The organism is Grimontia marina (assembly GCF_900060185.1).
Lineage (GTDB): Bacteria > Pseudomonadota > Gammaproteobacteria > Enterobacterales > Vibrionaceae > Enterovibrio > Enterovibrio marinus.
In genome coordinates, this window is the sequence record NZ_FIZY01000008.1 from 57,672 (window position 1) to 115,342 (window position 57,671).

A 57,671-nucleotide genomic window follows, 5' to 3' on the forward strand; every position below is an offset into this window, starting at 1 on the left:
TTTGAAAACAATGTCTTTTGACGAGCGGGAAACTGTGTTGACAACACCGCCCCCCATGAAATGCGGCGTCATCGCACTCAATTTATCTCTCGAGGCAAACAAGACGCCAATACCTTCCGGCCCATACATTTTATGGGCAGAAAAACACAGAAAATCGCATTGGATTTCTCTCACATCTAAATCGAGGTAACTTGCAGATTGGGAGGCGTCCACCAGCGTTGCTATGCCCAATGTACGCGCTTTTTGACAGAGTTCTTTAATAGGAAATTCACCACCAATCACGTTAGATACATGTGGAATGGCAATAAGCACCGAGTCTGAAGACCATATATCTTCATGGGCAATATCCAGCTCTCCATTGATGCAGGCTGGAATATAACGAAGCTCACTGCCCGTCTTTTCACAGATATCACGCCACGGAAGGAAGTTGGAATTATGTTCAAACTCTGAGATCCAGACTTTTTTGCCCGGGCCTAAATGGGAAGGAAGCCACGCCTTGGCAACCAAGTTAATACTCTCTGTTGCAGAACGCGTGTAAATAATTTCATCGCTTGACGCCCCTAAGAACTCGGCCAGATTGGCCCGACAAGCATCGTATCGCTCAGAGCAAAAGTGCCCGCGCCGATAAGTCGTGCGATGCACCGGCCCAACGTTGTTTTTATAATACTCGGACAGCCCCGTGATAAGACTGATTGGTTTAAACGTTGTGGCCGCATTGTCGAGAAAGTTTGCTCCCTGAGTATCCAGGTATTGAAATTCACTCTCCACGTGTCCATCAAACGCGGCCATTTCAGGTTCCCTCTGCAAACCGCACATCCAACCTTTGACCCGTTTTTTGCGCCAGTTGGCTTATCCGGCCGCCTGTTCCGCCACGTCGAAACATGACAATTTCGGCCATGACACTTAATGCGATTTCTTCGGGGGTGTGTGCCGCAATATCCAATCCAGCAGGTGTGCTAACCAAGACGTTTGGGGTACGTAATGCCTGATCATCTAAATAGTTCATTACTAACCCCGCTCTCTTCTTGCTCGCAACCAGCGCGATGTAATGGGCACCAGACGAAATGGCTTTCATCATGGACAGGTGATCACCTTTGTGCTGCGTTGCAATCACTACATAATCTTCTGGAGCAGGTTCAAGCTGACTGTAGTCAGTGTCATCGTTGATAATAATGGTTGCTTCAGGATAGGATGCGTGAGTTGCAATCGTGTCATTTATCACCACTTCAAGCCCCATCAGGCTACCTAGCGTGCATAATGTCTGCACGACTTTACCGTGGCCAATAAGCCATAGTTTTGGTGCAGGCACATACGGTTCTACATAGACTTTCATCGCCCCTCCACACGGCATGCCGACACCGAGCATTTCATCGTCTAGATCTATATCAAACGTCCTTGGGGTCCCTTCCTTGATAGCCTCTTTCGCCTGATAGCAGGTCTCGGATTCGGCACATCCACCACCAATCCAGCCAGTTACAAGTTCCCCGTTAGCGTTGATTAACGCTTTCGACCCTGATTTTGCTGACACCGACCCCCAATGATCAACAACAGTGGCCACCGCGAAAACCGATCTTTCTTTTTGCATTAACGCAATTTTCATTTCTATTTTGTCAGTCACCTTATACTCCCACTGCGTAGCTGGCCGGTTGACCTTTATGGCTAAAATTCCATTAATTCAGCAGCGCCATGTCGTTTGGTGTATCGATATCCCGGCAAAACCCAACCGAATGGCATTCAAGGGTATTGACCCAGTCGGGGTGCTCTTCAATCAACCGCCGACAGGCCGGTCTCAGATCATCTTTTCCCGCCAGTGCAATGCAGTTTCTCGTCATGAGGACAGGGTTGCCTCTTTGGCCGAAAACGGTTGGGACAGTGATAACGGGCACTAGGTACGCTTCGAGTGATCCACACTTTTCCAAATGGCTCAAAATAAGTTGCCTGACATCGTTGCGTGTCAAAAAAGGCTGATCAGCCAACGCAACAACAATACTGTGTGAATCAGGATTGATGGCAGTAAGACCCGCTTTAATCGACGTATGCTGACCGCGCTCATAATCGGCGTTAAAAACAAAGTGAATGGGTAACCCACTGAGCGCGTCGGCGATCCTTTCAGACTCAAAGCCTACAACAACCACCAATCTCTTGATCCCGAGGCTGAGATAGAGCTTGGCACTTCTCCGGACCATTGGCTCCCCGTCAACAGGGATACAGAGCTTATTGATGTCCCCCATCCTCGTTGACATACCGGCAGCCAAAAGCAATACGTCCAGCTTGGGAATAAACGCTTCAAGATTATCCATGACAGCAACTTTTCCCCACGTCGTTTCCGTTTTTCTGCGGTGTCCCATCGGGTATTTTTTCCTCGGTATCAGGCAACGCTTTGCATTCTTTGCTCACTGACGTTTCATTATTCGACTCCTGTCCATTTTTGAGGGCAACGATCTGAGCAACAACGGATAACGCCACCTCTTTAGGCGATTGCGCGTGTATCTCTAACCCAGCAGGAGAAACGATTTTTTCAACATCCGAAGATGCGGTGTCTCCTTCCAAGAGTTTCTTGCGAATGGCCGTAAATTTTTTCTGACTGGCGACAAACAAAACGGTCGGGCTTTTCGATGAAATGGCCGTTTTCAGCATTGTCAGGTCTTTTTTGCCCTGAGTTGCAATAACAATCGTGGCCGATTCATTTAATTCAGAGGCGGTTTGGATAAACGCGTCGGTGTCTGCGCATTGACTCTCAGGCAGCAACTCTCTGTGATAACACTCGTCAGAGAATAACATTGCGTCATACCCAACCTGCTCCACAAAACCAGCAACTTGAACCGCCGTTTCACTCGAACCGACAACGATCACCTGTTTTTTCACGTTGATTGGCTGAAGAAATACATCAATAACACCTTCGCTGGCACAACTGGAAGGGTAGAAAACCTGCTGCTCCGTGAGTAAGTTACTCGACGTTGGCCCAACCCTAAGCAATATAGCCTGGCCTGTATTTAATACGTGCTGAGACCACTTTTTCACCGCCGGTTGAATACATCCCCCGCCTATCCATCCCCTCAGGGTGTTGTTGCTGAAGATTGCCTGATTGCCAGCTTTACTTGCACTCGACCCTGAAACCACAATCACTGTCGCGATCACTGCCGGGCACTGCGCTTCAACGACATCAAGCAACATCGTGTATGCGTCTGTATGTTTGAGGCGTTCAGTATTCATTTATCTTGCTCCCCATCCATCATCTATAACCTTGATTGAACCCGTCAGTGCATTGAAGTGGTCAGTTTCCGGAAGTCTTCAACGGTATTGATTGAGAACATGTCATCAATGTATTCCATCGCACCCGCTAACTTTTGCGATGAGAGATCAAACCGCTCCAAGGCCATCAAAGGATTGACCCAAATCAGCCGGTGACAAAGACGCTTAAGATGTTTTGTTACCTGAGAAAGCTGTGTTCCAGAGTCGGTATCCAGACCGTCGCTCAAAATCACCACATAGTGATTTCGCCTTTGCGGCTTGCTGGCAGAATGCAACCATTTATCAAGGCTCGCAGCAATTTTGGTGCCGCCGCCCCAGCACAAATGCTGAAGAAGAATTTGCTCTCTTAATTGACCGAACTGCTGATGGTGTAATTGCCGCGATATTTCTGTGAGCTGGGTGTTAAACAGCCAAACACGCGTGGTTTTTAGTCTTTTCACCATTGCCATTGCGAACAGTAAAAAAAGGGATGTGTGCTTATCCATTGAACGACTGACATCAATGAAGAGCGTGACGGTTGGTTTCTCATCCCGCGAACTAAACCACTGTAATTCGAATAACTCACCACCATGTTGCATGTTGACGCGCACTGACTGCCGGATATCGAGGTGTTTTCTGACGTGCGCAGAGCTCGAGGTAGCCTGACGAGAACGCAGCCATTGATTAATGATGGCGTCACAAATACCCGACAACTGCACCAGCAACTCGGGATTGATTGGGGCGTCAAATCTATCGACATGACCATCCCGCGACGAGGCCCGATATTTATTGATCATGTCACCGTTTTCGAGGTCAACCGCCCCAGACTCTTTCTGCGACTGTTTGGATTTCTCTTTTCGCTGCTGCGTTGACTGCCCGTCAGGAACGCCATTTGACTTATTCTGCTTCCCCATCAGGTTTTGGGTGATCACTTTGCCGCCCTGAATAGGCTTTACCGACCAGTACCTAGCGTATAGCTCATCAAACTGATGCCACTTTGCCCGAGTGTCACACACCAAGGTTTTCAGCAAGTGCCGCATGGCCTCTCTGTCAAAGAAATCGTTCTTAGCCAGTAACATTAAAGCCGTTTGTTGCGTACTGAAATCAACCAAAAAGCCTCTTGCCCTCAAAGAGCGAAGAAAATGGATCATTCGCAACTCCGTCTTTTCGATGTCAAAAATCTCGGCCATTAGGTTTCTCCAATACGGCGCAAAAACCACTTCGATATGACAAGAAAGCATTGCCCTTCACTTTGCGATCACCACCAGTTTTTCGAGTTCATCTGTTGTTAGCTGAAAGCGGTCCTCTTTGTGCTTTAACAAGCAGGTCAGGCTAAGATGCAAACACTCAAGGTTGTCATCCAACGATTTGTACTCCAGCCCTAACAGGGCCTCAGCCCAATCCAGTGTTTCAGCTATTCCCGGCACTTTTTTTAACTCTCTGCGTCTTAACGCTTGGACAAACCGACTAATCTGCTCTGCGAGTCTTATGTCAATGTCCGGTATTCGCGCGACAACAATGGCTAACTCTTCTTGTGCTGTTGGGTAGTCGATATAGTGATACAGACAGCGACGACGTAGTGCATCACTCAAGGTTCTGGTGCCATTAGAGGTTAAAATCACCAAGGGCGAGGACTTTGCTTTTAATGTGCCAATTTCCGGTATCGTGACTTGAAACTCGCCCAAGAGTTCCAGCAGAAAGGCTTCGAACTCTTGATCTGCGCGATCAATTTCATCGATCAACAACACGGAGGGCTCCACCGTCCTCATCGCTTTGAGTAACGGCCTCTCCAACAAATATTTCTCTGCGTAAATTTCGCCTTCAATATCAATATCTTGTTGTTTTTCCAAAAGCCTGATACTGAGGAGCTGACGCTGATAATTCCATTCGTACAATGTCTGACTGACTGAAAGCCCCTCGTAACACTGTAATCGGATCAAAGGGCGACCCAGGCTGGCGGCTATCTGTGTGGCGACCGATGTTTTCCCTACACCCGCCTCCCCCTCCAACAGCAAGGGCCTTTCCAGTTGTTTCATCAATGACAAGCTAAACGCCAGGCTCTTATCGCAAATGTACCCGCCAGCCTTCAATGCATGCCGAATGTCCATCACCGTTTGGGGGAAATCTGTCTCCCGCTGTCCCTGTCTTTCAGTCAATGGCTCTCTCCTCGACATGCTGCATCCAACCGACGATTGCTCGCTGCGCATAGCCTGCTATTTCCCACCAAAGAGACGCTTGATACTGCGCCACAGAAGCCGTATTCCGAAGCTAAACGCATTGACGGATTTGGGGCCTTCTGCGAGACGTTCTTTTGCTTTTTCTGCAGCTTCACCACCGGATAATGCCGTTACCTGATCGGCATAATTTTTCCCAAACTGATCCAGTATTTGATCAGTGACCTGTCCGATCATTCGGCCACCAAACGTCGCAAGCTTTCCTCGGACCTTGACGCGGGCATGGCCATTCAACACCATGCCAGAAGCTGTTTTACGCACGACCGCCACCAGTTTCATCTCTGCTGAAGACGTACCCTTGGTATCTGTGCCCTGTCCTAGCATCACCATTGTCATTGCTGATGGGGACATTTCGAGCACTTCGATATTGCCTTTAAAAGACATGGCCACTGGCCCCAGCTTGACACTGACTTCTCCGTCATAATGCGTTTCGTCAATCTGTGCAGTGATCGATGCACCGGGAATACATGACGCAACTTTGCGTATGTCAGTCAATACTTCCCACCCCATCTCCGGTGGTTGACTCACAGGAAAGTCTTTTACAATCGCCATCCCCCCATCATCCTGCAGATGTTTCATGACAGTATCTTCAAGTGCATTCGTGGTGCTGGCATTGTGGCAGCAGGTTTTTTCGAACGTTTGCTTGTTGGCTTCCTCAACCAGTTTGTTCACATCCGGCGAATCCTCAATCTGGGTCAGTCCCAGTTTTTTCATTTCGCGCCAAGTGCGATAGGCGGTGTGAGGCATATCCATATGTGTCACCCCAAGGTGAGAAAACGCATCGACAACCGCCGAGGTAAAGCAAGGTATACTGCCAACATGGGGTGATTCGGCCACGCCTTTAGCACCAAGAGGATGATGAGGAGAAGGCGTCACGGTATGATCAGTTTCCCATTTCGGCGTTTCTACTGCGGTCGGAATAAAATAGTCCATCAAGGTGTTGCCGAGGATATTACCGTCGGCATCAAACGGTAGCTCTTGCCCGAATGCAACGGCGTAACCCTCTGTCAGACCGCCATGAATTTGTCCTTCAATGATCATGGGGTTGATTCTGGTTCCGCAATCATCAAGCGCATAGAAACGTCTGACTTTGGTCTCTCCCGTCCCTTTATCAATGTCTACCACACAGATGTAAGCACCAAATGGATAGGTGAAATTTGGCGGATCATAGTAATTCACCGCCTCAAGGCCAGGCTCAATACCATTAGGCAATTGACCATACGAGACCGCGGCAATTTCCTTGATGGTTTTTTCCATACCCGGCACGCCTTTGACGGCAAACCTGTCTTCCTGCCACTCAAGGCTGTCTTCAGATACTTCCATCATTGCAGCAGCAAGTTTTCGAGCCTTGGCACGTATTTCTCTCGCCGCTTTTGCAACAGCCGCCGCCGCAACAGGCGTTGAGCGTGAACCGTAGGTACCAAGACCATAAGGTGCAGTATCGGTGTCGCCTTCTTCAATCGTTATCAAATCAGAATCAACACCCAACTCTGTAGCTATGATTTGTGCATAGGTCGTCGCGTGTCCCTGCCCTTGGGAAATCGTCCCCATGCGGGCAATAATACTGCCATCCGGATGCATCCTTATCTCGGCACTGTCAAACATGCCAATACCGAGAATGTCACAATTTCGGGTTGGCCCAGCACCCACGATTTCAGTAAAGGTACATACGCCGATCCCCATCAACTCCCCGTTTTCGCGCTTTACTTTTTGTTCTTCGAGCAGCGCGGGATAGTCGACGGCATCCATCACCTTTTGCAGGGCAAAGTGGTAATTGCCGCTATCGAGTTGCCACCCTAATGCAGTGTCATAAGGAAACTGCTCAGGTTTAACAAAATTTCGCATACGGATTTCGGCGAGGGACACGCCAAGTTTGTGAGCCAGCACATCCATCATTCTTTCAATCACGTAGACGGCTTCTGTCACCCTGAATGAGCATCGATACGCCACTCCGCCTGGGGCTTTATTGGTATACACACCAACCACGTTCAAATAGGCGACGGGAATATCATAAGAGCCGGTGCAGATATTCATGAAACCGGCGGGCCACTTAGTAGGCTGAGCTTGTGAATTAAACGCACCGTGATCACCCAATACGTTGACGCGCAGTGCCTGAATACGCCCCTGCTCGTCGGCCGCAATTTCGCCTGTCATGAAATAATCGCGCGCCCACGCTGTCGTCGACAAATGCTCGGTACGGTTCTCAACGAATTTAACGGGACGTCCAAGTACAATGGAGGCCACAATGGCAACAACATACCCTGGATAAATCCCCACTTTATTGCCAAACCCTCCGCCGATATCTGGTGAAATCACGCGAACCTTACTCTCTGAAATACCTGAGAGCGATGACACAACGGTGCGGACAACATGAGGAGCCTGAGAGGTGACATAGACAGTCAGGTTACCTTTGACCGGGTCAAACGAGGCAACACAACCACAGGTTTCAAGTGGACTTGGATGAACACGCGGGTAATACATGGTTTCTTTGACAGTCACCGGTGCTTTCTCAAAAACCGATTCCGTTCCTTCTTTGTCACCCACATCCCATTCAAAAATTTTATTCGGATGACTTTGCTCAACCTCTCCATGCTCATCCAGCAGATCATCACGGACGATAGGGGCGCCGTCTACCATAGACTGGTAAGGATCAACCAAGGGAGGCAGTATTTCGTATTCCACTTCAACAAGTTCAATGGCATCTGCTGCTATGTATCTGTCATCTGCGATAACTGCAGCGACTTCCTGATATTGAAAGTGGACTTTTTCATCAGCAAGGACGGCCTGCTTGTCAGCAGCAAGCGTCGGCATCCAGTGCAAATTAAGGGGTTTAAGATCCTCGGCAGTAAGAACAGCATGAACGCCAGGTAATGCGAGGGCTTTTTCTTTGTTGATCGAGACAATTCGGGCGTGGGCATACGGGCTACGCACCATATCTACGAAAACCATACCTGGTAGTTTTACGTCATCGACGTACTGCCCCCTACCCTGTACAAATTTTGGATCTTCCTTGCGCTTGCGCGAGCAACCGATGCCCTGAACTCTTTTCGTCACCTCTGAGAGATCGCCTTCTTCGTTGGTGTTTAGATCTTGCATACTCGATACCATCACACTTCCCCTTGTTTGCATCGACCAGAACTCAGTTTGCTTCGCGAAGGTTTTTCCCTGCGGTGATCACTGCTTTCACGATGTTCTGATAGCCAGTACATCTGCATAAGTTGCCTGATAAGCCCCACCTTACTTCTTCTTCAGTTGGGTCTGGGTTTTCTTGTAAAAACCGATAGGCACGCATCAACATGCCCGGTGTACAAAACCCACATTGCAGACCATGCTCTTCAATAAATGCCGCCTGAACCGCATGAAGGCCTTGCTCATCGGCCAACCCCTCAACCGTCACAACATCCTTACCCGCCACCTGAACAGCCAGCACGGTACAAGATTTCATCGATTCTCCGTCGACATCTACCGTGCAAACTCCACAATGACTGGTTTCACAACCAATATGAGTGCCCGTGATACCCACGACTTCCCTCAGTGCGTGAACTAACAATGTGCGCGGATCGATCTCAATTTCTGTCGGTTTTCCATTAAGTCGAAATGAAACAGTGTGCTTTGTCATTCCTGTAATCCTTCAGTAATGTGCCATGCAATGTTTTTAGGGAGATATCGGTTACGTGTATGCGGTATTGGTATGTTTGTTTGGCATCCATATTCACCGACGATTAACCTGCATACTGATGCAACTGTGGCTTATTTTCTCGCGATTGCATCTTGCAACGCACGATGCAGCATCTCGCCAGCCATTGCCGTTTTGTACTCTTCATTTCCACGTTGATCTGCAGCGGGTTCAGTACTTTGCATGGCAAGTTGTACAGCGGCATTTAAGCGTTCAGGGGTAGGCTTGTGTCCCTCCAATACCCACTCTGCCTTACGTGCCCGAAAGGCAGTAGGACCGAGATTGGTCAGAGCAATTCTTACGTCGGAACAAACGTCACCATTGACGTTCAAAGACACAGCACATGCGGCAGTGGCAAAATCACCGGTTTTGCGTTTCAACTTTCTAAATCCCCACTGACGTGCGCCAGCCTGCTTGGAGATCTCAATCCGAGCGAGAATTTCACCTGCGCTAAGGTCGGTAAGATACGTACCGAGGAAAAAATCATTGGCAGCGACAATCCGTTTTCCCTTTTCGCCGACAATGTGAAATGTCGCATCCAGAGCTAGCATTACTGCAGGTTGGTCATTGGCAGGATCCCCATGCGCGATATCACCCCCTATGGTGCCTTTATTTCTCACCTGAGGATCGGCTATCCATTTTGTCGCTTCCATTAAAAGAGGACACAATTCCGCCAAGGGCTCATGGCGCAATATATTGTTTTCAGAAGTCATGGCACCGATGGAAATTACATCGTCGCGGACAGATATTCCTTTCAGTTCTGCGATATTCTGCATATCAATAAGGTGAACCGGCTCGGCAAATCGCATTTTCATCATGGGTAAAAGGCTGTGACCACCTGCTAATAATTTTGCGTCATTACCAAACTTGCGCAACAAATCAAGAGCTTCAGGAATAGACCCTGGGGCGAAGTAGTTAAAGTGCTTAGCTATCATTTACAACTCTCCGTAAGAACGACCCTTATGCAATTAGTGTAGTTAGCTCGTTGATTTCTGTCTAAATCCAAAAATCCAAACGGGCACCAAGTAAAATTGCCTGTTAATACTTACAACACGTCAGCTATCGCTATCGCTCTTCCTCTGCCACTGAAGTGCATTAGATTGACAAATCAATATGTATCTGCAAGCAGACTTGATAAGTAAACTCAGTCTTGTTCCTTAGTTTTAACATTCACAAACATTTAGGCGTGGACAGTACCGTTTTATGCACCAATGGTACATTTTTTGGCTTTTGGCGGTTTGGCATCTCGGTTTATTTATTGAATTATGAAATAAGTTTTTTATTAATATGAATGGACGAAGCACTGATTGAATGGTCTTGATAAAAAATGTTGGCTATCCTTCAACCAACGACATTGCTACACAGGTTCAGGCATTTATTTTACAAAGCCCAGGCAAGTTCCCCAGTGCCGAACAAGTCTCGGCACACTTTCATTGCTCACTAAGAGTCTTAAACCGAAAGCTGTCAGAATCTGGCCAAACTTATCAAAAGGTGTTGGGCAAAACACGTCAAAATCTCGCAGTGAAGTACTTACAGCAGACAAGTATGAAATTTGAAGATATTTCGACACTGGTGGGCTTCTCCGAACCCGCAAACTTTTATAAAGCCTTTAAAAAGTGGACAGGAAGAACTCCGGTTGAATACTGAAATAGCCCAAAGTAAATTGATTGTCCAAGCCTAGCTAGAACGTCATCCTCTCCAGTATTTATAACCGAATGTTAAATATTTCTTCGCAAAAAATGAAAAAAGCCGCTGGCTCTCACCAGCAGCTTTTCTTATTCATTTCTACATTCGTTTGTTACTTTACGAATCCTGCAGCTTGTGAGGCAATCACGAACTCTTCATTGGTTGGATTTCTATTCGTATGGTGTAAACAATCTTAGTTTATTTCCTAGTGAAACTCTTCATCGGGTCACGCTATCAACCCGCCTCGCGATATAAACCCACCATAAAACACCAACGTCAAATTTGCTGATTCGAGCATGTCAATAAAAATGACCGTTCAATGAAAAAATTGTAGTCACTCAGAGATATACATAAAGAACAACATGCTAAATTTATGACATTCTATTCATTTAACGACATGTTCCTCAATTTGCCTCAAAAGCTCCTCGAATCATTAACCTCAGGTCATGAGAAGCATGCATGACTCACACTATCATGCAGCACATTGTATCGTATAATATTGATAATGAAGAACATCCACCCCGCAATTAACATCAATTCGTATTCTGTAACACCTGTAACAAGATATTAAATATAGAGAACCGAATCCAGCCCAAGGAAAGAATGCTTGGAAAATTAGGCAGCGTAACGTTTATATCCCTTTCGACTATTAAGGTGGTAGTCAACAGTGTTTGTGGTTCAGGGAAAGAAGTGATGTACTCAAAGATAGATACGCTTGGAGATGTACTTGCAAGGGCTAGCAAGATTGAAGGAAAGGGTATCTACTTTTCGCATCACAGAGATAGCGCAACTTTTCTGAGTTACACTCAGTTGTGGCACGATGCGAATCAACTCGCCTGCACGTGGCGCAATCTGGGCGTAAAGCCGAAACAGAAAATTGTTTTTCAGCTAGAAGACAACAAAAATTTCGTCACTGCTTTTTGGGCTTCAATCATTGGAGGCTTCATCCCTGTCCCTGTTGCGTATGGCAACACTGATGCCCATTTCAAAAAACTTGATGCCATATTTTCCGTTTTAGAAGAAAGTTGGACAGTCACTGACTCCAGTTCAGAAACGACATTATTTGGCAAAAATCAGCAATCAAAACTCCTTTCTGTCGATATTGACAGTGACAAGGCTCTGCCAAAAATCCATACACCAAACACAACCTCAGACAATTTGGCGTTTATTCAGTTCTCTTCAGGCTCTACAGGTCTGCCAAAAGGCGTCATGTTGAGCCACAAAAACATCATTACAAACAACATCGCCACGATTGAAGCGACAGAGACAACGCAAGCTGATACGACGTTCAGCTGGATGCCATTAACACACGACATGGGTCTAATTGGTTTTCACATCAATCCTATGATGGTGGGTTGTGATCAATACATCATGCCAACAGCCAGCTTTATTCGTGATCCTTTGAGTTGGATTCGAAATGTAAGCGACGCTAGAGCGACCGTTCTATCCTCCCCTAATTTCGGTTACCACTACCTACTAAAGCGGCTTGAAAACAGTAAGAAAAACCCTAACTGGGAACTGAACAATGTCAGGCTCATTTTTAATGGTGCTGAACCCATCAATGTCGATTTGTGCAATGCATTTTTAGACAAACTGAGTGCCTTTAACCTCAAAAGTAACGTGATGTTTCCCGTATACGGACTGGCCGAAGCCACACTGGGAGTGACATTTCCCAAAGCGGGAAAAACCTTGCAAAGCATCACACTCGACAGAGCAACACTTCATATGGGTACAAAAGCCCAAGAAGACAATAACGGGGCTTCCTTTGTTGCTCTGGGCTCACCGATCCCTGGCATGGAAATCAGAATCGTAAAAGGGAGCGAGCACTGCGAAGAGCTAACTGTTGGTGATATTCACATTAAAGGTGACAGCGTCACTCGTGGGTATTTTAACGCGCCAGAAAAAACGGCCGAGACCATTTCTGAAGATGGCTGGCTAGCAACCGGTGATCTTGGATTTATAAAAGATGGCGATCTTTATGTAACGGGTCGAAGCAAAGATCTTATTATCATAAACGGTCAGAATATCTACCCTCATGACCTCGAGCAGTCGCTAGCCACTAGCGAGTTGACACCTTTGGGCTCGGTCGCGGTGGTATCAATCACCCCTTCAAAAGAAACAGCTATGCCAAAGTTGGCTGTCTTCGTTCAGTATCGCGGATCTTTGGAAGCGTTTATAACGGTGAAAACGCACGTTGAATCAACGCTTTCAGCTGAACATGGCATTTTCCCCGATGTGGTCATTCCCATTAAGTTAATTCCGAAAACCACCAGCGGCAAGGTGCAACGTTTTCAACTGAAGCAACGAGCCGAAAAGGGCGAATTCGAACAGATAACCTCAGACATTCAGAATTTAGTCAGTGAGAAACGCAATGATTCTCCGCTAACAGAAACGGAAAATCGACTTTCAGGGTTATGGCAAGAAGTACTTCGTTGCTCCTCGGTACGCAAATCCGACAATTTCTTCGCCAAGGGTGGCAACTCTTTGGATGCAGTGTTTCTGCTTCAGCGAATTTCTCATACATTCGGAATAGAAGTGCCTCAATCAGACCTTCATTCCTATTTAACGCTTGAAACCATGGCGAAAGCCATTGATGACACCGCTTTACAAAAAGACGCCGCGGCTCCCCTCTTCGTACAGGAAACACAAGGCGCGTACGCTTTAACAAAAGCCCAGTTGGCGATGTTTGCCCTATGCCAACGAGACACTCATACGGCTTACAACATCACTGCAGCAGTGTCCATTGAGTCTATTGTCAACCGCTCTCTCATAACCGCGAGTGCCAAATCCGTTTTCAGCAATCATCACCAAGTGTTGGGAGCCAAAATTGAGGTTTTAGATGGCCAGCCTCAATGGGTGTGCGGCGTTAAAAACTCCCTACACGCGATTGGTCAAGAGATTGAGTTTAGAGAAGATACTCCTCTAGAGACACAATTAGAAAACGTTGCAGAACCGTTTTCGATATTAGATGAACGCCTTGTACGCCTCTATTTTGGCTACCATCTCGGAAAGACAGTTTTAATCATTGATTGCCACCACTTGCTTTGCGATGGGCTCTCTCTTCCAAACCTGTTTGATGAATGGGTATCAACGATATGTGGCCAAACCAAACCAAATTCTCAAACCACGAATGCGTTTGCTCACTACGCACGCTATCAATCAGTAACCAACCAACACAAACTGAACTATTGGCAAGCATCCACAAAAACACGACCAGAAGACCTTGTGTGGCCGCTTCAATCCAAAAGGCCTGCAAAACAGGACTTTCAAGGGTTCGCAGCACTCTCGTCGTTCAGTAAAGCCGATACAAAAAAATTGGAAAAGCTGGGAGCAGAAAGTGGTACCAGCCTGCAAAACCTGCTGCAAAATATGTTTCAAATTTGGGTGTCAAAACACTGCGGACAAACACAGTTTTCTATCAGCATCCCCGTTACTCAACGCACGCCTTCATCCATTTTATTGCCGGGGATGTTTGTTGACACTCTGCTCGTTGACGCTCACGTGGATTACTCGCTGTCTGCTAGAGAAAACCTGCGAACTCTTGAGCTTCATATTAAGGAACGACATGACAACCTCATCCCGTTCTCAGACGTAGTCAGTCTGTCTGAAAGCCCAACATCACAGAGCAGGAACGCGCTGTTTGACGTGATGTTCGTATATCAGCCCATTCCAAAACAGTTCATCGACAAAGGATATGAACATATTTCGCTTCATAATGGAGGGGCAAAAGTCGATGTAACACTTTTTGTTCAGCACCAAGCTGGCAAAGGGCTCCAACTCATGTTGGAGGGCTCTCAGTCACTCTTCACTCACGACGCATTGACGGTGATGCTTAATGACTTTGTCGCCACTTTAAATCTTCTGGCGGATCAATCTGGTCGCGAATTAAACGCAGTGCTCTTTGAGGGCCGAAATATCGCCCCCGTGAGCGAAAACACACGGGATTATGACAAGTATCAAACCATCAGTTCATTACTCGATGATTGTGCCAATGCCTATCCTGGCAACATCGCCTTGGTGAATGGCGGGAGTTTCTGGACATATGAGGATGTGTCTGAGACAAGCCACCAAATCTCAAATTCACTCTCTGCAAAGGGCGTAAAAAAGGGGCAAATCGTTGCTGTCATTGGTTCACGCTCTGCCCAGCTACTGCCGCTACTAACAGGAATAAACAGATTGGGGGCCTGTTATGTGCCCATTGACGACAATCTACCTTTACGAAGAAAAGAAAAGATCCTCAAGGCAGCCAGTCCTTCGCTCGTTGTTACTGATACGCCCCCAAACGAGAATCTCAATGCCAACTTGCTTGAGCAGTTCCAACACTGCATGACTTCCGAGCTTGTTGCCGACGTTAGCGCATCAACATCAGCACACGTTGAGTCTCAGGCGATGCCAGATGATTTGGCCTATATCATTTTCACATCTGGCTCTACGGGAGAACCTAAAGGCGTCACGGTGACGAACCAAGGGCTGGCAAACTACCTTCAGTTTGCAAAGAGATATAACAGCGCAATGCCGATGAATATGGCACTGTTCACAAGCATTTCTTTCGACCTTACGGTAACGACTCTTTTTGCGCCACTTTGTACCGCCGGACAATTAGTGCTATCCGCTTCAGACTCGTTATACGACCAACTCGCTGCCGTTCTTTCAGATAGCACGATCAATACGTTAAAGCTTACTCCCGCCCACCTTGATGTGCTCACCACACTCGCGGAGCAAGCAGCGACGCCGACCGAACATCTGACGTGTTTCATTGTTGGGGGTGAGCAACTCAGTACGCCACTTGCACAGCGTGCTCAAACCGTATTTAAAAACGCAAAAATCATAAATGAATATGGACCAACCGAAACAGTCGTTGGCTGTATAACACACACTTACCACACAATAGACAACAGCTATCATGCTGTGCCAATTGGTGAAGCGGCTGACAACGTTTCTATTTACCTGTTAGACAAGGCTGGAAATCAAGTCGAAAACGGGAAGTCCGGTGAGATCTGGATTGGCGGTGATGGTGTTTCGCCAGGTTACTTTAATGACACACAGAAAACTGCTTCAGCATTTATACAGCCCCAATTTACATGCCAAGGAAAACTCTACAGAACTGGCGATATCGCTTACCAAAATTCGCGGAATGAGCTCGTGTATGTCGGTAGAGAAGGAAACCAAGTCCAACTACGCGGGTATCGAATTGAAACGGACGAAGTAGAATCGTTACTTTTGCAAACTAAAGACGTTATCACCGCCTGTGTGCGCGTTTGCAACTTGGCTGAAACACCGCAATTGGTCGCTTTCTACACAGCCGACCAAGATTTAAATAGTCTTCTCGCGCCCTTGTATGACGAGTTACCTGATTACATGGTGCCTCAGTGTGCTATCCGTGTTGAGCACATGCCGCTGACTACCAATGGCAAAATCGACAACAGAGCACTAGAGCTTATCGCACAGCAATACAATGAGAGTCACCTGACTTCCATCGACGAAACAGCCTTTGACGAAAAGGAAACTGCGCTTAAGCACGCTTGGGAGCAGGTACTTAGCCACAATGCTATTTCATTAAGCAGTGACTTTTTCCGTGCCGGTGGTGACTCCATCAAAGCACTGCAAATTGTAGCGCACCTGCGCAGTAACGGGTGGGAGCTGGATACCAGAGAAATTCTCGTTAACCCCACTTTTCAGTCCATGGCGGCAAAATTGAAAGTACTGGAGTCAGAACGACACTACTCGCAAGAAACTCTCGACGGTGATGTAGCACTTACTCCAGCGATGCAGTGGTTCTTTAACCAACAATTTGTTAAACCAGAACACTATCACCAATCCGTGTTGTTAGATGTGCCTATCTCTCTTACTCCCGACCTTTTAGAGAATGCACTCAAGCATATACTCCTCCACCATGATGCGCTCAGATTACGATTTGAAGGGTGCTCGGCGCAGTATCAGCCCCCAGAGACAATTGATAAGTTTCACCTCTCTGTTGGTAGTGAATCAGCCCAAAATACTCTGGTTGCCATTGGCGAAACCGCGAAGCGTGACTTTTCGTTTGATGATGATTGGCTATTCAAAGCGGTTTACGTTAAAAGTTCACAACCCAAGCTTTTGCTGATCGCACATCACCTCATTATTGACGGTGTTTCTTGGCGAATCGTGCTTGAAGACTTGTCGCTTGCGGTAAATAGTTTGCTGAACCAAACAGACATATCCTTGCCATTGAAGTCCGCGAGCCTGCATGACTACCAAGCCCTGCTAGCGACTTCGCTAAATGCCACTTCTGAAACTGACAAACAATATTGGGAAGCCGCGACGGCTTTCCCATTGAACATTGAAAATCCGCCCATTAGCGATAAACCTGCTACACAGACCCAAAAACTGACTATTCCGTCCGACACATTAAAAGAGTTAGATGGAGATATTCACGGCGTTTTCAACACACAAAAGCAGGACCTTCTCCTTGCTTCTCTTGCGATGGCGCTGAAGCCACTTACCTCACAGAGACGTTTTAGCATCGAGGTTGAATCACACGGTAGAGAGTTGGAAGGGATTGATTTGTCGCGCTCTGTCGGTTGGTTCACTGCAATCTACCCCGTTCTGTTCAGCACCATTGATGATGCAAATGCCGTTATCCGCGATGCCAAAGAAGGCACAAGAAACGCGCCTCACTCCGGCTTAACTTACTTAGCCCGCGAGGTCCAACAACAATCCTCAGAAATTCCTGCTTGCAGGTTTAACTACCTGGGCACGTTAAACATGAATGCAGAATCAGAAAACGTTTCGTTGAACTTCGCCCCTACGGGTGTAGATAGCGATGAACAAAACGGAACAACGGCACTCTTCGAATGTGATTGCTGGATTGAGGACGGCGGCTTGGTATTACAGGTCAAAACTGCCTTTTCTAATCCTTCGCCTCACGGCGAAGCACTTCTAAAACGATGGGCAAACGAACTTGATCTGCTAATCACGCACTTAAAACAAGCAAGTGACATCCATTTCACGCCTTCTGATTTTGGCGATGCCGAGTTAAGTCAGGAAGACTTGGACGCATTGTTTTAACGACAAAGGCCAGATCAGTTATACGCGATATCGAACTTCGAGAAAGACAAGGAACAGCAACATGTCAGGAATTGACAAAAGTAACGTCTCAGCCATCCTCCCTCTTTTGCCCTTGCAGGAAGGCTTACTTTTTCATCATATTTCCGATCCTGACAGCCCTGTTTACTTTGAGCAGCTTAGATTAAATGTGAGTGGCGACATTGACATAGACCGCCTTCAATTTGCGTGGAACCGCGTTGTAGAAAACAACGATGCACTCCGCACCGTTTTTCGTTGGCAAGGGATAGATAAGCCCGTTCAAATTGTGCTTAAAAAACGCTCGCTCGATATCGGGCAGATATCGCGCCAACAAGCGAATGACAACACCCTTTCAACACTGAGAAGTCCTTCACGTTTGGATTTGCAATCTCATCCTATTCGTTTGAGTGTTATCGAAAAAGACCCCAATGTTTTTACCCTTGTCCTGAGCTTTCACCACATTCTTCTAGATGGCTGGAGCAGTGCGCTGATTCTGAAATCCTTGCTGGGCCTCTACAAGAACACAGCGTTAACACTGGAGAAGACCGCGTCGACCAAAGATATACACGAGGCGTGGAAGAAAGCCGATACCAATAAAGCCCTCAATTGGTGGAAAACGTCAACATCAAATGCCGAAGTGAATCGACCATTACCAAAACGTACGCTGGAGGTATTGGATGTCAAAAGCCGTTCAGTTTCAGACAATAAAATTGTGCTCCCCATTTCGAGCCCAATACAGGCACGAATAGAGGCCCTCACTGAAAAAGAAGGCGTTACTCCGGCAGCAATATTTCACGCAGTGTTCTCGTTATGCCTGCGCTTCTACCAGAATCAAAAAAACCTAACATTTGCAACGACAGTGTCGGGGAGAAATCTCCCGGTACTCAATATTGCTGATACGGCAGGGTTATTTATCAATACCCTGCCCTTTTGTGCCGAATTGGAAATGACCATGCCATTTTCTGATTGGGTTAAAAAAGTTCAGCTGCAATTGGCGGGCATTAATGAACACAGTTCTGTCGCGTTAAAGGACGTTCATACCCTTACCGCAATCCCTCAAAATGCCAGACTGTTTGACAGTTTGTTGGTCGTTGAAAATTACCCTCTCGACACCACAATAGCGGACGGAACAGGGTTCAGTATTCAGTCCGTGGAAACAACAGAAGAAACTGATTTCGACCTTACGCTCGCCATCACCCAGATGAACGGATACGAATGTAATCTGATTACTCAATCTGGCAAATTCGACCCAAGTTTTGGCCACGTCTTTTTAGCACACTTTTCTACCCTGCTTGAAAATGCAGTGTCCGAGCCTACGCGCCAGCTCAAAAGCTTATCTCCCGTTGAAAGACGCACGACTGATTCGACAATAGCGCGCCCTGAATACAGCAGCGACTTGGTCACGCAACTCAAACTCGCCGTTGATAATTTTGGAGAGCGCACAGCCCTGTCAAACCCTGAACAGTCCATCACTTATCAGGAACTCGATAAATTAAGCAATAAGGTCGCCGCCGGTCTCGCCAGTATGGGGATTCGAAAAGGCGATGTTGTCGGAATCAGCTTACCCAGAGGCACCGACATGGTGTTGGCGATTTGGGGTGTACTAAAAGCCGGTGCCGCCTACCTGCCTATTCTTCCTGACTTACCGAAGAAACGTTCTGCTTTCATGATGGAGGACACGGGAGCCAAGCTTTGTATCGTATCAGGGAAATCACCACTCGCTAGCACTCATTCGCTAGCAGACGTCAACGACCTTCTGGGGACGGAAGGTGACGCGCCGTCAGTTAGCATTGACAGCAGTGACACCGCTTACATCATCTACAGCTCAGGTTCAACAGGACAGCCCAAAGGTATTCTCACGCCGCATGGTGCCGTTGCAGGTTTCGCCGCGTCTCCCACCTACGTAGAGATATCGGAAAATGATCGCGTATTGCAGCTCTCTTCCTACGGTTTTGACGGTTCGGTGTTCGATATTTTCACAACCTTATGCAACGGTGCAGAGCTCGTTCTTTTAGATGAAGCCTTACTGTCAGATCTCAATGCGTTGACCGATTACATTTCGGACCAGAATATTTCCATCTTCTTTGTCACTACGGCGTTGTTTAACGCACTGGTTGACACCAATCTCTCTGCCTTGGAGCAAGTAAATCGGATTCTGTTCGGTGGGGAAAAAGTCTCAGTTCCGCATGTAAAAAAGGCGTTTAGAAAGCTGGGGCCAAATAAACTTGTTCATGTGTATGGCCCGACAGAGACCACTGTTTTTGCTGCCGCGTATCCTATCCAGGCTACGCAATTGGTCAATGGAACGATCCCAATTGGCTCGGCCATCAATGATTCTACTTTCCATGTCCTTGACGTTGACCAGCTACCCTGTCTTCCGGGTGTACCGGGAGAGCTTTATATCGGTGGTCCCGCACTGGCCAAGGGGTATTTAAACCGTCCCGACTTGACGCAAGAACGTTTCACAAACGTACCCCATACCCAAGACTGGGCATATCGTACCGGCGATGAAGTTGTAGAAACAGAAAATGGCGTGCTCATTTTCAACTCGCGTTTAGACTCCCAAGTGAAGATTCGGGGGCTTCGTATTGAACTCGGCGAAATAGCATCACAACTTATTGATGTAACAGGCGCATCTGATGTCTATGTGGCGGTTCAAGGCAACGATTCAGGCAACGGCTATATCATCGCCTACCTGTGCCAAAACGAGATGCCAAACAAGGAAGAGATCACTGCTGAGCTGGCTGAATTTTTACCCCGATACATGCTGCCTCAACACTATATCCGTCTCGATAGGCTTCCTCTAACCGCGAACAACAAAGTCGATCTTAACGCGCTCCCGATGCCGGAAACAGAAAGGTCTGGTGAGCAAGTGCTGCCAAAAACGGAAACCGAAGCTAACCTGCTTGCGATTTGGCAGAAAGTGTTGGTTCAACCCACGCTTTCGGTGACCGATGACGTATTTAATTTTGGTGCAAATTCTATCGCTTTCAGCCGTGTATCGGCTCAAATGCAGAAGCACTTCGGTAAACAACTCGACATAAAAACCTTGTTTTCGAGCACTACCGTTAGAGAGCAGAGCCATTTGCTTGACACGCAACGCGAGGAAAACACGCTGGGGAATATAGAACGCAATGCATCGCTCAACGCGATTCCCGCCACCTCTATCCAAGCGGGTCTGTATACCCAAGCTCAAATGCAACCCGGCAGCACAGCGTATAACATGCCAATCGCTTTTTCATTGCAGGGCGAAACAACGACAGACCAAATCTCTGTTGCTTTCGAACGCGTTTGTCAACGTCATCCTGTGCTCTTCTCTCGCTTCCATTACGATGCTGACCAGTTATGCCAAACCGCCAAGGTTACCCCTCTTTCTGCTCGCCAATATGACGCCGAAATGCCTTTTGAAGATTGTTGGAAAGACTTTGTTCAGCCGTTTGATCTCGCTGATGGCAAGCTGGTTAGATTAGGCTTACAAGCATTGGAGAATAAGCATCGAATATATATCGACATCCACCATATCGTCGCAGATGGTGTATCCATCCTTGTACTGATCAACCAATTCCTTGATCAACTGGAAGGCAATACTAGTGCAGTTGTAGAACCAGAAGTACGCTTTGGCGATTATGCTGTTTGGCAAGCAAGCGACACAAATCAAAGCCGCATCAAACACCAAAAAGACTTCTGGCAAAACACGCTTGTTGATATCCCACCGCGTCTTGACTTGATTACTGACTTCCCGCGCCCAGACAAAAGAACATTTATGGGAGAGCAGTTCACGTTCGATTTTGACGCTGAAGTGTCAGAGGAAATTCGCGCCACCTCTAACGCAAAGGTAAGCGTCAACACCCTGTTTTTCACTGCATTTCATCTTGTCTTGGCCAAATACAGCCAGCAAGCGGATTTCTGCTCATCCATTCTGAGCACAGGGCGAACGCATCACCAAACGCAGGAAATGGTTGGAATGTTCAACAACTTCCTCCCTGTTTCTTTTAGCTGTGAAGCCAATCAAAGCGTACAAGAACTCCTCGAGGGTCAACAAGAACGACTTCTTGAAGCGTTACAAAACCAAGATTTCCCTTATCACGATATGGTGTCCAATTGGTCTCAACCAGAGCCTGGCAGAAATCCCTATTTTGATACCATGTTCGTTTTTCACAACCAACTTTCAACGGCCGAAGCACTGAAGACAAACGCCTTCTTACTCGAGAAGCTCGACACGCCATCACATTTTGCCAAACTTGATCTAAAACTCGATATTTATCCGTCTAGTACACAAGGCTATACCGCCACGATTGAGTTCAGCACAGAGCTATTTAAGGGTGAAACGATCACATCTCTCGCTCAGCAATTTCAGTTTGTTATCCGACAGATTATCTCTGATGCTAACACCCTTGTAAGAGACATCACGCTTGTCGAAGAAAACGAGAAGCAGAAACTCTTAGAAACCTTTAATGACACCTATGTAGATCGACATGTCGCTTTACCACTGATCGAAAGGTTTGAGCAACGGGTTCTTGAGCAGCCTGGGGCAATTGCAATATCCTCGAAAGAGGGCGTCTTTACTTGGTCGGCGTTCAACAGAAAGGTAAATAGACTCGCGCACTATTTGCGAGAGGACGGCGTTGGACCAGAGTCAATAGTTGCCGTTCAAGTACCCCGCAGTTTGGACATGATGGTCGCACTTTTTGCCATCACAAAAGCAGGTGGTGCTTGGCTACCCATTCACCTTGATAACCCAGAACAACGCACGCAATACATTCTTGATGACAGTGATGCCATTTTGCATTTGCATTGGGCATCCCCTCTTTCGGCATCCCCATGTCGCTCCATAGACTTGCATACCCTAGACACGTCTGGTTTTAGCGAAACCAACCCAGATAGGCTTCATTCGCCTGCAAACCTTGCTTACGTTATCTATACATCTGGCTCAACCGGTGAACCCAAGGGTGTACTCATTGAACATGATGCATTGGTAAATCGCCTCGATTGGATGCAAGCTCACTACCCAATTTCAAAGTCCGACACCGTTTTGCAAAAAACACCTTACACGTTTGACGTTTCAGTCTGGGAGCTTGTGTGGTGGTCGTTTACCGGTGCTCGTCTATTCCTCCTCGGGCAAGGCGAAGAAAAAGATCCCCAGTTGATAAGTAAAGCGATCGACGAAGAAGACATTACGTGTATCCACTTCGTGCCGTCGATGTTAAGTGAGTTTCTCTCTACGCTATCAGAGCCTAGCGCGAAGACGCCACATTCACTCAAGCAGGTATTTACCAGTGGTGAAGCACTCACTTATACCCAGGCTTCCGATTTCCAAAAACGCGTCCATGAACCGACTGGTGCGACGTTGCACAATCTTTATGGTCCAACAGAAGCAACGATTGATGTTTCCTATTTCGATTGCGTCTCCACCGAACTCCCGAATGCTATTCCAATCGGGAAGCCTATCGACAACACCACGCTCCTCGTTCTCGATCAGCATCTGCAACTTTGCCCGATAGGTATCGCTGGTGAGCTATATATTGGCGGTGACAACCTTGCACGCGGTTACCTCAACAAACCACGCCTTACTGCAGAACGGTTTATTAGTAACCCGTTCGGAGACGGACGTTTATACAAAACCGGAGACAAGGCACGCTGGAAAGCATGTGGCAACATCGAATATTTGGGTCGACTGGACCATCAGGTAAAAATTCGCGGCCAGCGTATTGAAACAGGAGAAATTGAGTCCGCTCTCTCACAAATAACGAATGCGTGTCATGTTGGCACCTATTCAGACGCGAACAACGAACTTCAGCTAGCCGCTTGGTATGTACCGGCGCCCTCTCACAGCCTTTCAAACCAAGAGTTAAGACACTATCTGTTGACTCAATTGCCTTCATACATGGTGCCATCGGCTTTTGTACCGTTAGACAACATGCCTTTGACCGGAAACGGAAAGCTCGACCGAAAAGCTCTCCCCGTTCCTCAGCTCAGCAGTACCTTCGTGGCCCCCGTCAATCGCACGGAGGCGAGGCTGGCAAACATCATTGAGCACATTCTAAAACGGGAAAAAGTGGGTCGGGAGGATGATTTCTTTTTAATTGGCGGGCACTCGCTATCTGCCACCCGACTCATGGCGAAAATTCGAGAAGAGTGGAATATCGCCATACCATTGAGCGACATCTTTGCGTACCCAGTTGTCCAGGCACTGGCAACACAGATAGAGCAAGCCTCCCCGACTGATGTCGCGGTAATAGCAAAACAGCCAATTGAAGAACAAAAGGTGCTTTCTTTTGGCCAACAACGTATGTGGTTAGTCGACAAGATCGACCACACAAAAGGACGCTACAACATCCATACAAGACTCCAGCTCAATGGCGTTCTTGATGTTATGGCGTTAGAAAAAGCGATTCAACGCACCTTAGCGCGCCATGATGTACTGCGAACTGTTTATACCGCAAATGATGGCACTGTCGCGCCAGTTATTCACAATAACCTTGGTTTTGAACTCACCATCACGCACCACAGCACGTTAAATAACGAAGCACATCAGGCTGCGCTAAATGCACTATCGGAAGTTGAGAGCACTTACGCTTTTGACTTGGCGACAGAAACACCTCTGAGAGCCCAGCTAGTCATCGTCGCTGATGACAATCACACACTGCTACTCACCATGCATCACATCGCGTCTGATGGATGGTCTCTGGGTGTGTTGACTCAAGAAATTGGTGCGCACTATCGAGACATCACGAGTGGCCACTCTACCCCCCTAGAACCGCTTGAGATCCAATATTCAGACTATGCAAACTGGCAGCGTGAATTTGAAAACAGTGATGCATTTGCCCGTCAAAAAGACCATTGGTTGACGTCTCTCGACGGCTTACCCGAATGTCACGCACTAACACTGGATTCGGCAAGACCTGCAGTGCAGACATATCGTGGAGATCGATACACAAGGTCACTACCTTCGTCCTTAACTGATGCGGTGTATTCCTACGCAAAGGAATCAGGTTCCACCGCCTTCATGGTGCTTCAAACCGCATTCAGTTTACTTATTAGCAAGTACTCAAATGAATCAGACATTGTGATGGGTACCCCCATCGCAAACCGCGAACAAACCGGTGTCGAAGAGCTTATCGGTTTTTTCGTCAACACCCTTGTTCTTCGTTCTGATATCGACGCTTCCCGCACTTTTTCTGAGCAGTTGAAAAAGAACAAACAGGTACTTTTAAACGCATACGCCAATCAGCAATACCCATTTGAACAGCTTGTTGATGAACTGTCGCCTTCACGAAGTCTCAGCCATCATCCTTTGTTCCAAATTATGATGGTGATGCAGAATCAGGATATTTCGTTTCCGACTATCGATAATCTTACGATCACCGCTGATGATGTTCCGTCATCCGTGGCGAAGTTCGATCTGCTATTAGACGTAGCAGAAACGGATAACTCATTAAGATTCCATTGGGATTACGCTGCCGATTTATTTACCCAAGATACAATCAAACAAATGGCAACGCACTTTGAACAATTGTTGTTCAGTGTTTTGGAGCAGCCAAACGCTCGTCAATCAACATTCAGCCTTTTAACTCAAGAAGAGCAAACACGCGCATCTGATGCTCTGCGAAAAGCCTGTTCGTTAGAGGTAGGAAGCCAAGACGCCATCGTTCAGCGCTTTGAAGACACGGTTCGACGCTTCCCTAAACATATTGCTGTTTCATTCGACAATCAGACAATCAGCTACGAAGCATTGGATGCATCTGCCAGTCAGCTTGCACACCTTCTGGTCGAACTCGGTGTCTCGATAGACAAGAAAGTTGCGTTGATTGCTGAGCCGGGCTTCGACATGATCATTTCCATTCTGGCCGTATTGAAATCTGGTGCTGCATACGTCCCGGTAGACCCTCATTCCCCAGAGCAGCGCATTCAGCATATTTTGTCAGACTGCGATGCCTCACTCGTACTAAAAGCAACAGAACTCGAAACACCGAAACTATCTGTTCCGACAGTGGAGCTCAACGCGGAAGACACTCACGCGAGATTGCAAAATTTCCCTAAGCACTTCCAGTCTTGCGTCGCGAAGGACCAGCTTGCCTACGTCATTTATACCTCTGGCTCAACCGGCTTACCAAAAGGTGTTCAGGTAACGCACGAGAACGTGATTCGTCTATTTGACAGTACATCAACGGAATTTGACTTCAACGAGCATGACGTTTGGACCCTATTCCACAGCTTTGCGTTTGACTTCTCCGTTTGGGAGATATGGGGCGCACTCTTAAAAGGTGGGAAGCTAGTTATCGTCCCTTCAATGGTGGCGCGCTCTCCAAGCGATTTCCGCCAACTACTCAGCTCAGAAAATGTCACGGTCCTCAATCAAACGCCAAGTGCTTTTAATCAGCTCATCGAGGCAGACAAAAAGGTCGAACAACCTCTTTCACTTCGTTTTGTCATTTTTGGTGGTGAAGCCCTGACCTTAAGCGCGCTAAAACCTTGGATTGAAAAACACCCTCTCAAAGATACTGCGCTGATTAACATGTACGGAATTACAGAAACAACCGTGCATGTTACCTATAAATCGCTGACTGAAAACGATATTAACCATGCCAAGCAGAGCTTGATTGGCAGTCCAATCAGTGATTTGTATATTTATATTCTTGATGAAAGTCAGGCGTTGCAACCCACTGGCGTACCCGGAGAAATGTACGTAGGCGGTGCTGGAATTTCCAGGGGTTACTTAAACAGACCTGAGTTAAATCAGTCTCGATTCATACAAGACCCTTACAGCCCTGATAAAACCTTGTACCGAACAGGAGATCGCGCTCGCCAACTTGCAAGTGGTGAATTGGAATATCTAGGTCGATGCGACCAGCAAGTGAAAATTCGTGGATTTCGCATTGAGCTTGGTGAGATTGAACATCAATTGCTTGCCATTGACGGGGTTTCTGAAGCGGTGGTTGTCGCAGAAGAGAACTCCATCAGTGCCTTCGTTGTTTCGTCAGAACCACGAACGCGTTCTGAGTATAAAAATGCGCTTGCACAGCATTTACCTACCTATATCCTGCCAGCGTCTTTTACTGAGCTAGAGAGCATTCCACTCACCATTAATGGGAAGGCCGACAAGAACAAGCTACTTGCGATGAAATCCTCGGTCACCTCAGGCATAAACGTTACCCATGCCGAAACTGAGACCGAGCGAAAACTTGTCGAGATATGGCAAAGCTTGTTAGACGCTAAAGACGTCAGTGTGACTGAGAACTTCTTCGACCTTGGCGCCAACTCTTTACTTATCGTTCAGGCGCATAGTCGCATTGATTCTGACTTCCCAGATATTGTTCGCGTCACCGATCTATTTAGCCATACGTCAATTCGCGCGTTAGGCCACTTCATTGATGGCCAAAACAACAAGGTCACTTTACCCGCGACTACTTTGCCACACACAATGTTCCAACGCAGTGCAGGCAGAACGATCACCACACTCAAAGCCAATTATCCAAAAAACGCAGTGGAAGTATTGTCCGCTGCCATATCCAATAGCCCAGCGTCTTTATTGGCGGGTCAAGCGAGCATTTTTGCTTACCTTCTGGCGCAATTAAATAAGCAACATAATGTCAATTTCACTTACGCACTCAACAGTACGCAGTTGGTGCCTTTTGCCATCGATTTAGCAAATTCAAATTCCATTGGTGACATGGTTGAGGAAACAAACAAGAAACTGGTTGAATTGGCTGCGACCCAAGTGGGTTTTGACACGGCACTGCCCGAACCCTCTCAAGCACACATCTTGCTTAAAGGTGAACACGCTGACGTGTCTTCAGACGTCTTACAAGAGTTTGATTTAGTACTGACACTTCCAGAGCATTCAGAGAGCACCTCTCTGTCATTGAGCTTCGATGCAGGGCGACTACAAAAAGAGCAGTTGAATAACGTCTTAAGTACGTACTTAAAGCTGTTTGTGTACAGCACAGAGCAGTTAGCAGGAGCAGGCAGTGTTAAGTAATCGATTTATCGTTGCCGGTGGCCTTTTTAGCTCCCAGTTTGCTACAGGTAGCCTGTCCTTTGCGATAAGCCTGTATCTGTTGGATGCAACGCAATCTGCTTTATTGTTCTCTATGGCTGTCGGGGCGTCCTTTGTCCCCTCGGTGGTCATTAGCTTGCTAAGTGGTGTTTGGGTAGACAAGTGGAACAAAAAGCGGGTCGTTTGCCTTTGCGATTTTTGTACTGGCCTAATCGCTCTCGCTTTCGTGTTAACCGTCAGCTACGCCGATAACTTAAATACATTGCTGTTCTACATCGTATGCGTTGCGAGTGTGCAGGCGTTACTCACGCTCGCATTCAACAGTGCATTGCCCGAGTTGTTCCCCGCCGACGTGTTACCATCAGCTAACGGCCTTGTTCAATCCGTTTCAGCTGTCACGCGGATCGTAGCACCCATATCAGGTGCGCTCTTGTATGCAAACATTTCGCTGAATCTCATATTCATAATTTCCGGCGCGATATATTTTGTTTCCGCTGTCGCTCAATTAAACCTCCGCTTTACCGAGAAAAAGAGCGAAGAATCGACGATTAACAAAGATTACATCAGTGCCCAACGCGAAGCGTTCGACTACGTTAAGCAGCACCCCTCTATTCGTTTTTTCCTCGTCTTCGAAATTTTACTCAATGGTCTCTACCTGCCATTGGTTCTGGTCGCCATGCCTTTCATCATTTATCAGGTCTTGGGTGTCAGCCCTCTCCAGCTATCACTTGTTGAAGCATCCATGGCTATTGGAACCATTATTGGTGCATTGATCGCGAGCAAAAAAGCCGTTCAAAAAACAGCGATACGGTATTTCTGTTTACTGCTCATTCCTCAAGCCCTTCTCATCCTTGTATGGCTATTTCCATTTCCCCAGCAAGCGAATGCCATGCTGATTACGAGCTTTTTTGCCGCAACGTTTGTCGTGTTGGCTTGCTTAAACACCGTACAGAACATTCCCGTGCTTTCACAATTTCAACGCACTGTCCCTCAGCACATGCTTGGCCGATTGTTTGGTCTTTTCTTCGCGCTACTTAACCTCGCGGTACCCGCTGGTATTTGGTTGGTGGGCAGCTTGTTAACCGCAGAGAACTGGCATCAGGTCATCGTTTTTAGTGCAGCTCTTATGGTGCTATTGGGCATTTTCGGGAATAGAAACAAAGGCTTTCATGCGTTTGTTAACGACGAAAGCCCCGCGACAAAAGAGTATGCGACAACACCTGAACACTAAAATAAAACTAAGGGAATACTATGAGTAGCCACATTGAAGATGCACCCAAACGTGCACCCTCTGCAATAAAGAATATAGGCCGTTCTATTAGCTGGACGGTTGCCCATTCTGCAATCTATTTCGGAATTCTGGTACCGCTAATTATTCTATGGTACCAAGTGATGGGTAAGCACGAAGTATATGGTGAGTGGTTCAACCATAACGGCGTAGTTATGATTGTCGTCAATGACATTATTCAGATCTCTGTCTTTTACTTGTTTATCAAATTCATTAAGAAAGAGAACTTATTTAAACGATGCAACTTCGTTTCATTTAGCAAGACAACAGCTCTTTATATCATCGCATTAAGCATTTCTGCGGCGATATTTACACATACGCTGTTCGCGCTACCTTATTTAAAAAACAACTTCGGTGGTTATGAATCTGTCATGGCCTTCTTGGTGGATACACCAAGCACATGGTCATTTGTACTGTTCCTTATTATTGGATCGTTTTACAAAGAAATATTCTTCCGTGGTTTGCTATTTAATGAAATGCGAAGAGGCTTACACATTGGCATTTGCTACGCGCTACTGTGTGTAATTTATACCTACTACTTTGAGTTGATGCGTGACATCCCACTCATGATCTATGCAGCAATAGGTACCTGCCTGTTCACCACCCTTTATCTTTGGACACGTTCAATGTATGCAGCCGTGATCATGCAGTTCCTCTCGACCGGTGGAATTTATGTGCTTCGCCACAATGCCATGATCGAGCAGTACAACCACACATACCACAATGCGCTGTTACTTATCACATTTGGTGTCATTGCCTTCTCTCTTTACAAGGTTTACTCCCTATCCAAAAGATCTACCGTGCATCAGCACAGTGATTTCAAGAAATACGCAGGAAATTAAAGGAATTTTATTATGAGTATGGATACAACGCTAAATTCACGGCAGTTAGAAAAAGGCGGTAAGACCTCATGGGGAAAAGTTATTGCTTTAACCTTGGGTTACCTTTCTGTATATGTTGGGCTTGGTTATGCACTTATCTATTTGCTATTCACCGTATTGCTAGATGTAAAGCCCTTACAGGATGCTTTCTACAACCTTCCGTTATTAACGGCACTGCTCTATTTCACTATATGCGTCATTCTTTCTGATATTTTCTTCAGAGTACGTGGAAAAAGTTTATATAAGGCCTGTCAATTTAGAAAGTTGGATATGACGACAACGTTTCTAACAATATTCGTGGCCGTTTGTATGTCAATTTTCACCGTCACAGTTGTTAACCTGAGTAGTGTAAAAGCATCACTGCCAGAGCTTGATAACTACATGGCGTGGATAATGGATAAAGAAGCCGCGCCTTTATTTTTGCTGTTCGCACTCGCAATAATTGTTCCTTTCGTAGAAGAAATTGTATTCCGTGGTGCTGTTTACAACGATGTGAAGGATTACAGCAACATTACTGTAGCCATTGTTATCCAAGCCTTGGTTTATGCAGTCATGCAATTCGAATTGGTGGTTGGTATCTACTCGTTCGTTTCCTCGGTGTTTTACATCATGGTCTATATCTGGTTCCGCTCCCTATGGGCTTCCATTCTTATACAAGCTGCCAGCCTTGTATGTGTGATCAGTTGGCGTCGATTTGGGTTGAAAGACCAACTGATCGCCTGGGGTGATCAGACGATGTATCTGGTCGCTGCAGCCGCATTTACCTTGATGCTTGGTAGCTACTTTCTGCTCTGGAGGCACTACAAGCGCCATTACGCCTAATTATAAGCATTGAAGATTGAAATATTCCCCAAGGACAAGTTGTAACTGAAGGTTAAAGAAATGGATTTAAATATCATCGACCAATTAGGCTTTTCAGATGAAGCTACCAATCATATCGAAGAAGTAAACAATAAGGATATCGCAGTTATCGGCCTTGAGGTCGTTCTTCCACATTGTGAAAATAAGTATGATTACTGGTCTTTGCTGGCATCGGGGCAACATGGAGTATCAGATTTCCCGTCATCTCGGCGTATCGATACTGACGCCTATTTTAAATTCAAATTTCCTCAACTGACTCCAACTTATCGGACTGGAGGATATCTAAAGAACGTTGACAGGTTCGACCCCGCGTTCTTTGGTATGTCACCCAAAGAAGCTGCGCTGATGGATCCGCATCAGCGACTCTTTCTCCAAACGGCCTATCACGCCATTGAAGATGCTGGCTATGCAGGGAAGATCCGTAACTCAGAGACTGGCATCTATCTTGGCTACGCGCATGATGCGATGTACAGGCAATACATTGATGACGTTGCGCCACAAGAAAAAGCATCATCTACTTTGGGTAACCTCGCCTCATTAACGGCAAGCCGATTAGCTTACACCTTGAACCTTCAAGGGCCATCAATGGTCGTGGATACTGCCTGTTCCTCTTCCCTTACTGCGTTGCACCTTGCTTGTCAGGGGTTAAGGAATGGCGATTGTGATACCGCCGTCGTTGGCGCGGTAAATCTTATGCTTATGCCCATTGAGACAGGCGATAAAATTGGTATTGAGTCTGACGACGGATTTACCCGCGCATTCTCTGAAGGCAGCACAGGCACTGGGCTTGGGGAAGGTGTTGTCGCAATAATGCTGAAACCCCTCGCCAAGGCAGTTGAAGACCAAGACCCTATTTGGGGTGTAATTAAAGGCAGTGCGATCAATCAAGATGGTCGCTCAGCAGGTATCTCAGCACCTAACGGCGATGCTCAGCAAAAAGTTCTCGTCAAAGCCTGGCGAGACGCCGGAATCGATCCTCGTGAACTCAGCTACATCGAAGCTCACGGCACAGGCACTAAACTGGGTGATCCCATTGAAGTGGCAGCAATCAACGGTGCTTTCAAGCAATTCACCGCGGAAACAGATTTTTGCCAAATAGGTTCGGTGAAAACCAACCTTGGTCATCTGGACTCTGCTGCGGGTCTGGCAGGCTTAGTCAAAGTCTTGCTGTGCCTCAAACACGAACAAATCGTCCCCTCTCTCTTTTACAGCGCACCCAATCCTTCAATCCAGTTTGATGGCGCAGTTTCAGTTGCAACGAAAAACCAAAACTGGGCAGGCGAACAACGTTTTGCAGGCGTGAGTGCATTTGGCTTAAGTGGTACGAACTGCCATATCGTGCTTCAAGCACCACCCGCTCAGGACATTTCTGAGCACCTTGATTTAACGACATACCCGTTTTTCTTATCTGCAAAAACTGAAGCGTCTCTATCACTTCTTATTGGCAAAACGGCGGCTTGGCTAAAAACACATCCAGAAACTCGACCTCAAGACCTAAGCTACACAAGCATGTTTGCGCGGGCGCATCATGAACACCGATTTGCTGTCACTTTTTCGACAGTGCAATCGCTTGTTCAGGCTCTGGAGGAACAGCAGAATACACAAGAATATGACCGACCAATCAACGCCGATAATGACGACACAATAACGAGAGCGTTAGCGCACTTCTATACCGGAAACACGCCATTCAGCACCGCAGATTACTCTCTATCAGGTCGCTGCATTTCCATGCCGGGGTATGCATTTGAGCCACAACGCTGCTGGACCACAGTACCTGAAACCGCGGTAAACGCTGAGCCAACAGTGACAATGACTGAGAGCGAAAAGCCAGCTATTGTCCTGCTAGACGTTAACGTTGAAGGCGGCGATGTTTCCAGCACATCTCAAGTGGTGGCTAATATTTGGGGGCACACGTTAGACATCGATTCACTCTCACTTGACGATGACTATTATGCACTAGGCGGAGACTCAATCTTCGCACTAGACGTTCAGCAGTTGGTAAAGAGCGAACTGGGTGTCAGTATTGAGCTCCACGAGTTACTGGACCATGCCGTGTTTGAAGCATTTTCTGCACTCGTTGAGTCCAGAATTGACGAAGATGCCGACACGTTAGAACACAGTGTCGACCCAACGGACTCACACCAGAATGTTCCGCTGTCATTTGCACAAAAACGTTTGTGGTTTTTGGAGCAATTGGAAGACCTAGGCGCCTCTTTAAACCTTCCAACTGCCCTTGAACTAAAAGGGTTATTGGACGTCGATGCACTTAAAAAATCCATTGAAATCATTGTTGATAACCACCCTGTTTTGCGTGCTCGCTTCGTATCGGAAGACAATTCGGTTTATCAAGCGTTTGATGCATCTGCCGCTCCATTCGAGCGTCTAGACGTTAATCCCAATGAGCTCGACATTACGTTGGAACGTTTGGCAAACAAGCGTTTCGAACTGGAGGAAGGCAGTCTCTTTTCAACGTCGCTATTGCGTATTGAAGAAACACACCATGTCTTGTTTATCAACTGTCACCATATCATTGTTGACGGGTGGTCTATCGGGCTGATCATTCAAGAGCTTGGTAAGCACTATGCCAGCCTTACGCAAGGGCTCTCTCCGCAGCAAACCCACACCTCTGCTTTTTCCGATTATGCTCTCCAGCAACAAACGCTGACATCCACAAAAAATGAAGACGATTTTTGGTCTCAAAACCTAAAAGACTTACCACGTAAACCTTGGCTTCCAACGGATTATCCACGACCGAAAAAACAAAGCCATGCTGGTGCCTCACTTGAAATGATGTTGGATGAAGCACTTTCAGAAAAGGTGAAAAACTGGAGTAAGAGCCAGGGATTGACCCTATATATGGCATTGAAAGCGGCATTTGATATTACGCTGTCCGCATACAGTGACCATACGGATATCATCGTCGGAACCCCTGTTTCAGGTCGAGAAAGCAAAAGCGGTCAAGATTGGCGTCATACGGTGGGGCTTTTCATCAACAATATTGTCCTTCGAAGCCAAGTATCACCTGAAAAAAACCTTACGACTTTCCTCTCGGAAGTTAAGCGGCAATGCGTGAGCAGTTTTGCTAATCAGACAATGCCATTTGAGCGCCTCGTGGAGTTGTTGCAACCCGAGCGAGATCTTTCCTCAAGTCCGTTATTTCAAGTCATGTTCGCGCTTCAAAACTCACCAGTAGATGCCGTTCACATTGACAACTTGACGATGCGTGCTTTACCGCCTTTAAAGCAAACGAGTCAGTATGATCTTACGCTGAATTTGTTTGAATCAGGCGATACCATTTCTGGTGCATTTGAATACTGCAGTGATCTGTTCGATGAAGTCTCTATCGCTGCATTCTCAACCTTATATGTCGACATTGTCAGCCAAATGGTTGAACAGACTGACTCGACCATCGAAAGCCTGCTCGGGTGGAAAGACGTTGAACGGAAGTCTGAAAACTCGAAACTAACAGGTGCTAAACCAGAAAGCTGGAGCACAGCTGTACTGAAAGCCTTTGCCGACAATCCTGATGCAATTGCCTTTGAATACGCTGACCGCAAAGTGACATATCAAGAGTTTGTTGAGCAAGCTTCTCGTGTCGCGCATGACCTGCAAAGAGAAAACACCGATGTATCTCTGACGGCCGTCATCGGCAAAACGCCTGAGGATGTGGCGACTGGTGCGCTGGCAATTAGCATCGCCGGTGGAAGCATGCTGGCTTTAGATGGCAAAGAGTCAACAACCTATTTGCGCAATCTTCTCAAGACATCTGGCGCAACGGCTGTCCTGTCAAATACCTCGTTAAGCCTGTTCGAGCAATTACCATCACACGCGCTGTATTCAGGGGAAGGTGCCGACGTTGAGATTCTGACCAATAGCAAAGCACTCACCTTTGAAATCAGCCTCTGGGACAGCCGTACTGGTGAGATCCAAACGGTCAACCAGCAAGCATTCAGTCACTGGCTTGGACAACTAAAATCCTCGGCCACGGTTTTGACCGGACAGCCATGGATCGCCGCAAAACACGACAACCTTGATCAGCTTATTCTGGATGGGCTTTATCCCGTTTCGCAGGGGGCAACTGTCGTTTTTTCAGACACACCAGCCTCTTTGCCTCCTTTGGCATTAACGGATGCAATTAAAGGAGCGTTGGCCTCAAAGCTTCCTGCGTACATGGTACCGACGGATCTTGTCGTACTTGATTCGCTGCCTACCACGCCAAACGGAAAGATAGATAGAAAAGCACTACCCGACATGCGCGAGGCGATGAAAAAAACCAACATGTCTTTGTCACTTTCGCCCTCTATAGCACGTTGGCATGAATTGCTGCAACACGCACCTATGCTGCACAGCTTGCCGCTAAGTGCTACACGAAGCAGTAACAGTTACGTCCCATCGCGACTGCCCTCAAAGCTGTCAAAAGACAGCATCGAACAACTGCACAAACTGGCCAATAGCCATGACGTAGATATGAACTGGCTTTTGCTGGCAATACAGGCAGCAACCATTGCATATCGCGGCTATGAAACCTCCTTGGTGATTGAAGCGACCAAGGATGGCGAAAGCAAGCCGCTGGCTTTCAGCGTTGAGCCTAAGTGCTCGCTTATTGAGTTGGCCACTGAACTGGCAACGACATGGCATGCACTTCCAGAATGGGACAGCGAACAATACTGTGAAGAATTATCTCTTGGTAATAAAGCACACCATCCTGTCTATCAAATCGGATTTGGCGATCAGAAAAGCCGTCAAACACTCGATCTGACGCTAGTAGCATCAGACGATGAGGTCACGTGGATCTTTAACCACGCGATTTTAGACGTGCCGTCTGTTAACGATTTGGATTCAACGTTTGTCCAACTTGCATCCCAATTGCTGTTAAAGCCCACGCAGCCAACCTCCGCATACACGCTTATTGACCCTCTTGGCTTGGAAGCGGTTCAGGCGTGGAATGCACAAACACCTGCAGCATTTATCGGCGGAGATTTACTTTCTCTGTTTAACCGTTCTTTGCATCAATTTGGTGGAAATACAGCATCTCGCTTTATCTCTGAACACGGTCAGGCGAGTGAGCTTAGTTATTCAGACCTCGACTTGCGTTCGACGACTGTTGCTAAATGTTTGATTGAATCGGGCGTTAAAAAAGGAGATCTCGTTGGTCTGTATTTGTCCCATTCAGAACAGTTGATCATTGCCCTTCTCGGCGTTTTGAAAGCGGGAGCTGCGTATGTTCCTCTAGACCCGTCGCATCCCGTTAGTCGAAATGCCTTAATTCTGGAAGATGCCTCATGCAAATGGACACTCACAAATACCGCTTTGCAAGAAGCATTATCCGCTTCTGAAACGCTCACTATTTGTATTGATTCGCTTCCAGCCGTTGATGAATCAACGACCTTGCCAACCGTATCTCACGAAGATCTCGCCTATGTTATTTACACATCAGGTTCTACGGGTAAACCTAAAGGGGTAATGATCAGCCATGGTGCTGCCTTTAACTTCATTAAAGGGATGCATCAACAGTTGCCAGTTTCACAGCGCAACAACTGGCTATGGGTGACCACCGTCAGCTTTGATATTGCCTTGTATGAATGGCTGGGATGCTTAAGCCTTGGTCATTGCTGTGTGATTCCGAGCAGCGAGGTGATCGCAGATACCCAGCGCTTAAACGCGCTGATCAAGGACGAAGACATTGGCCTTATTCAAACAACACCTTCAAGGTGGAAGCTTCTTCTTGATAATGGCTTTGAAGGACAAACTAGCCTGCTCGCGCTCTGTGGTGGCGAAGCTCTGCCTAATGACACCAAGTCTCGCCTCATCCCGCAAGTGCAGGCACTATGGAATTGTTATGGCCCTACCGAAGCCACGGTGTGGTCACTCCTTTCAAAATGCGAACTTGAAGAAGACGTCACCCTGGGAAGAAACTTACCAGGTTATCAGCATTTTGTGCTTTCCTCGGCAGGACAAATGCTACCTAAGGGCGCGGTGGGTGAACTATGTATTGGCGGTGCGAGTCTGGCTGAAGGTTACTTTCAGCGAGAGGAACTCACCGCCAAGCAGTTCGTCAATACGGAAGCTGGCTTTGTCTACCGCACAGGCGATCTCGCCCTATTGAATCAAGATGACACCATCTCATACAAAGGCCGCATTGATGACCAAGTGAAATTGCGAGGGCATCGCATAGAGTTAGGTGAAATCGCCAGTCACATTAAAGGACACGATAACGTCGAAGATGCGGTTGTTATCGCACGTAATAACGTTTTGGTTGCTTACATCGTATCAGCAGGTGAACGCGATGATGCCCTTCCTCTTCAAAAGGCGGTTTCTGATTCAGAAAACGGCTGGATTCATCTTAGTGATAACCAAGCTCAAAACATTGACGTAAACCAAAACCATGATGCGTCTTTCTTGGTCACAGGTGGACTCATACAGTCCGACTCCGTCTGCAATCTTCCCTTGCGTGACACTGCCGTCCTGCTTAATAGTACTTTAGCGGGAACGTTTAGTGGTGGCATCTACAGATTGAATGAAGCTGATTTAGCGTGGCCTCACATGCCTCTTGGGCAATCTCTGATGACCCATCAGGTTAACAGGTCACCCCAAGGTGTGAATCGCATTCGTGTGGGATCGCAATCAGAAAACGTTGTCTTAGTGAAAGGATGCGATAATCGCCCTGTATACTCTCAGCCTTACGCACCCTCATTACAAAAGCAACTCGACCAAACCAAAGCGTTCCTCGAGCAAAGAGAAGACATCACGTCAGCACTGGTTTGCGTCAATGGACAGAATCAAATCATCGCTTTTGTTGCAGGCTCCGACGGACACCTGTCTATCGATGAACTCAAAACATATCTCTTTAACTCGGTCAGTCGACAAGCCTTCCCTCACCATATTTATTGTGTCGAACCAACGGAGCTCGAACTTCATCGAAATCATCCTCTCGACTTAATCGAAAAGGTGATGACCAACCGACCACTGAGTGACGTTGAAACCAAATTAAAAGCAATTTGGTTAAGTGTTCTGGATGTTCAAGACATAAGCCTTTCAGACAACTTCTTTGCGATAGGTGGTCATTCTCTTCTCGCCGCCAAAGTCATATCGCGTATTACCGACGAATTAGGCGTTTCTACCCCTCTGAAAACGCTTTTTACTCACCCTACACTCGCGCAACTTGCTGACGCTATCGAGAGCTCTTCTAGGCTGCAAGGTGATACAGAAACACGCATTACAGCAGTAGCACGAGACAAAAAATTACCACTCTCTCTCACCCAGCAAAGACTGTGGCTCATCGAGCAAATTGGCGACCGCTCGGCAGGTTACAACGTATATGATGGGTACCGATTGGCGGGCTCACTAAGTGAAACCTTACTGAAAAAGGTCATCTCTGGCGTCATTGCCAAACATGAAGTGTTCAGAAGCCGATTCCCAACGCAAGATGGTCAGCCATATCTTGTCATTGACGAGGTCCGTGGCTTTGACCTCCCTTCAGAAGAATGTAACGACGAGACGCTCAACGCGCTGCTCGAAAAGGATGCTCTAGCACCGTTTGATCTGGAGAATGGACCACTCTTCCGGATACGTTTATTTAAACTGGCCGATGACCACCATGTTCTTTGGATCAACATGCACCACATCATTACTGATTTGTGGTCTGTTGGCTTATTGATGGAAGAAATCATCAATGCATATAAAACCGAACTTGCGGGAGAAACTGCCGACCTCTCCCCTCCGGCTCTCCAATACGCTGACTATGCCGTGTGGCAGCATGAACATATTTCTTCAGATACGTTTAGCCGTGAAGTTCGCTACTGGCAGCATCAGTTGGAAGCACTGCCACCGTTGCTCGAGTTGCCTACGGATCACCCAAGACCTGTCGTGCAACAATTTAACGGTGAAAAGATAACCGTCCGTCTCTCCCCGACGTTAACTGAAAAAGTAAAAGCACTCTGTGAAAGCCAAGAAACCACGCTGTTTAATCTGCTGCTTGCCACCTATCAGATCCTGCTTTCACGATATGCTGGTAGTGATGACATTGCCGTCGCTTCACCGAGTGCGGGACGCGTGCATCACGATGTCGAGTCAATGCTTGGCTTTTTCATCAATACTCTCATCCTTCGCTCCAACGTGGATGCATCACTGTCATTCAATGACTTTCTAAAACACGTCAGTCACACAGCGGCTGATGCCCAAACCCATCAAAGCGTTCCCTTTGAGCATTTGGTCGAAGTTCTGCAACCAGAAAGAAATACCAGCCACCAGCCTTTGGCACAGGTGTCGATGGCACTGCAAAACGCGGTTTCCAACAGTCTTTCGCTCAATCACCTTGCGCTTCCGAATCTTTCGCTTTCCCCGATTGAAATTGACGCCAGCGTGACGAAATTTGACCTGACCTTATGGTTATCGGACCAAGATCAAGCCTTAACGGCGGTTTGGGAATACAACACCAGCTTGTTCACTCGTGAAAGTATCGAAGAAATGGCAAGCCACTTCGAAATGTTGCTTGAGTCGGTAGTATCAAATCCAGCTAGCGTGATCAGTGAGTTGTCGTGGCTGACAAAACAAGAATGGCAGCACTTAGTGCATGACTGGAACCAAACCTCTGAAGACTACGATCGCAACATGACGTTGCATGGCTACTTCGAGACCCAAGTTGCGCTTCGTCCTGAAGCAACCGCGTTGGTTGAACAAGGAGGGCGTGAAGTCAGTTACAAGGCACTCAATGAGGCTGCAAACCAGTTAGCACATCAATTGCGCGAAAACGGTATCACCCGAGGCTCACTGGTGCCAGTTTGCTTAGAACGAAGTGCAGACATGGTTGCGGCTGTCATGGGGATAGTTAAAGCAGGTGCAACCTATGTGCCGATTGAGATTGGCTCCCCAGCGTCACGAGTCAGAAACATTCTTGCGCAGGTCGACAAAGCCAATCGCCAAACGTCGATGGTGACTTGCCAATCCCAGCTTAATAGCTTTAGGCATGCGAAGTGGTTAGACGGAAACATAGACCGTTTTATCGTAATGGATGCCCTCAGTCGCCGTTTACCTGCAGAGTCAGATAACTTTACTGAAACGCAAGCAATGTTCGATCATATTGCGGAAAGTGCGACTGATGAAATCACTGCAGGCGGCTTCACAAGTATCTACACAGGCCGTTGTTTCAAGCAACACCAAGTCGACCGATATCGTGATCATGTAGTTGGCCTGTGCGCCCCCTCTTTGAATAAAGAAGCACATGTGCTCGAATTGGGTTGCGGCTCAGGTTTAATCGCCTTTGAAATTGCCCCTCTTGTTGAACGTTACTACGCTATCGACCCGTCTGAAGTGACGCTTGAAGCAAATCGAGCTAAACAATCAGATATGCTGCCTGGTCTTTCGTTCCAGCAAGGGTTTGCTCATGAAGAGCTCGATATCCCACCGGAAAGTCTCGATCTCATTTTGTTGGCGAGTACCGCGCAATTCTTCCCAGGGTATTGCTACACAGAGTCTGTGATAGCTAGTCTCGTCACGCTCCTCAAACCTTCAGGAAAGATTGTCTTCTGTGATCTGCCTGATTTGGGACAAAAAAACGCACTGGAAGCATCGCTTGTCACTCACCATGACACAGATCCGGAAAACACAAACGCCGCCTGGCAACAAGATTTAGAAAAACCGCTCTACTTTCACCGAGCATTTTTTGAAGAACTTACAGCGACAATTGGGTCCCTCTCTCAGCCTGTTTTCACCTCCAGAGAAAACGACTTCGACGACGAACTGCAATACCGCTTCGACGTGGTGATACAAAAAGGCACAGAATCAACGACAGACACCCCGTTGGTAACAACGAAGTGGCATCAACAGCAACAACCTTCAGACAATCTTGATGTGACAGTGCTGCCGAGCGACTCGTCTTATATCATTTTCACATCAGGAACGACGGGTACGCCAAAAGGCGTAGAGATGCAGCACCAAGCTGTTTTCAACACCCTGAATTGGGTTAACAAAACACAGAATGTAGGCCCAAGTGACCGACTTCTGTTTGTGACATCACTGTCTTTTGATCTCTCCGTTTACGATATCTTCGGCATGTTGGGTGCCGGGGGGAGCGTCCGGATCGCCTCCAATGATGAGTGCAAAGACCCGGAACAACTGGCGAACATTCTGCTGCACGAACCCATCACATTCTGGGATTCCTCTCCAGCATATATGAAACAACTCATGCCGTTGATGGAAGGGCTGCTTAGCCAGCCAAACACTGATAATACAAAGCTACGCAAAGTTTTCTTCAGTGGAGACTGGATTGGCTTGGCCCTGCCTCAACACGTGAAGCAGTATTTCCCGAATGCCAAAGTGCTCGGTCTGGGCGGGGCGACCGAAGCTGCCATATGGTCGAACTTCTATCCAATCGATCAAATACAGGCATCTTGGACAAGTATTCCGTACGGAAGACCTATTTCAAACGCTCAGTATTATGTCCTTGATAGCACACTGTCACCCTGCCCAGTCGGGGTGCCTGGTGACCTATATATCGCGGGTGATTGTCTGGCGAAGGGCTACTACGGTGATCAAGAAATGACCGGGAAGAAGTTCATTCGAAACCCTCTTCCAGGAACGCCTAGCCCCCGACTATATCATACGGGGGATCGCGCACGCTGGATGCGTTCAGAATCCGGCGTCCTTGAATTTCTTGGCCGTCAGGATTTTCAGGTCAAACTGAGAGGTTTCCGTATCGAATTGGGTGAAGTTGAAGCAAAACTGCTCGCCAACGATGCCATTGAAGAAGTGTTTGTCCACCTTCATCGAGACCCTGAAGGCAATGAAGCGTCTGATTGCCTCGTCGCTTACTATATTTGCGCCGATCATGCGTCCGCCTCCTCGGACACACTACGCTACTTCTTAGCTGAGCATTTACCCGAATACATGATTCCTACCCACTATGTGGAAATGGAAGCATTCCCTGTCACGTCTAACGGTAAACTTGACAGATCAGCGTTACCAGAACCACAGTCAAGTCGTGACGAAACCGCAGATATCGTGTTGCCTGAGACAGCACACGAATCAGCATTGTTGGCTCTGTGGCAGGCAGAGTTTAGTCGCTCTAACATCGGTACCACCGACGATTTCTTCCATATTGGTGGCAACAGTATCAGTGCGGTGAGACTCATTGGAGCTATTCAAAAGAATTTAGGCGTGACAGTGCCACTTCGCGCTATCTTCGAACATCGCTCAATCAAAGCAATGGGTTCCATGCTGAGCGAACTGTCAGAAGCACCAGAACAAGCTGATACGCTCGCGTTAATTGGCGATCCTGCACGCACTCACGCTCCTCTGACGCCTGCACAAGCTGGTCTGTTTTTCATTGACCAATTTGAGAAAGGTTCATCGGCTTACCATATTCCTACACTGGTAAAACTTACACCTTCTGCCAATATCAACATGCTCCAACGCGCGTTGGAACGCGTAGTCGAGAGACATGCAATCCTTCGAACACGCTTCACGTTGAGCGAAACCCAAGAGCCCGTGCAGAGAATTACTGACTCGGTCCCTGCACTCACTGTTCACCATACTGATGAGGCTCACACCCTCTCTCAGGTGATTCATCAACTGACAGAAGCTGACTTTGACCTCACAGAAGAAAACCCTGTGAGATTAGCCTTAGTCAAAGACAACGATGACACTTACCTGCTGATGGTATTTCACCACATTGCCTTTGACGGTTGGTCAGCAGATATCTTCCTTAAAGATTTGGCGACAGCTTACACCAAGCTAAAAGATGGTCATGACTCGGCACTACCGCAACTGCAAGCAAGCTTTGCGGACTATGCCGCGTGGAATAAAGCTGTACTCGAAAATGGCAGAATGCAGGCATTGGAAGATTATTGGATTCCACAGCTTACGGGATACCAGAATCTTGAACTCAGCACTGACTATGCTCGCCCTACCGTCTTTGACTATCACGGCAACGAATCAGCTTTCGCACTGAGCGAAAAAGACTCAGTTGCGCTTCGCCAACTTGCAGAAGCGCACAGCGTAACCCTCAACACAATCATGATCTCGGCCTTTTATGTCGCACTTGCGAAGCTATCCGGACAACATGACATAGTGATTGGTACGCCATCTGACAATAGGAATAATGGCGACACTCAAGAGATTATTGGTCTGTTTATCAATGCATTACCGATAAGGTTCAATGCAAACGAAGCCATGACTTTGGCCTCACTATTCAATCAAACAAACGCCACAATGCTTGATGCGAAAACCCATCAAGACATGCCATTTGAAGCACTTACCCAATGTTTGGATGTCACCAGAGACACATCAAGACACCCGATATTCCAGGTAATGTTCAGCGTCCAGTCATTTGCCGGGAATGAGCAGGCACGAGAAGATCTTCCGTTTGAAGCCCCGCCAAATGAGATAGGCTCTCTTTTCCCGCAACGCGCGAAGTTTGATTTGAACGTGTTCATTGATGACAGTGCTCGTGCGCTGAGTGGCGAGTTGGTGGGCGCATCCGCACTCTTTTCGAAAGCAACCTTGGCGCGAATCGTGCACATGTATCGCCATGTACTGACTCATTGCATAGCCGCACCACAGCAAACGATCGCAGAAATTGGCTCTCTGACGAAAGAAGATCATCAATGGCTATCATCCAGCGCAGCGGGGGCGGCCACTTCTCGAGACAACACGGAGTCAGTGATTAGCTTGTTTGAGAAACAATGCCTTCTCACACCAGATGCCGTGGCCTTGTATGAAGATAACCAGCACGTGACATATCGTGATCTCAATGTTCGTGTGAATCAGCTGAGTCACTTATTGGTTCAGAATGGCATCACACCGGGCGACCGGGTCGGCATCTACCTCTCTCGTAGCGTGGTGAGCACCGCCGCAATACTTGCAACACTAAAATCCGGCGCAACCTATGTTCCACTGGATCCTAGTTACCCTGAAAGCCGACTCGCTTTCATGGTCGAAGATGCGCAAGTTTCAGCGATGTTCGTAGCGTCTTCTCTGCCTCGTTTAACGGCAAACGAAAACGTCACACACATCAGTATTGATCGCATTGATTTTCGCACTCTGCCAACCCACTCGGTCGACTTAAGCGACTATTCGACACCCCTCTATGTGCTTTACACATCTGGCTCAACAGGCAAGCCCAAAGGGGTAATCGGAACACAACAGGGATTGATAAATCGACTTTACTGGATGTGGGAGCAATACCCATTTGCAGAGAATGAAGTCAATTGCCATAAAACATCACTCAACTTTGTTGACCACGCGTGGGAGCTTTTTGGTGCCCTGTTGAAAGGTGTACCAACACTCATCATACACGGCCGGGACAGCAAGGATTTATTGACGATGGCAACAAAAATTGCCCAACACAAGGTAACAAGACTTGTCGTGGTGCCCTCGTTACTCGATGCAATACTCAGCTTACCGGAACACAGAAGCGCTGACTTTAACAGCATTCAGTGCTGGACTAGCAGCGGCGAAGTATTGCAGGCAAAGACAGTGAATGCGTTCTATCAACGTTACCCCCTGTCTACGCTACTCAATATCTATGGGTCTTCTGAAGTGGCTGCGGATGTAACCTGTTTCGATACCCGCGAATTAATAGGGTTTGATGGACAAGTAACCGCGGTGCCAATTGGTAAGCCGATTACCAATGTTTCACTCATTGTCGCAGACTCCCAAGGAACCCCTTCTCCTGTCGGTACCGTTGGAGAACTCTACATCGCTGGCTCTTGCCTTGCGCAAGGCTATACCCAGTCAGCGGCTACGGATGAGCGCTTCGTGACTCTGGATTGTCACCAAGATCGTTTGTTTAAAACGGGCGATCTCGTTAAGTGGAATATCCATGGTTCTTTGGAGTTTGTAGGCCGGACCGACTTCCAGATAAAAATTCGCGGTCACCGAATTGATATCGCCGATGTTGAATCCAATCTTCTTGCTATCGACGGAGTTGCTCGAAGCATTGTGACCAGCTCAGAAATTGGAGGAGACACGTCCTTAGTCGCTTACATCGTGCCAACGTCAGGCGGCGATGTCACACCCACAGACATCGACACACTGTTACGTGCACGACTACCTGACTACATGGTCCCGAACTTCATCGAAATCTTGGATGCAATGCCACTGACGCCAAACGGAAAAATTGATCGAACCGCTCTCCCTCTCCCGAGCACTCGCTCTTCTGTGATAAGTCAACAAGCAGAGGCACCGCGCACGGATGTTGAACATAAAATAGCGTCCATCTGGAAAAACATGTTTGCCACTGAAGAGGTCTGTATTAATCAGAGCTTTTTTGCAGCCGGCGGGAACTCGATTTCAGCGGTCAAGCTCGTCGCGATGATTGAGCAAAACCTTGAGATGACGGTGAGCTTGCAAACGCTGTTTACTAACCCGACCATCAAAGGCATAGCAGCGTCAGTTTCAGAGAACAGAACACAAGCGATTCCGGTTGTTGATACCGAGCGCGCGCCACTTTCATTTGCTCAAGAAAGGCTGCTATTTATTGAGCGTCTTGAACAAGGCACGGATGCATATCACCTGCCCACCTTACTGGCCTTGGCACCATCCGTTGATGTTTCTGTTCTAAGCGACGCAATCACTCATGTGGTTGAAAGGCATCAGATTCTTCGAACTGTCATTTCCTCGGATGCCGCAGGAAAGGACTATCAGCGCAGTATCTCTAAACCTTCTTTAATGACAGAGATAAACGCGAGAGATGACGAAGATATTCAAGAATTGGTGGCAACGTTTATTGAAAAGCCGTTTGATTTCGAGCACGAGTGTCCACTTCGAATCGCATTTGTCCGTCAGGCAAACCAAAATTATGTGCTGTTTGTTTTCCACCACATCGCTGTAGATGGTTGGTCGACCGATATCTTTATGTCGGAGATTTCGTCAGCCTATGACGCGTTGTTAATTGGTGAGTTTCCGACGTTACCTTCACTTGATATTCAGTATGCTGACTATGCAGCATGGCAAAGGAGCACGATGGATGCGTCTGCCATTGACGAACAAGTCTCGTACTGGAAAGGTCAGGTGGAAGGTATTGATACGTTAGCATTGCTGACTGATCACCATCGTCCTAGCCATGTCGATTACCGTGGCGATAACATTCTTTTTGATTTGGACGAAGCCCTCTCTGCGTCATTGAGAAAACTGGCGGTAGAAAATGAAACGACACTTTACACCGTATTGCTTGCGGGCTTTGCTAACATGCTCAAAACATTGTCTGGCCAGTCCGACTTTGTTGTAGGCACACCTTCAGACAATCGCGATCACCCGCAGTTGCACAACCTGATCGGTTTCTTCGTAAATACGTTGCCACTTCGCATCTCTGTTGCGGAAGAAACTTCAGCACGTGCACTCATCGGTGCACTCCACCATACGTTGGGTGAAGCCAAATCACATCAAGCACTGCCGTTTGAAAAATTGGTAAGCGCGTTAAATGTGCCTCGGGACACATCCAGACATCCGTTGTTCCAAACAATGTTCAGTTTGCAGTCGTTTGGCCGTCATTCAGGAAATCACGGCGACAGTCAGTTTGGACAAATCATTCCAACAGGTTCATCGACTGAATCGGTCGCCAGATACGATCTAAGCCTGTTCATGGATGACAGCGAATCAGCCATTCAAGGACGGTTTAACTTTGCCGAATCGCTTTTCCGCCGCTCGACGGTTGAACACTTCGCACAGCTGTTCGTTGAATCGCTAAAAACCCTCGTTCACAGCCCTGACTCAAGTTTGTCTCAGCAGGCTGTTTTAACGGGCTCTGACAAAGAGATCGTTTTCCAATATCAGAACGCTTCCGCTAAAACTGAGTACTCTTCTTCGTTGAAAGCAAGATTCGAAGAAATGGTCGCGGAAAATCCTGACGCCCCTGCAGTGGTTACCCCCGAAGGAACCTTGTCATACGGACAATTGAACGAGAAAGCCAATCAGTTGGCACATACGTTGATTGAGGCAATGGCATCTGAGAAGCAAGCGTCGAGATTGGTTCCTCTTATGCTTTCACCAGGCGCAGATGTCCTCATCAGCATCATTGGCGTGTTGAAAGCAGGTTGTGCCTATGTGCCCGTCTCTCCCGATTATCCGAAAGAGCGAATCGCATTCATTTTGGCGGATACGGGCGCAAGAACCATCGTCACTGAGTCATCATTTGAAACGCTGTTGGCGTCAGTGTCAGATTCCACGACGCTCACAACAATCTTGATGGACGACCATCGTCGAGACACTACCTCTAAGGTAAACCCTGATTGCAGCCTGCAAAGCGATGATCTCGCTTATGTCATTTACACCTCAGGTACCACTGGGAAACCTAAAGGCGTTATGGTCGAACACCGCAATGTTGAGAACTACCGTCAGGCTGTCTCTCCATGGATGAGCACCGTGAACAATGTAGATTTCTCTACCAACTACTGCTTCGACTTAACGGTGACGACAACACTCATCCCTCTTCTGAGCGGCAAATCAGTTTGTGTCTACACAGGCGATATATTGGACACCAAGGCTTACCAACACCATTTGATGGCCAACCGGATTGAGATGGTAAAGACCACGCCAAGTCTGGCAAAAGCCTTGCTAAATGAGTATGACGGACAGCCTCTTTCCGTTCTCATGCTCGGTGGTGAAGCACTTGAAGCCTCGACGCTGGGGAGCTTATCAGCGACAGCTAAGCTAATTCTCGATGAGTATGGACCAACAGAAACAACCGTTGGCGCGATGATTTCTCAGGTCCATCCGAAAAAAGATAAAGGCATCGGGTTTGCGTATCCGAATGTCAGTCTGCATAACCTTTCTCCATCAGGCATGCCTTTGCCAGTCGGTGCAAGGGGCGAACTCTATATCGGCGGAGCATCTGTCACCCGAGGCTACTTGAACCAGAAGACGCTGACAGAGAAAAGCTTCTCAATGCATCCTGTTGGTAAGGATGGCGGCATGGTCAAGCTCTACAAAACAGGTGATGAGGTTTCTTGGAACAAGGATGGATCGCTGCGTTATCTCGGTCGTGTTGATGAGCAGGTAAAACTGCGTGGTTATCGGGTAGAACCTGCTGAGATTTCTGCTCACATACTTGCTCTGAAAGAGGTCGAAGATGCCGTTGTAATGCCTATTGGCAACCCAGCCAGCCATCTCGCGGCATATATCGTCAAATCGCCAGAAATAGGTTTATCGGAAGATCGCCTAAAACAAGTGCTTCGCGATGCGCTCCCAGAATATATGGTTCCAACATCCTTCGTGTTTATGGATAACCTGCCAAAAACGGCTAACGGGAAGTTAAACAAGGCGGCTTTACCTCAGCCTTCAAGAATCCAATCCCGAGGCCTGGTGCACCCAGTTACAGAAACCGAGAAAAACATCGCGCCTATTTGGCAGACGTTATTGAAATTGGAGGAAGTCTGCATTGAAAGCAACTTCTTTGAACTTGGCGGACATTCACTCCTTGCTGTTCAATTGGTCAATGAAATCAACAATGAACTGTCGCTTAGCCTATCGGTTAGAGAGTTCATTGAACGTCAAACCTTGCAGGACGTTGCTAAACGGGTCGATGAGCTACAACTGGCAAATGCGTTAGAGCGCGATCTAGACGATCAAGACGTCTTCACGGAAGAAGATTTCTTCTAACCGCAGGTTTAAAGGATAGTTATGAATATTGCGCAACACATTGAACAATGGCGAAAAGCAGGGATAGTGCTATTCGTCAAGGATGGGAAATTGGGTGCTCGGTCTAAACCGGGTGCCATGACGCCAGACATTTCGCAACACATAAAGGCGAATAAAGACGCCATCATTCTGTTTTTAGAACAACTTGATACGGAGAAGTTGCTGTCTTTTGACGCTTCAGATGAGCTGCATGCCGTCGCATCTTTTGCACAGCAACGTTTCTGGTTGCTCCATCAAATTACAGGGGGCAGCCCTCACCACAATATAGCGTTTACACTCCCACTGGCCAGCGATACACAACTGCCCTTGGTTAAAGAGGCGATAAGCATTTTGGTCTCGCGACACGCCAGCCTTCGGACATATTTCTACGCCGAGGAGGATACGCTGTTCCAAAAGATTGATGATCATTGTGTCCCAGGGCTAACCATCAGAACCGTGAGTAATGACACTGCGCTTTTTTCAGCCGTGAATGCTCACCATCAAACCACGTTTGACTTATGTCAGGCTCCGCTCATCAACTTGGCATTGTTTAAATCTGACGAAGGTCGAATCCTACTCTCGGTAGTCATGCATCATGCCATCGGGGATGACTGGTCAACGGCAATCCTCGGCAAAGAGTTTTTGGCAGCCTACCAAGCATTGGAGAACAACCGTCCTCCTGCCCTGCCTGAGATTAAGCATACATATGCCGACTACGCGCGCTGGCAACACAAAACGTTTTTTGACAATGGAAAGCCCTCAAAAAGGCTTCAAGAGCATCTTAATTTTTGGCGACATGAGCTGGCAGATGCGCCGCGCGCGATACGGTTCCCCGTGGATGAACAAGCAGACAATTATCAATCCTATCAGGGTGAAAGAGCGACCCTCACCGTTCCCGATGCGTTAAGTCTCAAAGTGCGTAATTACGCAAAGCAAAACGGGGTCAGCATGTTTGAGTTAATGCTGGCGTCACTCAGTGCATTGATGTTTAAGTGGGCAAACACGCACGATGTTGTCATTGGCTCTGTCGAAGCAGGAAGAGAGCAGCAAGAAGTGATCAATATGATTGGCTGCTTTATCAACTTTCTGGCCATACGCACGCAATACCAAAACGATGACACTCTCGCTTCACTGCTTAAAAATGTACAAACTACGTTTAGTAAAATACGAAAGCATCAAACGTGTCCCTTTGATTTTATTGTTAATGAAATCAACCCAGTACGAGGCGGAAAAAGTCCGCTCTATAACGTTTCTCTTCGTTATCAAAACATCCAGTTGCTGGACACTTCATCCATCAATAGCGATACCGCACTGGACGATCTTTTGCCGGATGCCGTTAACGCTCAACTCGACCTAATGTTTTCGTTTATTGATATTGGCGAGAGTACCGCGTTGTGTTTGGACTACAACACAGCGATGTTTGAGCCAACGTTGGCGAAGGCTCTCCTTGAGGACTACTGGAAGATCATTCTCACTTTCGTCGATAGCGACAACACGACAATCAGTAACCTCGCGCTAAGCAATAAATTACTGGCCTACTCAGAGCCATCAACCTATCTTCTGGGTAATTTTTCCGTTGAACCGATGCAACCTTCACTCGCGTTTTGGCACGATAAACTCGATTTTGTGCATCAATGGAAATTTGGACCTTTCAATCAGATACAACAAGAGTTGCTAAACCTAAATAGCGCGTTGTACTCAGACTTGACGGCAAACAGTGCCATTTTACTTAATTGGGAGAGCTGGCTCGTGGGCGGCCAACCGCTAGAGTTTGCTCAAACACAGAGCAGGCAGCTTCTCCAAATCATCACCCAGCAGGCAAAGCACTTAAAGCCTTGTCATATTGTATTTGGCCCACTGTCATCAAAAGTGGCTGAGGCATACAGTCAGCAGATTGCTGAGCTCGAAAACGAGTTCGTCAGCCAATTGGCAAACATTCGTCACATTTCGGTCACCCCAAATTCAACGTTATCAGCGTTATATCCTGTCAGTAATGCGTTTGATGAAGACAGCTTCAAGTCCGCCAACATCGCCTACACACCCGAAGGCTATGCCGCGCTTTCAACGACTATCATTCGAACCTTGTACCGTCCGAAAAAGGAACAAACCAAAGTTCTGGTTTTAGATTGTGACAATACTCTCTGGCAAGGTGTTGTAGGAGAGATTGGCGCAGAAAAACTTGCGGTCACCGAACCGTTTAAAGCGATTCAAACACTGGCATTATCGCTGAAAAAGAAAGGTGTTCTTCTCGCTTTATGCAGCAAGAACGAAGAAATGGACGTGTGGAATGCCTTTGACCACACACCCGACATGCTTCTGGTCAAAGAGGACATTACCACTACCCGAATTAACTGGGCATCTAAGTCCGAAAACATCCGCGCTATCGCGGCTGAACTCAACCTTGGTTTAGACAGTTTTGTATTTATTGATGACGACCCAGTGCAGTGTGCTGAAGTCACCGCAAACTGCCCAGAAGTCCTCGTTTTGCAAAGACCCAAGCTGGACACCATTTCAACGTGGCTCGCCCATTTATGGGTATTTGATGCCGCATTGTCTGATGAACTCGCGTCTGATCGCACCACACAATACAAACAAAACCAGAAACGAAACAAATATAAAGCAGCGGCAAAAACCTTCGCGGAATATCTCGCGTCACTGAACACTGTTATCACTTTCTCGCCAATCGAAGAAGGTAATTTGCCACGCGTGTCGGAGTTGAGTCTGAGAACGAACCAGTTTAACACCAGCTTACGACGATATGACGAAGCAACATTGGCAAAACGCTTCAACAGCAATCAGCTAAAAGGGTTTGTTGTCAGAGTCTCCGACATATTTGGCGATCTTGGCATTGTTGGTGCAGTTCTTTGGGAGAAACAAGACACCCAGTTTTGCCTCGACAGCTTCCTGCTCAGTTGTCGTGCTATGGGCCGTGGCGTCGAGCACAAAATGATGGCGTACTTTGGTGCCATCGCCGGCCACCACACATGCACTATTCCCGTCGCCGTTGGAGAGCGAAACACGCCAGCACGAAACTTCCTTTCACACATCGGCGTTTATCCCGAATCAACAGGGATCAGCGGAGACACCCTCGCACAAATTGAGTTCGATGCAACCAAAGCATCGAGCGACGCTTCAACGACGGCTAAAGGCACTAACGAAAACCAAAACGTAAAAGAACTAAAACTCCCCCTCTCTTCTTGGTCTGCAAGTGCCCTTCATTTCGACATAGCTAAAATTGTTGAAGCAAGCGGAACTCGCGCATCAGCGTTGGGGACATCTAAAACGTATGTTGCGCCAACGACAGAAATCCAAAAATTATTGTGCGACGAAATCGCGGCGTTGCTGCAAATACCAAAAGTAGGGCTAAAGGATAACTTCTTCTCTTTGGGGGGAAATTCAATTCAAGCCGTGCAATTTCAATCCATCCTTACCAAAAAAGGCATAAGCTTCGCGTTACCTCTCTTGTTCGGCGAACACGATTTAGCATCTCTGGCGGTAAGTATTAAAGACGAGTCAAATCAGAACACTCTACCGTCGGCCACGAACAATATTGCCTACGATATCGGCTTTAATGATCACTGGCTATTTAGGCGGCCACAGAGGAACCATTGGAACGTGTCTGAGCTTTTTGTCGTGCGCGAAGACTTTGACCCAACCAATGCCAAAAAGGCCATCGTTGCCATCCTTCAACATCATGAGGGCCTGCGACGCGTATGGCGATACGAAGACGGAACTTGGCACCAGCACTATCAATCTTTGGAGGACATGAAAGACTGGTGTCTTGAATACGACTTTTCACATCTGGACTGCATTTCCCAAACGGTTGAATTGGAACAAGTCTGTACAGCATTGCAAAAGCAATTAGACATTGAAAAACAGCTGTTTTACGTCGTTAGATTTAAACTAGGCAATGAAACCCCTGGCAGGATATTTCTCGTTTTTCATCACCTCGTTGTTGATGGCTATTCACTAGGTGTTCTCAAAGAAGATCTTATGCTGGCCTATGGTCAACTGACAGCGAGGCAACCCGTTTTACTCCCGCGCACACAAACACAATTAAATCAGTTTATAGAACACCAGTTAGCACGAGCGAAAGCATCAGCTCCTGAGTATATCGAGAACTGGTTGAGTAAAGATTGGACGACGTGCGCGAACATCGATGACGTGTCGCTTCGCAATGCGAACGAACATAGCCTTGTAGAGCCCGAGTTGATTACTACGCAATTTGATGACGAACTCTCGGACCTGCTTGAGAAAGTCATCCAAAAAAACCGTTTCGATATAGAATCTCTGGTAATAAGTGCCCTCTCTCTTGCCTATCAGACTTGGACAAAGGGAAACAAAGCCTTCCTCTGTATTACACGTAACAACAGAGCGCACGAAGGTTTCAATTTAAGTCGCACCGTAGGTTGGATCTCCCGATATGATTTCGTCTACCTTGACCAACCGCAGTCTCATTGCATAGAAAGCTACCTGAGCGTCGTATCGAAGCAGATTTCGCAGGCTGAAAAACCAAGTCAGGCTCTGCAATACGCAAGATTTAAAGACCCACACTTAGCAAAGATGATTGCACCCATTCCCGAACACAATATTGAATTTAACTATGTGCCAAAAGCAAATTCGGTAGAAGATGCCCAAGATACGCTGGCACCTGAAAATAAAGGTAAGGAAGAAGGTCTGCATCCACCGACATTCGCGCCGTTTGGAAAACTGAGCTCGGAAAATGGCAAGTTAACCTTAGTGTGGGGATACAGCCCTGCCATGTATTCCAGAGAGGACATTCGCTTGTTCTCTTCACTACATATTCAACAAATTAGAAAACTCGCAAGAACGCTGCTAGATGGTAGCCATAAGTGATAAAGAAGGAGAATCGCTTGAAATCAGTCAACGCAGGGACGCTAACGAACAGTGATTGGTTTGTTATTCCATCACCAAATGCCAACGCGACAATGAGATTGGTTTGCTTCCCTTATGCGGGGGGAAGCGCAGCTAACTATCAAAGCTGGGTTAAACGACTCCCCGAATTCGTAGAGCTCGTCATTGTGCAACCTCCAGGGAGAGCATCAAGATTGTTGGAGCCAGCCATTTCAACAATGCCTGAAATGATGAAAGCACTACTGACATTTGAACGCGAACTTACCGAGAAGCCTTACGTATTGCTTGGGCACAGTTTAGGGAGTCGAATAGCGTTCCAGTTTGCAATCGAAGTCATTCAAAGAGGGGGAACGCCTCCTCTGCATTTTATTTCCTCCGGAAGCCGTGCGCCTCATACCCCAAAACTCAGCGAGCGGATTTGCGACCTGCCTGATGACGTATTTCTTGAGAAAATAGAGGCAATGAACGGCACACCAGTAGAAGTCATGCAAAACAAAGAATTGATGTCATTACTGCTGCCAATGTTAAAATCCGATTTTACCATTGCGGATAACTACATCGCTGCCAAAGAAGCTTTACCCTGCTCTATCACTGCATTTTCAGGCGACTCTGATACGCAAGTTACCAAGGAACAATTGATTTCTTGGTCAGACCTAACGACACGTGATTTTAATTACGCATATTTTGACGGCGGGCATTTCTTCATTAATTCGGATTATAAAAACGTTACAAATCTCGTTAGTGAAATTTTAAAAAAAGTCCATTTTTGAACAAAACTGATAAACACATAAAAACCCACAAATCAAATAAAAATCCATTGCATTAAATTAGCCATTTAGGATCGACATGAACAATAAGTACACCCAATTATTTGAGCCTAAAACAAACTTAGATAGAATAAAAAACAAAGATGACCCATCAACTCAGTTAATCCAAGATTTCGCTCATCTTGAAAATAGTTTACTTGATCAAGCTCAAATTGGTGTGGAGGACTACCTCCAATTTCTAGATAATAACGTCATACCTTTTACTATCGATGTGTCGTCACCACGATATATTGGCCACATGACATCCAGACTTCCCAACTTCATTCCTGAGATAGCCAAAATGATCACTAGAATGAACCAAAATGTGGTGAAAGTCGAAACATCAAATATTCTAACAAAGTTAGAACGACAGGTGCTGTACACATTTCATAAACTGTTTTTTGATTTACATTCATCTTGTTACCCTAGCAATATTCATGATGAAGCTTCAGTGTATGGAACGATCACCAGCAGTGGTAGCATTGCTAATATGACCGCAATGCTTTATGCAAGAAACAGAAAGCTCATTGAGTTAGGCATAACAAAATCCGAACTAAAGAAAAAGGGATTTCATAAGTGTCTTCAATTACTAGGGTTTAAAGAAGCCGTTATTGTTGGAACCCGGCTAATGCACTACTCATTCAAGAAATCCGCCAATATACTAGGCATTGGCGAGGATGGAATACTGCATGTAGACACAGACGACAATAATCGTATGTGTGTTGAGGATTTAAAGTCAAAACTCGAGACATGTAAAAAAGAGAATGTCTTCGTGATATCGTTGATCGGTATAGCAGGTGCGACTGAGACTGGCGCAATTGACCCTCTTCTTTCTCTTCGTGAAATTTCAAACTCATATGGTATTCACTTCCATGTTGATGCAGCTTGGGGTGGTGGGTTTATATTCTCCGACAAGTACAAACATAAGCTCTCAGGCATTCACTCATCAGACTCCATCACTTTTTGCGCACATAAACTGTTATATTCAGCTCAAGGAGCAAGTATGTGCTTATTCAGAAACATGAATGATGCAGACTGTTATTCAACGACTGCAAGCTATCAGTCACAACCTGGAAGCTTAGATCTAGGTCAATTTTCTTTAGAAGGATCGCGAGCAGCTAATTCACTTCTTATTCACGCTCTACTTAGAATTGTCGGCAAAGAAGGCTACTCTTATCTCATAGAAAAGTCGATGCAAAATACCGAACACTTAAAAAACACTATAAGATCAGAAGTATCTTTCCAATTATTAAAATCATGTGATTTAAATATCGTAAACTTTAGGTATATACCTTCCAGATTACAAAACACTTTACTTTCAGAAACCGACAATGCTGAAATTAACAAAATTAATGAAAAGATACAGGAGAGGCTATTTAATTTGAATGGCTGCTTTGTATCAAAAACTTCTCTCACTGAGCATAATATTTCGAAAGAGCCAATTACTGTTTTCAGGGTCGTCATATCTAATCCACTAACCACTACCGAGGACATCGACAGTGTCATTACGGCCATATTAAATGCTGCTAACGTTTTTGATCAGGAAAGCAAATCCAACAATGTCAACCATTTTGTCGAGGAAAGTGCTGTGTGAGTTCATCGTTCATTTTTAGAGCGCACATTGAAGATATTCTTCAAGAAGGAAACAGGAAGAGAACAATCAAAAATGAGTGAGCGTCTAATTGAAGAAATAGGTCTTTTTCAGGAGCATCGAGCTATTGGGGTTGAAGTATGGTGGTGTCGATTTAACAGCCTTCATCTAAACCAAAATCTGGGTTGCTCACTGAATATAGATATACCTGATGACATACGCCGATCAGTGCCAAAACGGCAAGCAGAATATATGGCGGGGCGAATTCTTGCGCGACAGGCCTTAGCCTCTATAGGTTCAAATTCTACTGAGGTCACACGAAACGTGGACAGGTCACCAGGATTTCCTAAAGGCATTTCTGGTTCGATTTCACACACTCGTGATCAAGCATTGTGTGCAGTAACAAGTAATAATGCTATCAACTTTCTGGGCGTAGATATCGAAGATCTCTTATGCCACAAAACGGCAAACGACCTCTCCAACCACATCATGAATACAAGAGAATTGAAGTTTCTTAACGAGTGTAAACTGTCTTTTAGGCAGTTTGCGACTCTTGTATTTTCAGCAAAAGAAAGCATCTATAAAGCCATTTACCCCTATATCAAAGACGTTATTGGTTTTGAAACCTCTGAGGTAATTGGGATTAGCGAGAATCATATTGAATTAGTGCTTGATGAAAGAATTGGGAAACTGCTACCTCAGTACTCGACATTTAGTTGCCAATTCAATATGACAGAGGATCACGTCATCACTCTTGTTGCCCAGTAATCCTTTAGTATCGGTATTATCCAAAACAATGTTACCTCTGGACCTCCCTTTTTGGTGATGGCAGTCTAAGGAAAGCCAAATGCTGTCTAACTCTAAAGTGTCTTTCATGTTGGTGATAATGCAGTGATATTTTCCAAAATTTACCTTTTAACAAGATGATTAACCAACGAATAGCACAAAAGCCGCTGACTTTCATCAGCGGCTTTTCGTATTCAATTCACCTATCGCGTATTAGTTCGCAAACTCAGCAGCTTGTGATGCAATCACGAATTCTTCGTTGGTTGGAACAACAATCGCCACAGCACCCAGAAGCTCAGATTTTGCAATAACGCCACCGTTACCAAAGCGAGCTGCTTCATTGCCAGCTTCGTCTTCGACAAAACCCAGAAGCTTGAGGTTCTTCAGGATTTCGCGACGGATAGGCAGTGAGTTCTCACCGATACCACCGGTAAAGATGATTGCATCGATACTATCCAGTGGAATCATGTAAGAGCCGATGTACTTGGCAACGCGGTAGGTAAACACTTCAAACGCCAGTTTGGCACCTTCGTGACCACTTTCCATTGCTTCCAGAATGCCACGAGCATCGGAAGTCAGGCCAGAAACACCCAAGAAACCAGATTTCTTGTTTAATGCCTCAAACACTTGCTCCTGACTCCAGCCTTTCTTCAGTAAGAATTCGATGATACCTGGATCTAAGTCACCACAACGAGTACCCATCATCAGGCCAGACAGCGGAGTGAAGCCCATGGAGGTATCAACAGACTGACCGTTACGAACCGCGCACACCGATGCACCATTACCTAGATGAACAGAAATGAAGTTCGCTTCATCAACGTTTTTGTCCAGCTGTTTTGCTGCTTCTCGGGTCACAAAGTAGTGGCTGGTGCCGTGGAATCCGTAACGGCGGATACCATAGTCTGTGTATAGCTCGTTTAATATTGCGCCAGTAAACGCTTTTTGAGGCATTGTTTGGTGGAACGCGCTGTCAAACACAGCAACCTGTGGCAGCGCCGGGAAGGCTTTCATCGCTGCGCGGATACCCATTACGTTTGCTGGGTTGTGCAGCGGAGCCAGATCGCTCAACGCTTCGATTTCT

At 46.8% G+C, this 57,671-nt stretch carries 21 protein-coding genes (2 of these 21 cut by a window edge); 11 read left to right on the forward strand and 10 right to left on the reverse strand.

The annotated features are described in order from the left end of the window. The 9 genes from GMA8713_RS06160 to GMA8713_RS06200 form a co-directional block, all read right to left on the reverse strand. Positions 1 to 789, reverse strand: partial view of an aminotransferase class V-fold PLP-dependent enzyme gene (locus GMA8713_RS06160; RefSeq protein ID WP_062706888.1) — the 5' portion only. It extends 441 nt beyond the left edge of the window; 789 of the gene's 1,230 nt are visible here — the first part of the coding sequence; its start codon is at positions 787 to 789; its stop codon lies off the left edge, out of view. Between the two features lies 1 nt (position 790). Further along, a complete protein-coding gene (locus GMA8713_RS06165) occupies positions 791 to 1,618 on the reverse strand; it encodes an XdhC family protein (protein ID WP_062706890.1) in 828 nt (275 codons plus the stop codon). A 52-nt stretch (positions 1,619 to 1,670) separates the two neighbouring features. Then, entirely contained in the window at positions 1,671 to 2,300 is a 630-nt protein-coding gene (locus tag GMA8713_RS06170) for a nucleotidyltransferase family protein (RefSeq protein WP_062706891.1), read from the reverse strand. Then, entirely contained in the window at positions 2,293 to 3,213 is a 921-nt protein-coding gene (locus GMA8713_RS06175) for an XdhC family protein (RefSeq protein ID WP_062706893.1), read from the reverse strand. The genes GMA8713_RS06170 and GMA8713_RS06175 overlap by 8 nt, the downstream gene beginning before the upstream one ends. Before the next feature lie 44 nt (positions 3,214 to 3,257). Next, positions 3,258 to 4,421 (reverse strand): VWA domain-containing protein, encoded by a 1,164-nt coding sequence (locus tag GMA8713_RS06180; protein ID WP_062706895.1) that lies wholly within the window; start codon positions 4,419 to 4,421, stop codon positions 3,258 to 3,260. Positions 4,422 to 4,478: 57 nt separating this feature from the next. Then, positions 4,479 to 5,387 (reverse strand): AAA family ATPase, encoded by a 909-nt coding sequence (locus GMA8713_RS06185; protein WP_198159459.1) that lies wholly within the window; start codon positions 5,385 to 5,387, stop codon positions 4,479 to 4,481. Positions 5,388 to 5,444: 57 nt separating this feature from the next. Continuing rightward, the gene (locus GMA8713_RS06190) at positions 5,445 to 8,561 is read right to left on the reverse strand and encodes an aerobic carbon-monoxide dehydrogenase large subunit (protein WP_084387668.1); all 3,117 of its coding nucleotides are present in this window, start codon (positions 8,559 to 8,561) and stop codon (positions 5,445 to 5,447) included. Positions 8,562 to 8,604: 43 nt separating this feature from the next. Next, complete coding sequence (locus GMA8713_RS06195; protein WP_062706900.1) at positions 8,605 to 9,084, reverse strand: (2Fe-2S)-binding protein; 480 nt, start codon at positions 9,082 to 9,084, stop codon at positions 8,605 to 8,607. A 131-nt stretch (positions 9,085 to 9,215) separates the two neighbouring features. Continuing rightward, positions 9,216 to 10,076 (reverse strand): FAD binding domain-containing protein, encoded by an 861-nt coding sequence (locus tag GMA8713_RS06200; protein ID WP_062706901.1) that lies wholly within the window; start codon positions 10,074 to 10,076, stop codon positions 9,216 to 9,218. 376 nt (positions 10,077 to 10,452) lie between these two features. Here GMA8713_RS06200 and GMA8713_RS06205 point away from each other — a divergent pair, with 376 nt between their 5' ends. The 11 genes from GMA8713_RS06205 (at position 10,453) to GMA8713_RS06255 (ending at position 56,572) form a co-directional block, all read left to right on the forward strand. Further along, a complete protein-coding gene (locus GMA8713_RS06205; protein ID WP_062706903.1) occupies positions 10,453 to 10,788 on the forward strand; it encodes a helix-turn-helix domain-containing protein in 336 nt (111 codons plus the stop codon). Between the two features lie 732 nt (positions 10,789 to 11,520). Then, the gene (locus GMA8713_RS06210) at positions 11,521 to 17,874 is read left to right on the forward strand and encodes a non-ribosomal peptide synthetase (RefSeq protein ID WP_062706906.1); all 6,354 of its coding nucleotides are present in this window, start codon (positions 11,521 to 11,523) and stop codon (positions 17,872 to 17,874) included. A gap of 61 nt (positions 17,875 to 17,935) precedes the next feature. Beyond that, positions 17,936 to 27,871, forward strand: coding sequence for a non-ribosomal peptide synthetase (locus GMA8713_RS06215; RefSeq protein WP_062706908.1), 9,936 nt, complete (start codon positions 17,936 to 17,938; stop codon positions 27,869 to 27,871). Beyond that, positions 27,861 to 29,120, forward strand: coding sequence for an MFS transporter (locus tag GMA8713_RS06220; protein WP_062706910.1), 1,260 nt, complete (start codon positions 27,861 to 27,863; stop codon positions 29,118 to 29,120). Before GMA8713_RS06215 ends, GMA8713_RS06220 begins: the two co-directional genes overlap by 11 nt. 20 nt (positions 29,121 to 29,140) lie before the next feature. Then, positions 29,141 to 30,019, forward strand: coding sequence for a CPBP family intramembrane glutamic endopeptidase (locus GMA8713_RS06225; protein ID WP_062706912.1), 879 nt, complete (start codon positions 29,141 to 29,143; stop codon positions 30,017 to 30,019). A 12-nt stretch (positions 30,020 to 30,031) separates the two neighbouring features. Beyond that, a complete protein-coding gene (locus GMA8713_RS06230) occupies positions 30,032 to 30,880 on the forward strand; it encodes a CPBP family intramembrane glutamic endopeptidase (RefSeq protein ID WP_062706915.1) in 849 nt (282 codons plus the stop codon). A gap of 60 nt (positions 30,881 to 30,940) precedes the next feature. Further along, positions 30,941 to 48,514 (forward strand): non-ribosomal peptide synthetase, encoded by a 17,574-nt coding sequence (locus GMA8713_RS06235; RefSeq protein ID WP_062706917.1) that lies wholly within the window; start codon positions 30,941 to 30,943, stop codon positions 48,512 to 48,514. A 21-nt stretch (positions 48,515 to 48,535) separates the two neighbouring features. Beyond that, the gene (locus GMA8713_RS06240) at positions 48,536 to 53,389 is read left to right on the forward strand and encodes an HAD-IIIC family phosphatase (RefSeq protein WP_062706919.1); all 4,854 of its coding nucleotides are present in this window, start codon (positions 48,536 to 48,538) and stop codon (positions 53,387 to 53,389) included. 17 nt (positions 53,390 to 53,406) lie between these two features. Then, a complete protein-coding gene (locus GMA8713_RS06245; RefSeq protein ID WP_232314374.1) occupies positions 53,407 to 54,177 on the forward strand; it encodes a thioesterase II family protein in 771 nt (256 codons plus the stop codon). Positions 54,178 to 54,253: 76 nt separating this feature from the next. After that, positions 54,254 to 55,807 carry a pyridoxal-dependent decarboxylase gene (locus tag GMA8713_RS06250; protein ID WP_062706922.1) on the forward strand — a complete coding sequence of 518 codons (1,554 nt, stop codon included), beginning with the start codon at positions 54,254 to 54,256 and terminating at the stop codon, positions 55,805 to 55,807. 27 nt (positions 55,808 to 55,834) lie between these two features. After that, positions 55,835 to 56,572 (forward strand): 4'-phosphopantetheinyl transferase family protein, encoded by a 738-nt coding sequence (locus GMA8713_RS06255; protein WP_157515508.1) that lies wholly within the window; start codon positions 55,835 to 55,837, stop codon positions 56,570 to 56,572. Between the two features lie 231 nt (positions 56,573 to 56,803). Here GMA8713_RS06255 and GMA8713_RS06260 read toward each other — a convergent pair whose 3' ends face one another. Beyond that, positions 56,804 to 57,671 carry the 3' portion of an acetate/propionate family kinase gene (locus tag GMA8713_RS06260; RefSeq protein WP_062706926.1) on the reverse strand. The gene runs 332 nt beyond the window's last position, so 868 of the gene's 1,200 nt are visible here — the last part of the coding sequence; its start codon lies off the right edge, out of view; the stop codon is at positions 56,804 to 56,806.

Bases quoted from the DNA above. Each gene is read 5' to 3' on its own strand.
- GMA8713_RS06170 (WP_062706891.1), bottom strand. From the start codon at position 2,300: ATGGATAATCTTGAAGCGTTTATTCCCAAGCTGGACGTATTGCTTTTG.
- GMA8713_RS06175 (WP_062706893.1), bottom strand. From the start codon at position 3,213: ATGAATACTGAACGCCTCAAACATACAGACGCATACACGATGTTGCTT.
- GMA8713_RS06180 (WP_062706895.1), bottom strand. From the start codon at position 4,421: ATGGCCGAGATTTTTGACATCGAAAAGACGGAGTTGCGAATGATCCAT.
- GMA8713_RS06190 (WP_084387668.1), bottom strand. From the start codon at position 8,561: ATGCAAGATCTAAACACCAACGAAGAAGGCGATCTCTCAGAGGTGACG.
- GMA8713_RS06195 (WP_062706900.1), bottom strand. From the start codon at position 9,084: ATGACAAAGCACACTGTTTCATTTCGACTTAATGGAAAACCGACAGAA.
- GMA8713_RS06200 (WP_062706901.1), bottom strand. From the start codon at position 10,076: ATGATAGCTAAGCACTTTAACTACTTCGCCCCAGGGTCTATTCCTGAA.
- GMA8713_RS06205 (WP_062706903.1), top strand. From the start codon at position 10,453: ATGGTCTTGATAAAAAATGTTGGCTATCCTTCAACCAACGACATTGCT.
- GMA8713_RS06210 (WP_062706906.1), top strand. From the start codon at position 11,521: ATGTACTCAAAGATAGATACGCTTGGAGATGTACTTGCAAGGGCTAGC.
- GMA8713_RS06215 (WP_062706908.1), top strand. From the start codon at position 17,936: ATGTCAGGAATTGACAAAAGTAACGTCTCAGCCATCCTCCCTCTTTTG.
- GMA8713_RS06225 (WP_062706912.1), top strand. From the start codon at position 29,141: ATGAGTAGCCACATTGAAGATGCACCCAAACGTGCACCCTCTGCAATA.
- GMA8713_RS06230 (WP_062706915.1), top strand. From the start codon at position 30,032: ATGAGTATGGATACAACGCTAAATTCACGGCAGTTAGAAAAAGGCGGT.
- GMA8713_RS06235 (WP_062706917.1), top strand. From the start codon at position 30,941: ATGGATTTAAATATCATCGACCAATTAGGCTTTTCAGATGAAGCTACC.
- GMA8713_RS06240 (WP_062706919.1), top strand. From the start codon at position 48,536: ATGAATATTGCGCAACACATTGAACAATGGCGAAAAGCAGGGATAGTG.
- GMA8713_RS06250 (WP_062706922.1), top strand. From the start codon at position 54,254: ATGAACAATAAGTACACCCAATTATTTGAGCCTAAAACAAACTTAGAT.